Origin of the sequence: Rheinheimera oceanensis, from assembly GCF_018831085.1 — a bacterium.
In the GTDB taxonomy this organism is placed as follows: domain Bacteria; phylum Pseudomonadota; class Gammaproteobacteria; order Enterobacterales; family Alteromonadaceae; genus Alishewanella; species Alishewanella oceanensis.
In genome coordinates, this window is the sequence record NZ_JAGPNM010000002.1 from 403441 (window position 1) to 461111 (window position 57671).

The 57671-nt window shown below is 51.4% G+C and carries 48 protein-coding genes and 1 pseudogene (2 of these 49 only partly in view); 27 read left to right on the top strand and 22 right to left on the bottom strand.

Annotated elements, in window-relative coordinates; all coding sequences use genetic code 11:
- The 7 genes from J3B89_RS06465 to J3B89_RS06495 all read left to right on the top strand — a co-directional run.
- On the top strand, positions 1-181 hold the end of the coding sequence (locus tag J3B89_RS06465) for an RNA polymerase sigma factor (protein ID WP_215396694.1). 380 nt of this gene lie to the left of the window's left edge; only the last 181 of its 561 coding nucleotides appear in the window; its start codon lies beyond the left edge, outside the window; the stop codon is at positions 179-181.
- On the top strand, positions 156-800 hold the full coding sequence (locus J3B89_RS06470; protein WP_215396695.1) for a hypothetical protein: 645 nt from the start codon (positions 156-158) through the stop codon (positions 798-800). The genes J3B89_RS06465 and J3B89_RS06470 overlap by 26 nt, the downstream gene beginning before the upstream one ends.
- Positions 797-1669, top strand: a complete 873-nt coding sequence (locus tag J3B89_RS06475) for a hypothetical protein (protein WP_215396696.1) — start codon at positions 797-799, stop codon at positions 1667-1669. The genes J3B89_RS06470 and J3B89_RS06475 overlap by 4 nt, the downstream gene beginning before the upstream one ends.
- A gap of 109 nt (positions 1670-1778) precedes the next feature.
- Positions 1779-2411 carry a 2OG-Fe(II) oxygenase gene (locus tag J3B89_RS06480; RefSeq protein WP_215396697.1) on the top strand — a complete coding sequence of 211 codons (633 nt, stop codon included), beginning with the start codon at positions 1779-1781 and terminating at the stop codon, positions 2409-2411.
- 19 nt (positions 2412-2430) lie between these two features.
- Positions 2431-2808, top strand: coding sequence for a hypothetical protein (locus J3B89_RS06485; RefSeq protein ID WP_215396698.1), 378 nt, complete (start codon positions 2431-2433; stop codon positions 2806-2808).
- Between the two features lie 64 nt (positions 2809-2872).
- Complete coding sequence (locus J3B89_RS06490) at positions 2873-4099, top strand: efflux RND transporter periplasmic adaptor subunit (RefSeq protein ID WP_215396699.1); 1227 nt, start codon at positions 2873-2875, stop codon at positions 4097-4099.
- Between the two features lie 11 nt (positions 4100-4110).
- Positions 4111-7224, top strand: a complete 3114-nt coding sequence (locus J3B89_RS06495; protein ID WP_215396700.1) for an efflux RND transporter permease subunit — start codon at positions 4111-4113, stop codon at positions 7222-7224.
- A gap of 398 nt (positions 7225-7622) precedes the next feature.
- On the opposite strand, the gene J3B89_RS06500 is transcribed toward J3B89_RS06495, so the two are convergent.
- Genes J3B89_RS06500 through J3B89_RS06510 form a run of 3 tightly spaced genes read right to left on the bottom strand, consistent with a single transcriptional unit; the run spans position 7623 to position 9458 of the window.
- A complete protein-coding gene (locus J3B89_RS06500) occupies positions 7623-8054 on the bottom strand; it encodes a DUF192 domain-containing protein (protein WP_251372268.1) in 432 nt (143 codons plus the stop codon).
- A 4-nt stretch (positions 8055-8058) separates the two neighbouring features.
- The gene (gene ubiA / locus J3B89_RS06505) at positions 8059-8931 is read right to left on the bottom strand and encodes a 4-hydroxybenzoate octaprenyltransferase (protein ID WP_215396701.1); all 873 of its coding nucleotides are present in this window, start codon (positions 8929-8931) and stop codon (positions 8059-8061) included.
- Positions 8928-9458: a chorismate--pyruvate lyase family protein gene (locus J3B89_RS06510; RefSeq protein ID WP_215396702.1), complete on the bottom strand. Its 531-nt coding sequence runs from the start codon at positions 9456-9458 to the stop codon at positions 8928-8930. The genes ubiA and J3B89_RS06510 overlap by 4 nt, the downstream gene beginning before the upstream one ends.
- A 179-nt stretch (positions 9459-9637) precedes the next feature.
- On the opposite strand from J3B89_RS06510, the gene J3B89_RS06515 reads away from it, so the two are divergent.
- The gene (locus tag J3B89_RS06515; RefSeq protein ID WP_215396703.1) at positions 9638-10045 is read left to right on the top strand and encodes a flagellar basal body-associated protein FliL; all 408 of its coding nucleotides are present in this window, start codon (positions 9638-9640) and stop codon (positions 10043-10045) included.
- A gap of 20 nt (positions 10046-10065) precedes the next feature.
- On the opposite strand, the gene glpG is transcribed toward J3B89_RS06515, so the two are convergent.
- Positions 10066-10896: a rhomboid family intramembrane serine protease GlpG gene (gene glpG / locus J3B89_RS06520; RefSeq protein WP_215397014.1), complete on the bottom strand. Its 831-nt coding sequence runs from the start codon at positions 10894-10896 to the stop codon at positions 10066-10068.
- Positions 10889-11215 (bottom strand): thiosulfate sulfurtransferase GlpE, encoded by a 327-nt coding sequence (gene glpE / locus J3B89_RS06525; protein WP_215396704.1) that lies wholly within the window; start codon positions 11213-11215, stop codon positions 10889-10891. The genes glpG and glpE overlap by 8 nt, the downstream gene beginning before the upstream one ends.
- Positions 11216-11389: 174 nt before the next feature.
- Here glpE and J3B89_RS06530 point away from each other — a divergent pair, with 174 nt between their 5' ends.
- The 8 genes from J3B89_RS06530 to J3B89_RS06565 all read left to right on the top strand — a co-directional run bounded on the left by J3B89_RS06530 (position 11390) and on the right by J3B89_RS06565 (position 19319).
- Complete coding sequence (locus J3B89_RS06530) at positions 11390-11980, top strand: LemA family protein (RefSeq protein ID WP_092792420.1); 591 nt, start codon at positions 11390-11392, stop codon at positions 11978-11980.
- A 15-nt stretch (positions 11981-11995) separates the two neighbouring features.
- A complete protein-coding gene (locus tag J3B89_RS06535) occupies positions 11996-13837 on the top strand; it encodes a M48 family metallopeptidase (RefSeq protein ID WP_215396705.1) in 1842 nt (613 codons plus the stop codon).
- Positions 13838-13953: 116 nt separating this feature from the next.
- Positions 13954-14418, top strand: a complete 465-nt coding sequence (locus J3B89_RS06540) for a hypothetical protein (protein ID WP_215396706.1) — start codon at positions 13954-13956, stop codon at positions 14416-14418.
- Between the two features lie 105 nt (positions 14419-14523).
- Positions 14524-15396, top strand: coding sequence for an HDOD domain-containing protein (locus J3B89_RS06545; protein ID WP_215396707.1), 873 nt, complete (start codon positions 14524-14526; stop codon positions 15394-15396).
- Positions 15397-15410: 14 nt separating this feature from the next.
- Positions 15411-16361, top strand: a complete 951-nt coding sequence (gene dusC / locus J3B89_RS06550; protein ID WP_215396708.1) for a tRNA dihydrouridine(16) synthase DusC — start codon at positions 15411-15413, stop codon at positions 16359-16361.
- Positions 16362-16429: 68 nt separating this feature from the next.
- The gene (locus J3B89_RS06555; RefSeq protein WP_215396709.1) at positions 16430-17557 is read left to right on the top strand and encodes an NAD(P) transhydrogenase subunit alpha; all 1128 of its coding nucleotides are present in this window, start codon (positions 16430-16432) and stop codon (positions 17555-17557) included.
- Between the two features lie 25 nt (positions 17558-17582).
- The gene (locus J3B89_RS06560) at positions 17583-17897 is read left to right on the top strand and encodes an NAD(P) transhydrogenase subunit alpha part 2 (RefSeq protein ID WP_215396710.1); all 315 of its coding nucleotides are present in this window, start codon (positions 17583-17585) and stop codon (positions 17895-17897) included.
- 3 nt (positions 17898-17900) lie between these two features.
- On the top strand, positions 17901-19319 hold the full coding sequence (locus J3B89_RS06565; RefSeq protein ID WP_215396711.1) for an NAD(P)(+) transhydrogenase (Re/Si-specific) subunit beta: 1419 nt from the start codon (positions 17901-17903) through the stop codon (positions 19317-19319).
- A 68-nt stretch (positions 19320-19387) separates the two neighbouring features.
- Here the strand turns inward: J3B89_RS06565 and J3B89_RS06570 are convergent, their stop codons facing one another.
- From J3B89_RS06570 to J3B89_RS06585, 4 genes are all read right to left on the bottom strand, one after another.
- Positions 19388-20092, bottom strand: coding sequence for an SDR family oxidoreductase (locus tag J3B89_RS06570; RefSeq protein ID WP_215396712.1), 705 nt, complete (start codon positions 20090-20092; stop codon positions 19388-19390).
- 114 nt (positions 20093-20206) lie between these two features.
- Positions 20207-20794 (bottom strand): TetR/AcrR family transcriptional regulator, encoded by a 588-nt coding sequence (locus J3B89_RS06575; protein ID WP_215396713.1) that lies wholly within the window; start codon positions 20792-20794, stop codon positions 20207-20209.
- 50 nt (positions 20795-20844) lie between these two features.
- Entirely contained in the window at positions 20845-22287 is a 1443-nt protein-coding gene (locus J3B89_RS06580) for an aminotransferase-like domain-containing protein (RefSeq protein ID WP_215396714.1), read from the bottom strand.
- Between the two features lie 15 nt (positions 22288-22302).
- Positions 22303-22908 (bottom strand): LysE family translocator, encoded by a 606-nt coding sequence (locus J3B89_RS06585; protein WP_215396715.1) that lies wholly within the window; start codon positions 22906-22908, stop codon positions 22303-22305.
- 285 nt (positions 22909-23193) lie between these two features.
- Here J3B89_RS06585 and J3B89_RS06590 point away from each other — a divergent pair, with 285 nt between their 5' ends.
- Entirely contained in the window at positions 23194-26190 is a 2997-nt protein-coding gene (locus tag J3B89_RS06590; RefSeq protein WP_215396716.1) for a di-heme oxidoredictase family protein, read from the top strand.
- Positions 26191-26352: 162 nt separating this feature from the next.
- Here J3B89_RS06590 and J3B89_RS06595 read toward each other — a convergent pair.
- A pseudogene (locus J3B89_RS06595) lies at positions 26353-26538 on the bottom strand (DUF6081 family protein); the annotation flags it as partial.
- A gap of 600 nt (positions 26539-27138) precedes the next feature.
- The gene (locus J3B89_RS06600; RefSeq protein WP_215396718.1) at positions 27139-28023 is read right to left on the bottom strand and encodes a LysR family transcriptional regulator; all 885 of its coding nucleotides are present in this window, start codon (positions 28021-28023) and stop codon (positions 27139-27141) included.
- A gap of 152 nt (positions 28024-28175) precedes the next feature.
- Here J3B89_RS06600 and J3B89_RS06605 point away from each other — a divergent pair, with 152 nt between their 5' ends.
- From J3B89_RS06605 to J3B89_RS06615, 3 genes are all read left to right on the top strand, one after another.
- Entirely contained in the window at positions 28176-29261 is a 1086-nt protein-coding gene (locus J3B89_RS06605) for an alkene reductase (protein WP_215396719.1), read from the top strand.
- Positions 29262-29675: 414 nt separating this feature from the next.
- Positions 29676-29921 (top strand): EF-hand domain-containing protein, encoded by a 246-nt coding sequence (locus tag J3B89_RS06610; RefSeq protein WP_215396720.1) that lies wholly within the window; start codon positions 29676-29678, stop codon positions 29919-29921.
- A 238-nt stretch (positions 29922-30159) separates the two neighbouring features.
- Positions 30160-30381, top strand: a complete 222-nt coding sequence (locus J3B89_RS06615) for a hypothetical protein (protein WP_215396721.1) — start codon at positions 30160-30162, stop codon at positions 30379-30381.
- A gap of 22 nt (positions 30382-30403) precedes the next feature.
- Here the strand turns inward: J3B89_RS06615 and J3B89_RS06620 are convergent, their stop codons facing one another.
- Positions 30404-31606, bottom strand: coding sequence for an anhydro-N-acetylmuramic acid kinase (locus J3B89_RS06620; protein WP_215396722.1), 1203 nt, complete (start codon positions 31604-31606; stop codon positions 30404-30406).
- A 205-nt stretch (positions 31607-31811) separates the two neighbouring features.
- Here J3B89_RS06620 and J3B89_RS06625 point away from each other — a divergent pair, with 205 nt between their 5' ends.
- The 7 genes from J3B89_RS06625 to J3B89_RS06655 all read left to right on the top strand — a co-directional run bounded on the left by J3B89_RS06625 (position 31812) and on the right by J3B89_RS06655 (position 41884).
- Positions 31812-34562, top strand: a complete 2751-nt coding sequence (locus J3B89_RS06625; protein WP_215396723.1) for a TonB-dependent receptor domain-containing protein — start codon at positions 31812-31814, stop codon at positions 34560-34562.
- A 127-nt stretch (positions 34563-34689) separates the two neighbouring features.
- Positions 34690-35550, top strand: a complete 861-nt coding sequence (locus J3B89_RS06630; RefSeq protein ID WP_215396724.1) for a MurR/RpiR family transcriptional regulator — start codon at positions 34690-34692, stop codon at positions 35548-35550.
- Between the two features lie 139 nt (positions 35551-35689).
- On the top strand, positions 35690-37249 hold the full coding sequence (locus J3B89_RS06635) for a cytochrome ubiquinol oxidase subunit I (RefSeq protein ID WP_215396725.1): 1560 nt from the start codon (positions 35690-35692) through the stop codon (positions 37247-37249).
- A 1-nt stretch (position 37250) separates the two neighbouring features.
- On the top strand, positions 37251-38387 hold the full coding sequence (gene cydB / locus J3B89_RS06640; protein ID WP_215396726.1) for a cytochrome d ubiquinol oxidase subunit II: 1137 nt from the start codon (positions 37251-37253) through the stop codon (positions 38385-38387).
- Positions 38388-38414: 27 nt separating this feature from the next.
- A complete protein-coding gene (gene cydX, locus J3B89_RS06645) occupies positions 38415-38528 on the top strand; it encodes a cytochrome bd-I oxidase subunit CydX (RefSeq protein ID WP_092792645.1) in 114 nt (37 codons plus the stop codon).
- Between the two features lie 34 nt (positions 38529-38562).
- A complete protein-coding gene (gene cydD, locus J3B89_RS06650) occupies positions 38563-40257 on the top strand; it encodes a thiol reductant ABC exporter subunit CydD (protein ID WP_285895597.1) in 1695 nt (564 codons plus the stop codon).
- Positions 40244-41884: an amino acid ABC transporter ATP-binding/permease protein gene (locus tag J3B89_RS06655; RefSeq protein ID WP_215396728.1), complete on the top strand. Its 1641-nt coding sequence runs from the start codon at positions 40244-40246 to the stop codon at positions 41882-41884. Before cydD ends, J3B89_RS06655 begins: the two co-directional genes overlap by 14 nt.
- Before the next feature lie 28 nt (positions 41885-41912).
- Here J3B89_RS06655 and J3B89_RS06660 read toward each other — a convergent pair whose 3' ends face one another.
- The 10 genes from J3B89_RS06660 to J3B89_RS06705 form a co-directional block, all read right to left on the bottom strand.
- On the bottom strand, positions 41913-42929 hold the full coding sequence (locus J3B89_RS06660) for a LacI family DNA-binding transcriptional regulator (protein ID WP_215396729.1): 1017 nt from the start codon (positions 42927-42929) through the stop codon (positions 41913-41915).
- A gap of 34 nt (positions 42930-42963) precedes the next feature.
- A complete protein-coding gene (locus J3B89_RS06665) occupies positions 42964-44391 on the bottom strand; it encodes an MFS transporter (RefSeq protein ID WP_215396730.1) in 1428 nt (475 codons plus the stop codon).
- A 96-nt stretch (positions 44392-44487) separates the two neighbouring features.
- Positions 44488-47061, bottom strand: coding sequence for a glycoside hydrolase 5 family protein (locus tag J3B89_RS06670; RefSeq protein WP_215396731.1), 2574 nt, complete (start codon positions 47059-47061; stop codon positions 44488-44490).
- 17 nt (positions 47062-47078) lie between these two features.
- Positions 47079-48641 (bottom strand): sodium/sugar symporter, encoded by a 1563-nt coding sequence (locus J3B89_RS06675; RefSeq protein WP_215396732.1) that lies wholly within the window; start codon positions 48639-48641, stop codon positions 47079-47081.
- Between the two features lie 57 nt (positions 48642-48698).
- Complete coding sequence (locus J3B89_RS06680) at positions 48699-49679, bottom strand: aldose epimerase family protein (RefSeq protein ID WP_215396733.1); 981 nt, start codon at positions 49677-49679, stop codon at positions 48699-48701.
- Positions 49676-50830, bottom strand: a complete 1155-nt coding sequence (gene galK, locus J3B89_RS06685) for a galactokinase (protein ID WP_215396734.1) — start codon at positions 50828-50830, stop codon at positions 49676-49678. The genes J3B89_RS06680 and galK overlap by 4 nt, the downstream gene beginning before the upstream one ends.
- Before the next feature lies 1 nt (position 50831).
- Positions 50832-51881: a UDP-glucose--hexose-1-phosphate uridylyltransferase gene (locus J3B89_RS06690; protein ID WP_215396735.1), complete on the bottom strand. Its 1050-nt coding sequence runs from the start codon at positions 51879-51881 to the stop codon at positions 50832-50834.
- 57 nt (positions 51882-51938) lie between these two features.
- Entirely contained in the window at positions 51939-54359 is a 2421-nt protein-coding gene (locus J3B89_RS06695) for a glycoside hydrolase family 2 TIM barrel-domain containing protein (RefSeq protein WP_349814197.1), read from the bottom strand.
- A gap of 79 nt (positions 54360-54438) precedes the next feature.
- A complete protein-coding gene (locus J3B89_RS06700) occupies positions 54439-55146 on the bottom strand; it encodes an SDR family NAD(P)-dependent oxidoreductase (protein WP_215396736.1) in 708 nt (235 codons plus the stop codon).
- 56 nt (positions 55147-55202) lie between these two features.
- Positions 55203-57671: the 3' portion of a TonB-dependent receptor gene (locus J3B89_RS06705; RefSeq protein ID WP_215396737.1), read on the bottom strand. It continues 195 nt past the right edge of the window; 2469 of the gene's 2664 nt are visible here — the last part of the coding sequence; the start codon falls outside the window, past its right edge; the stop codon is at positions 55203-55205.

Genomic DNA, 57671 nt, shown 5'->3' on the forward strand with positions numbered 1-57671 from the left:
CTTGCCGGCGGAACAACGGCTGGTGCTGGAGCTGAAGTTCTATCAGCAGTTTACTTTTGACGAAATTGCCAGCCAGTTGGCGATTTCCAGTAACACCGTTAAATCCCGTTTTTATGCCGCGCTGGATAAATTGCGCCTGCAGTTGGAGGACGACCATGTCGAACAATCAGCAAATTTTTGAAGACTGGCTCGACGGTAAAATTACCGATCAGCAATGTGCCAGCGCGTTACAACATGATGCTGTTTGGTATAGCCGTATGCAAAATGCTCAGGCACTGCAAAGCCATGCTAAAGCGCCGCACTTTGAAGCCGTACCGGATTTTGACAGTAGCGCAGTATTCGCCAAACAGTGGCAAAGGCCAAGGCCGCAGCGTAGTTGGTGGCCCCAGCTTAGCCTGGCGTTGTCTTGTGCGGCCATGTTAATCAGCCTGTCACCAGCTAAATTTCAGCTACAGGATGGCAGCCTTACGCTTAGCTGGCACAACAGCCAAAGTGAAATTAACAACGCGGTAAACCATGCACTGCTGGCATACCAAAAAGAGCAACAGCAATGGCTGGTACAACAACTGGATACGCAGCAGCAAAGCACCAACTCGCAGTTGGTACTGCTAAAAGATTACTTACAGGACGAACTAAAGCGCGACCAACGCAGCGACATGTTGCAACTGGTGGAATACCTTAATCAGCAACGCCAGGCTGACTGGCAATACTGGCAGGAAAACTATCAGCCAATACAGGCCAGTTACCGCCCTGCCAACAGTTACTATAGCCCAACCAATACCGGAGTGGTAAAACCATGAATGCATTACGCCGTACCCCGTTTTATGCCTTAAGCTTTGGCGCAGCTTTAGCGTTAATGCCGTTGCAAGCCGCAGAAGTGAGCCCGGCGCTGAAAAAAAATGCCGATATTCTGCAAACTATTTTGCAAACCGCTTTTAAGGATAACGAGAACAGCCGTTTATCGTCGCTGCAATACAGTTACTTAAGTGGCCAGGGGCTGCTGTTTCAGGCCAGCAGTGGTGGGCGGCATGTTTTTCAGTTCAGAAATGTAAGTATACCAGCCGCACCGGTTGCACCAATGCCACCGTTGCCGGGAACTGAGTTTGAATTTGACAGCATCGATATTGAGAAAATTACCGAAGCCGCGCAAGAGATGGCCGAACAGATACAGGATCAGCACCGGCAAAGCTATCGCATAGCGGAAAAGCAGCGCACCATAGAGCGTGAACTGCGTGATGTTGAACGCGACAAGCGTGATATAGAATTTAATAAAAATCTGACCAAGCTGGATAAAGAGCAGCAGCAGGAACTGCAAACGCTGCAGCAGAAAACCAAGCTGCTGCAGGAAAAGCTGGCCGAAGTAACCAAAGAAGCTGAACTTAACCGCAAACAACTGGAGCAACAGCGCGCCAAGCAATTGGCTGAACAACAGCAGCAAACCGCAGCTATGATAAAAACGGTGGGCGAAAAATTCAGCCAGGTATTGTGTGACTACGGTGCCAGCCTGCGCGATATGCCGGATAATGAATACGTTACCTTGCAGGTAAGCAATCGCGGTAGCGAAGGCCGCTATTACTGGGTGGTTAAAAAAGCCGATATTAACCAGTGTATGACCGGCAAAATTAAAGCCAAAGATTTACTGGCCAAAACCAATAGCTACCAGTTCTGATAGTTGCCGGTGCAAACCGGCATACTGTGGTCAACACCGCAATAAAATCCGCTTTATGGGCGTGTTTTTTTCAGCGACAATAACCGCAGTTTTTTTGCCGGATAACACTATGCCAGCCTCTGAATTAGTCATTGATGTTTTAGATTCCGACGCTATTGTCGATGCTTTTTATCAGCACGGCTGGGTTTGGCTGCCGAATTTTTTAAGCGATGAATTAAATACCGCCCTGGCACATGAAGCACAATATGAAGCGCAGCTTGCACCTGCCGGTGTTGGCCGCCAGGGTGCCCATCAGTTGAATCAGCAGATCCGCCGCGATGCCACCCAATGGTTTGATGGCCGCACAGCGGCACAGCAGCAATATCTGGCACAGATGACACTGTTACAGCAGCTATTTAACCGACGCTGTTTTTTAGGCTTGTTTGACTTTGAATGCCATTTTGCCCGCTACCAAAACGGCGATTATTACCAAAAACATGTTGATGCTTTTAGCGGCCGCTCAAACCGGGTGCTTACCACGGTAAGTTACCTGAACAGTGTTAACGCGGGTGGCGAGTTAGCCCTGTACGATGAGCACGACAAGCTGATTGATAAATTCCTGCCCACCGCAGGCGGCCTGATTTTGTTTGAAAGCGAACGCTTCCCACATGAAGTACTACCGGCCATCGACACCCGCTACAGCATTGCCGGTTGGTTTCGCAAAAATGCCAGTATTAACGGCGTGCTGGACCCGGCAAGTTAAACCGCCTATGATAAGCGCCATGCGCACTGTACTTAGCTATTTGTTATTGCTTACTCTGGCACTATCCGGCCTTAGCGGATCGGTGCAGCAGGCGCATGCCTATACGCTGGCTGATGCAATGGCACAGCACCAGCATACTGCGCCGGTAGCTGAAGCCGGGATGCCATGCCATAGCGTACAAACCGCAGTACCTGACGACACTGCTCACAGCTGCTGCGAGCAAGCTCAGCATAAATGTAAAGGTGATTGCTGCGCCAAACACTGCGCGACTGCCGGGGCACTGTTAGCTACCGAATTATTTCGCTATATCCGCCCTGACAACACTGTTGCAAAACTCGCTGGCAGCCTGCCAAAGTGGTTATTTACTGAAGATCCTCCACCACCTATAAACGCCTGAACCAATTAAACCGTGTTAATGCTGTGCTTTTGCACGCGGCTTTGTATTGTTTCAGGAAAATATTATGCGTACTTTTTATTTTATAACTTTGCTGTTGTTGCAACCGGCTTTTGCCCTATTGGCACAAGATCATAGTGAACATCTTCATCAGGCGGCTTCGTCTGCCGCGCAGCAGAGCGTATTGCCACAAGCAACACCGCTGTATGTCTGCCCGATGCACCCACATATTCAGCAGGGCGAAAGCGGTACCTGCCCGATTTGCGGCATGGATTTAGTGCTACAGCGCCAACAAACCACAGCAGCCGTAGAAGTTAACGGCGCTATGCAACAAGCGCTGGCGATACGCACCGAAGCTGCTGCGCCACGCACTTTATGGCGCTTTATTGAAACCTTTGCCCAGGTGCAGTATCCGGAGGATGCTATTCACCACAGCCATATCCGCGCTGAGGGCTGGATAGAACAATTATATGTGCGCAGCCTGGGCCAGCGCGTTAAAGCCGGCGAAAAACTGTTTAGTTACTACGCCCCGGATTTACTGGTAGCGCAGGACGATTATCTGCAGGCACTGTCGGTCAGTAAACAAAATGGTGAGCGCAGCAGCAGCCTGCTAAAACGTGCCGAAACCCGCTTACGGTTACTCGGTCTTACCGATAACGATATTACCCGGTTACAGCAAAACCGGCAAAGCCAGTATCAAATAACTGTGTATGCGCATCAGGATGGCGTGGTCACTATGCTGAACGTGCGCGATGGTATGTATATCAGCCCCGGTGATACCCTGATGGAGATCACCAGTTTAGCCAAAGTCTGGTTACTGGCCGATGTAGCTCAGGCGCAACAAAGCTGGCTACGTGAAGGTATGAGCGCCGAGGTAGATATTCCCCAGCATCAGGTAGCAGGCATTGAAACCCGCGTCGATTTTATTTACCCGGCGCTGGATGTGCAAAGCCGCAGCAGCAAAGTACGCATGACGCTAGATAACAAACAGCAACTGCTGCAGCCGAATATGTTGCTGCCAGTACGATTATACGGCGGGCCGCTGCGTGATGTATTGGCAGTGCCGCGTGATGCGGTGTTGTTATCAGGTAACGGCAGCCGGGTAATCGTTAAAGACGGCGATAGCTTCAGTGTCCGGCATATTACTACCGGCAGCAGCGCTCAGGGTTATGTGCAGGTGTTAACCGGCTTGCACCAGGGCGAGCAGGTGGTGGTATCCGGCCAGTTTTTACTTGATGCCCAGGCCAGTTTAGGCCAGTTGCCACAAAGCACAGCTGGCAGTCATCAGCATTAGGAGCAGCGAAAATGATTAAAGCTATTATTCGCTGGTCGGTGCAAAACCCGCTACTGGTATTACTAAGCACCTTTGCACTGGCACTGTTTGGCTACCAGGCCAGCCAGCAACTTAAATTAGATGCCCTGCCGGATTTATCCGATGTGCAGGTTATTATAAAAACCAACTACCCCGGCCAGACGCCACAAACCATTGAGCAACAGATTAGCTATCCGCTATCCAGTGCGTTGCTGGCAGTGCCCAAAGCCAAAGCCGTACGCAGTTTTTCGATGCCGGATGACAGCTACCTGTATGTTATTTTTGAAGATGGCACCGACCCCTACTGGGCACGAACCCGGGTACTGGAGTATCTGCAAACCGTCACACTGCCCGCTGGCGCCAGTGCCACCTTAGGGCCCGATGCCAGCGGTGTAGGCTGGATATTTCAGTACGCCTTAGTGGATAGAACCGGCCAGCAGTCTCTGGAGCAACTAAGCAGCCTGCAACAGTTTTTCCTTAAACCTGAGTTGCAAAGCGTTAGCGGAGTAGCAGAAGTTGCCAGCATCGGTGGGATGGCAAAAACCTATCAATTGCAAATAGAGCCCCGGCTGATGCGTGCTTATAACGTTACTCTGACGCAGGTAATTAACGCTATTAACAGCCATAACCAGCAGCAGGGCGGTGGCATTATTGAAGTAGCCGAAACCGAGTTGCTGGTGCAGGCGGGTGAATATATTCAATCGCTGGACAACTTAGCCGCCGTGCCGCTTGGTGTGCGCAACAGCGCTGATTATCCGCTGACATTAGCTGATATTGGCACTGTACAGCTAGTGCCGGCTGCACGGCGCGGCATTGCCGAGCTTAATGGCGAAGGTGAAGTGATTGGCGGTATTATTGTGATGCGCCAGGGCGAAAATGCTCTTAGCACCATCAAGGCCGTAAAACGCAAACTGGCTGAGCTGAAAAACGGTCTGCCAGAGGGGGTTGAGCTGGTAACGGTGTACGACCGCTCTGAGCTGATTGAAAATACCGTCAGCAATTTAAGCCAGAAACTGCTGGAAGAAATGGCCGTGGTTGCGCTGGTATGTCTGGTGTTTTTACTGCATGCCCGCTCTGCTTTAGTGGCGGTAATCAGCTTACCACTGGCCCTGTTAGCCAGTATTTTGCTGATGCAAAAGCTGGGCATTAATGCCAATGTGATGAGCCTGGGCGGTATTGCTATTGCCATTGGCGCTTTGGTAGATGCCGCTATCGTGATGGTAGAGCACGGCCATAAAAAACTGGAGCAGGCCCGTGCTAATGGCAAAGAGCTGAGCGCAGCAGAGTTTCGCCAGACCATTATCGACGCCTGCCTGGATGTTGGCCCGGCGCTGTTTTTCTCTTTGCTGGTGATCACCGTCAGTTTTTTACCGGTGTTTATGCTTGAAGCGCAGGAAGGCCGCTTATTTGCCCCGCTGGCTTACACCAAAACCTTTGCCATGGCCTCTGCAGCATTGCTGGCAATAACGCTGATCCCGGTGCTGATGCTGTACTTTTTACGCGGTAAGTTGCCCTCTGAGCACAGCAACCCCCTTAGCCGCCTGCTGATTGCGCTTTATACGCCGCTGTTAACATTATGCCTGCGCTTCCCGAAAACCTTGGTGCTGCTGTGCGTGCTGGCACTGGGATCCAGCCTGCTGCCGTGGCAGCGCTTATCTACCGAGTTTATGCCCGCCTTTGCTGAGGGCGATCTGCTGTATATGCCCACCACCCTGCCCGGCATAAGCCCTGCCACGGCAGCGAAGCTGCTGCAGCAAACTGATCGTTTAATAAAAACCGTGCCCGAGGTAGACACCGTACTGGGTAAAAGTGGCCGCGCCGATACGGCTACCGATCCAGCCCCGCTGACAATGCTGGAAACCAGCATTAAGTTAAAGCCGCAAAGCCAGTGGCGGGACGGGGTAACGCTAAATGATATTATTACCGAGCTGGACGCCACCGTGCAGGTACCTGGTCTGACCAATGCCTGGCTGCCACCGATAAAAACCCGCATTGATATGTTATCTACCGGCATTCGTACTGCATTGGGTGTACGTGTCAGCGGGCCGGATCTGGCCACTATTTCTCAAGCGGCGCAACAACTGGAAAGCCAGATCAGACAACTGCCGGGCAGCCGCTCGGTATTTGCAGAGCGCACCGAAGATGGTTTGTACTTGAACATTACCCCCGACTTACAGCAATTAGGCCGCTACGGTCTTACACTTACCGAGCTGCAGCAATATGTGGCTTTTGCTATTGGCGGCGCGCCGGTGGCACAAAGTATTCAGGGCCGCGAGCGTTATGATATCAGCCTGCGCTTTCCACGTGACAGCCGCAACCACCCGGACGATATCCGCCGGTTGCCGCTGCAAACGGCTGACGGTGCCTACCTGCTGCTGGAGCAGGTAGCAAAGGTGGAGGTAGCAAAAGGCCCGGTAATGATCCGCGCGGAAAACGCCCGTTTAACCAATTGGGTTTATATCGACTTACCGGCAGATACCCGGCTTGGTACTTATATTACCCGGTTGCAGCAACTACTGGCTGAGCAGCGTTTTGCGCCGCAGGTTAGTGTCAGTATCGGCGGCCAGTATGAATACCTTGAACGGGTAACACAGCGCTTGCAGCAACTGCTGCCCTTTACTTTACTGCTTATTGTGTTGCTGCTGTATTTAACCTTCCGCCGCTTTAGTGATGTGCTGCTGGTGCTGGTTACTTTACCCTTTGCCCTTAGCGGTAGCTTATGGTTGCTGTATTTGCTGGATTATCAGCTGTCAGTAGCGGTTGCCGTGGGCTTAATTGCTTTAGGGGGTGTGGCAGCCGAATTTGCCGTAGTTATGTTGCTGTATTTAAAGCGCGCCGTGGAAGACGTAAAACCACAAAATCAGCAGCAGCTCTGGCAGGCCATTATGCAAGGTGCTGTGCAGCGGGTAAGGCCAAAAGCGATGACGGTGCTGACTATTATTGTTAGTTTGCTGCCGGTAATGCTGGGCAGCGGGGCCGGTAATGAGGTTATGCAGCGCATTGCCGCACCTATGCTGGGCGGTATGCTGGCCGCACCGCTGGTGTCGATGTTGCTGATGCCGGTACTGTATTTTTTGCTGCTGCGCCGCGCATTACCGGAAAAATGATACGAAGCGGATAGTGAAATAAGGTAGAGATAGTTGCTGATAGCACAGCCACAGACCTTTTCGCGTTAGCGAAGGCGGATAACAAATTCGTCCGGAACGAATTTGGTCAGCGCAGCTGGTCCGCCTGGTGGAGGGCATGATGCCCGCAACCCTGCTGTGGCGAGCAGAGCGGCAACTATCTCGTGCTACGAAGCTGGCACTTAGTAAGTCTGTGGGTAAAGTGATACTCAAGGGGCATGACACCCGCTGTCCTCGCCACAGCAACTCGCTCTGGCTGCGCCGCCGCTCAGACACTCTGTGGCTGCGCGATCGGGGTCATGCCCCTTAGTATGTCATATTCGGGCGAAGGTGTTGCACACTAAGACTGCGCTATCGGCGCAGTGCTCCCTGTTTTTAATTTAAGGACGTAGCGTTACCTTTTGCCCAACCGCTACGCCATGCTTGGCAAACCAGCCGCGCGGCATCTCCAGCGCGGCGATTACCGGCTGCTTTGATGGCACTGCTGTTTCATCATAGGGTTCAAGCGTAATCAGCTCTGCTATCGTCCAGTTGGCATCGATATAAGCAACATCCAGTGGCATAGAAGTATTTAGCATCCACAGTGCAATCTCTGTTGGCTCGCGGTACAGCAATAACATGCCGGGGTCAGCACTTTGCTGAAACATCAGCCCCTGCGCACGTTTTTGCGGAGTATCGGCCAGTTGCACCTGAATTAATTGCCCGCCCAGCTGCAACGGCACCAAACTAAATACTTCCCGCTCATCTGCCGGCACGGCACAGGCTAATAATGGCATTGCCAGAGCCAGCATAACTAAAAATCGTTTGATCATCGGTTTATCCTTGTAACTGGTAACTTAAAGCAATACCGGCGAACACCAGTATGCCTACATAGTGATTGTGCAAAAACGCACTAAAACAGCCCTGACGACTGCGTCTGGCAATAATATACTGATAAATAAAACAGCCAGCAGCGGCAATAAGACTGAGGTAATACACCAGATGTAAGTGTGCCAGGCAGCCCACCGCCAGCAACAGCAGTAAAGTGCACAACTGCAACAGCGCAATCATGGGTAAGGCATATTTGCCAAATAAAATAGCGGTAGATTTAATGCCTACTTTCAGATCATCCGGCCGGTCTACCAGCGCATAGTAAGTGTCATAAGCTACTGTCCATAGCAGATTCGCCAGGTAAAGCAGCCACAGTAAAGGCGGTAACTGTAACTGAATAGCCATAAACGCCATTGGCATGCCCCAACTAAACGCCGCGCCAAGCACCACCTGCGGTAAATGGGTGTAACGTTTCATAAACGGATACACCGCCGCCAGCAGTAAAGCCACTACCGATAACAATACTGTTTGCCAGTTTAAAAACAGCAATAAACCGGCTGACAGCAACACCAGCAACGCGAATAGCTGCAGCGCTTCGTTACTGCTTATCGCACCGCTGGCCAGCGGCCGCTGTTTAGTACGCTCTACCGCACCGTCCCATTTGCGATCAGCATAATCGTTAATTACGCAACCGGCTGCACGCATTAGCACCACACCGGCGCTAAACACCAGCAGCAAATATAGCGGCGGCGGGCCTTCGGCTGCCAGCCATAGTGCCCACCAGGTGGGCCATAGCAGTAAATATGTGCCTATCGGCTTATTTACCCGCATCAATTGCAGGTAATAATTTCGGTGAGCCCAATTCAGCGCCAGTTTCATTGCCAGGTCGCTTCCAGTTTACTGATATCAGGTAAAAAAGCTTCAGCCACCAACAGTGGCAGGCCTTCCAGCTGAAATACAGAACGACGTACATAACAGTGGGCAGCAATATTCAGCTGCGGCAGCATCACGTCAAGTTGTGCAACCTCAATAGCGCCGCGTTGCAGGCTCTGATGCTGAAAAATATAGTCGCCTAACGGCCGCTCGCCTAAATCGGCCAGCGGGCGCAGCGTGGTGATAGTTTGCCCCGGTAGCCAGCTTTGCGCATACACACAGGGCATATCGTCGCACCATAAAATCACTTCACGCACCTGTGCTGCGGTAGTGTCAGGTAGCAAAGGTTGCAAAAATTCGGGTAATACAGCGCTGTATTCCTGTAACACCTGCAGACGAAAATGCCGGCAATGCCGCTTTAAACGTGCAGTCAACGATGCGGGTTCTAAAATCCACGGCGCTAACGCAGCCGGTAACGCCAGAGTATTAGCGCCCTGCCAGCGCCGGGCAAGAGAAATCAGGGGAGTGCTCACAAATATCTATTCTGCAACCAAAAGTCTGGCGGCATCATAGCAACTTCGGCCTGACTTTTCAGCCGTAATCAACACAGAAAAACGGCTTACTGTAAACTAAGTTAGCTGGTAAAATGCCATGCTTAACGCTACTGTTAGTGTCGTTGCCGCCATTTATTCTTCAACCAAAAGTGATACTTATGATCAAAAGCCTGCTACTTTCTCTGGTACTGTCAGTGCCGCTGCTATTTGCAACACTCCCGGCTGTTGCACAGCAACCGAAAGAAATTGTCTATTACGGTTTTGACCCTGATATTGTTACTAACTACATATCCGGCAACCGCCGCAGCCTGGGTTATATCCGTGTTACTGTAGAGCTGATGATTGAAGATAAATCTTATCTGGGCGCCATAGAGCATCACGAGCCACTGATACTGGATCTTATTATCGGCACCTTCACCAAACAGCCGGAAGACAAGATAAAGTCACTGACCGGCCGTGAAGAAATTCGCCTGGCAATTTTAGATAAACTGCAGCAGGCGATGAAAAAAGAAACCGGCAACGCCATGATCAGAGATATTTTATTTACCAAGTATCTATATCAGTAGCACCTGTATCAGTAAGCACTTTATTGCACATGCGCACGGCCTTTGTGTTTACGCAGCACCCAGGCCCAGCCCATACCGGCAAGCAAGCCGCCCAAATGCGCCCAGTTTGCCATGCTTACCCAAAGCACATCGAAAAACCCCAGTAATAACCACAACAGCATAAAGCCTGCCAGCCCCGGGCTGATATACAAACCCTGCGCCGGATTTAGCCGGCCGGCTATCCAGAAATAGCCAAACAAACCGTACACTACACCAGATAAGCCGCCAAAATTAGGGTTAACCATAAAGTACTGCGCGGCATTTGAAACAAGTGCCACCGACAAAGTGACATTTAGTAACATCACCAGCCCCAGCCGTTGTTCAAACTGGCGGCCCAGATATAACCACCAGGCCAGATTAAACACCAGATGGGTTAACGAAAAATGCAGTAACATCGGCGTAAACCAGCGCCACAGCTGTGTGGGTTCAGTAAGCTGCAAAGCACCGCTGCTGGCGCGCCAGTCCAGCTGTTGCCACGCATATACCAGCAGACATAACAGCAACAGTGCGGATGTTAAAGGTGCCTGACGCCACAACTCACGCCAGTTAAACACCGGCAAGCCATCATGCTGCAACTTTTGTATGTCTGGCTGGCTTAGTTGCCAGGCTGCAGCCTGATACCGCGGATGCGCAGGCTGCTGCAGAAAACGGGCAAACTCCTGCTCTATCCGGGCCAATTGCTCTGTTGCACCATACAGTTCTGCCAGCGTTGGCTGCTGCACCACCGCATTGACTTCAAGCCCCTGTGCTACACAATAAGCAGCAAACAGTTGCGCCGCCTGGGCAGAATTTAACTCGGCAAATTTATGCACTGTCGCCACTCACAAAAGGTAACTGCTGGCGCCAGCTTTCAAAGCCGCCATCCATACTGTATACCTGTTCAAAACCCTGCTGGGCTAAATATTGTGCCGCCCCCTGGCTGGAGTTACCGTGGTAACATACCACCACCACCGGTTGCTCAAAATCATACTGCTGCATAAAGCCAGTTAAGCTGCCATTGGTCAGATGAAAAGCTCCATCAATATGGCCACCTGCAAAGCTTTGCTCATCGCGGATGTCAGCAATAACTACCTTACCTGCAGCCATTAACTCAGCCGTTTTTGCTACAGAAATATGTTGAAAATCGCTCATGTTTACCCCTTAAAGTCTGGTCGGCTATGATACCGCAGCCATCAGGAATTACCAGCCAGACCCAAAGCCTGGCACGTCATCGCAGTTTAATGCTACTTGAACAAGAAGTGCTGGACACTGATTAAATTATTGTTAACAATAGCCACCTACATTACCCATAACCTCGGAGATATCATGACCAGCCTGATTATTCTGGCTATTTTAGTTGCCATAGTATTCTGGGTTATCAGCATTTTTAATCAGCTGGTAAAACTGAAAAACCGCTTTCAGAACGCCTTTGCCCAAATTGAAGTACAGCTAAAACGCCGCTACGACCTGATCCCCAATCTGGTTGAAACTGCCAAAGCCTATATGGCACATGAGCGTGATACGCTTGAGGCCGTTATTAACGCCCGTAATGCTGCATTGGCCGGGTTAAAAGTTGCTGCAAACAATCCCGGCGATGCCGGGGCTATTAGTGCATTAGCCGGAGCTGAAGGCGCATTACAAAGTGCTATGAGCCGCTTAAATGTGGTAATGGAAGCCTACCCGGATTTAAAAGCGAACCAGAATATGATGCAATTATCTGAAGAGCTTACCAGCACCGAAAACCGCGTAGCTTTCGCCCGCCAGGCTTTTAACGATGCCGTTACCGATTACAACAGCTACAAACAAAGCTTTCCTCCGGTGCTACTTGCTTCTGCCTTTGGCCATGCGGCTGATGCCAAGTTGTTGGAGTTTGCTGACAGTGCCGCCATTCAGGCCGCGCCTAAAGTTAGCTTTTAAGCAACACAGCAAAACATGAGCAGTAACTTTTTTACCCAGCAGGATTTAGCCCGGCGTAATACCCGTATTTTAGTGGTGCTGTTTACGCTGGCAGTACTGCTATTGCTGATGCTAACCAATGTTATCGCCCTGATTAGTTTAGGCTTTGTTGACCCGGCTTTTTTATCATCGCCTCTGCATTGGCGAACCCTGCCCTGGGATCTGGTCGGCTGGGTTAGTGTCACCGTACTGGCTGCCGTAACCATAGCTGTGTTGTTTAAATGGCAGCAACTAAAGGCTGGCGGTAAGGCAGTAGCCGAATCACTTGGTGGTATACGGTTATTACCCGACAGTCAGGATCCACTGCAACGGCGCTTACTTAACGTAGTTGAAGAAATGGCGCTGGCTGCCAATACACCGGTGCCACCGGTATATTTACTGCCCGAACAAGGCATTAATGCCTTTGCTGCTGGTTATAGCCCGGCAGATGCAGTGATTGGTGTTACCCAGGGGTGTCTGGAACAATTAAACCGCGACGAATTGCAGGGCGTTATAGCACATGAATTCAGTCATATTTTAAACGGCGATATGCGGATGAATATCCGTCTTATTGCTATCTTAAACGGTATTCTGTTTCTCGGGCATATTGGTTACTACATGCTGCGCGGCAGCAGCAGAGCCGGAGCAATACGTGCCAGTAGCCGCTCATCCGGCAACAGTAAAAATAATGGTGGCGGTATAGTGCTGCTGGCACTGGGTTTAGTAGTAATAGGCTATGTAGGTTCGTTTTTTGGCAATCTGATTAAAGCTGCAGTAAGCCGCCAGCGCGAATTTCTGGCAGATGCCTCTGCTGTACAGTTTACCCGTAACCCGCGCGGTATCGCCGGTGCGTTAAAAGCTATTGGCAGCCATAGCAGCTCAAGTAAAATAAAAAACCAGAATGCCGACGAGAACAGTCATCTGTTTTTTGGTGAAGCAATAAGCCGCTGGGCCTCTATTTTTGCTACTCACCCACCACTGGCCACGCGGATAAAACGGCTGGAACCACACTGGAACGGCAAATACCCCACTGCACGCCCCGCACAAACTGCAGCGGATGCCAGTGCCAGCACCACTGAAGCCAGGCACACTAATGCTGAGCGCTTACAACAGGCTTTACCTTTACTATTGCTACACAGCAGCCGCCAGACAGAACCCGCCACAGCGCTGGTATGCTGTTTGCTGTTGCAGCAGGATCACGATATCCGCCAAAAACAATTAAGGCTGATTAAAGAGCTGGGCTCTGCCAGTCTACTGCAACAAACCGATCAGTTGTGTGACAGCGTGGCAAGCCTTGATGCGCTGCAACAAGTACAGCTATTGCAGCGATTGATCCCGGCGCTGAAAACCTTATCCGAAAGCAAATTCCGCCAGTTTGAGCAATTATTACAGGCACTGATACAAGCTGCTGGCTCAGCGGACATCAATAGCTGGCTGGCCCGTGAATTTGTAGAGCACAGCGTGGCCGTGCAATTTGACCCGGATCAGATAAGCCGTAAATACTCAGGTAAAACCCTGGCCCAACTGGCACCTGCAGTAAGCTCGCTGCTCTCTTTGGTTAGCCAGGTTGCCGGTGACACTGCCAAGCAACAACAAGCCTGGCAGGCTGCTATTGCCGCACTGCCTTTTACCGCTGAACGCACTAGGCCTGATTTCAGCTTTACCAGCCTCAGCGCACAGTTGCCGCAGTTGCTGGCACTGGCACCGCAGCAAAAACAACAGTTGTGGCTGGCCATTGAAGCCGGTGTGCGGGCTGACAAACTGCTTTTAACAGAAGAGCAGGCTTTACTGCTGGCATTGGCGCTGTTACTGGAAATACCCTATCAGAGCGAAACGTAATTTACCGCTGATAATGGCAATATCAACCGGTATTGCCATTATCATTACAGTTCGCCCTTTAGCATCTGCTTAATTTCAGGTAAAATTAGCGGCCATTTTTTCAGCAGGAAAACGTCATGACCGATAATCGATTATTTCTGATGTACGATACGTCATTTGACGAGATGGATGCTGAGGGCAGCCCAAGTTTTGGCTACGTGCTGCTGTTTAACAGCGAAGACGCCGAACAATATCAGGTAGGTGAGAACCCGTCTTGCCCGGCCGTATCTATGATGTTTACCGATCATGCCGATGGCGCTATCAGCGGCGATCTACTCGGCTGGGCCCATCTGGATGCCGACATCTTCCAGCAATTCCCATTGGGCCATTTTTTATTATTAATGGAACAAGCTGCCCAGGTTGCCATTAATGCCTACCGGCAGGTTGGCCAGGTACCAGATCGCTTAATAGCCCAACACCTGGGTGATGAAGAGCTGATCCAGTTCGATGTGCAATTTAACGATCTGCAACTGAATGAACAACAAAACGAACAGCAACTGGCACAGCAGTTGATGTCCGGCCGCCCCTATCTCGACTCATAGCAGACATAGTAGCGGCGATAAATACCCTAAAACTGTTTTGCATTTCACCCTAACGGCTTTTACTATTAGCCGCTGAGTTGGCAGTTTGTTACCGGAGAAGGTGTTATGGCGCATGCCATTGATATGTCAGCAATTGAACAAGCGTTAGATGGCTTTACCATACCACCGCAACCGGAGATCCTGCAGCATATTCAGCAACAGCTGGATCTGCCGGAGCCTAACATTAAACGTATCGCGGCGCTGATAAACCTGGATATTGGTATTGCCGGCTTTACGTTAAAAGTGGTGAACTCCGCTTTTTTTGGCCTGCGACATAAAATTACCTCTGTTGAACATGCCTGCAAATTTCTTGGTGTTAGCCGGGTGCTAAAGCTGGTGCGTAGCGTGCTGGTGCGCTTTACCCTGTCGGAAGGACGGGATGATAAATTCAGCTTAAAACTGTGGTCCAGCGCTTTGCAAACCGGCAATATCGCCATGACACTGGCCAAGCATTTTAACTTCAGCCAGGACATTCAGGACGACTGCTACAGCCTGGGTTTGTTTCATAACGCCGGTATTGCACTTATTCAGCAGCAGGTAAGTAATTACGAACAATTGATGCAGCAGGGCCTGCAACAGAGCCGGGGTTACAGTGAAATTGAAGAGCAGTATTTTCATACCTGTCACGAAGTATTGGGCTATCTGGTGGCGCAGTCATGGGGTTTAACGCCAGAGCTGTGTAATGTTATTGCCTATCATCACAGCCCGGCCCTGATGCTGGAAAGCGACAGTGAACTGGAAAAACAGCTGTTTGCATTGTTAAAACTGGCAGAGCACTTCAGTGGCGAAAGCCGCCAGTTGTTTAATATCACACTGGACCCGGAATGGGAGCTGCATAAAGGTGCCATTCTTGAAGTATTGGACATAGAGCCACTACAGTTGCCTGAACTGGCAGAATTGCTGCATCGCCAACAGATCAATACCGTTTACTCTGTCTGAGCAGCGCAAAGCTGATGAAAATTATACTGGCGCCGATGGAAGGCGTAGTCGACCATCTTATGCGCGATATGTTAACGCGGATTGGCGGCTACGACTTATGTATTACCGAATTTATCCGCATAGTCGATCAAAAATTACCGGCGCGGGTTTTTACCCGCTTTTGCCCTGAGCTACAAAACGGCGGTAAAACCTTTGCCGGTACGCCGGTGCGGGTGCAGTTGCTGGGGCAAGACCCAAACTGGCTGGCAGAGAACGCCGTGCGCGCAGTAGAACTGGGCTCGCCCGGGGTTGATTTAAACTTTGGCTGCCCGGCTAAAGCAGTAAATAAAAGCCGTGGTGGTGCTGTGCTGCTAAAAGAAACCGAGCAACTGTACCATATAGTAAAAGCGGTGCGCGACGCTGTGCCTGCGCAGTTTCCTGTCAGTGCCAAAATTCGCCTCGGCTATGACGATACCAGCCTAACGCTGGCCAATGCTGCTGCAATTGCCAGTGCTGGCGCCAGCATGCTTACCGTGCACGCACGCACCAAAAGTGATGGTTACCGGCCACCGGCTTACTGGCCATGGATAGCAAAAATTAAGCAACAAACAGCTATTCCGCTGGTGGCCAATGGTGAGATCTGGAATGCCGCCGATGCTGCGCTGTGTCAACAACAGGCCAATTGCAACGACATTATGCTTGGCCGTGGTGCACTGGCCATGCCAAACCTGGCACAAAGCATCCGTACCGGCGCAGCTGCTATGCCCTGGCCGCAAGTACTGGAGCTGCTGATGCGCTACTCTGAATTTGAGATCAGCGGTGACAAAGGCCAGTATTATGCTAACCGTATTAAACAGTGGTTCAGCTATTTAAAGCTGCAATACCCGCAAGCAGCTGACTTATTTCAACAACTACGTGTGCTGCGTAAAAGCAGCGATATTCTGGCGACATTAAATCAGGCATTGCGGCATAGCTGGCAAGCTTAGAGCGCTTTGACGCAAAGTTTTTTATAAAGGCTATACTCCTCAGACAGTTAGTTTAAGGAGTGTGCTTTATGCCAATACAGGTAGCCGTGCTGAAGGAAAGCCGGCCACACGAAAAACGTGTTGCCATGGTGCCCGCCGTGGCAGATAAATTGAGTAAACTGGGCTGCGGGATCAGCCTGCTCAGCGGCGCAGGCCTTAGCAGCAAATTACCCGACAGCGCCTATACTGCAGTGCGTTTTGTTAATACAGAGCAAGAGCTACTGGCAACAGCCAATATAGTGCTGGCAGTACAGCCCCCTACAGCAGAGCAAATTAACCTGATGCCGCCCGGCTGTATTTTGCTTAGCTTTGTTTATCCACACAAAGAACCCGAGCTTACCCGTTTACTGCGCGATAAACACATCAGTTGCTTTGCTATGGAGCAGGTACCACGTATCAGCCGCGCTCAGGCCATGGATGCGCTGTCGTCGCAGGCGGCATTAGCCGGTTACTATGGTGCGCTACTCGGGGCCACTAAGCTGGCGCGCATCTTACCGATGATGACCACTGCCGTAGGCTCAATCCGTCCGGCACGCTGCCTGGTAATGGGTCTCGGTGTGGCCGGTTTACAGGCTTTAGCCACCGCCCGGCGTTTAGGGGCAATAACTGAAGGCTATGATGTAAGACCCGAAACCAAAGAACAGGCAGAATCCTTAGGTGCCAAATTTGTTGATACCGGCGTTGATGCCCGCGGCGAAGGCGGTTATGCCCGTGAGTTAACCCAACAAGAGAAAGACAAAATTGCCAGCGTAGTAACCCGGCATATTCAGCAGGCCGATATTGTTATTACTACGGCCGCTATACCCGGGCGCCCCTCACCGAAGCTGATTAGCAAAACCCAGGTTGATGGCATGAAACCAGGCGCAGTGATCATTGATTTAGCCGCTGAAGGTGGTGGCAACTGTGAATACAGCATACCAGGTGAAACCTTAGAACAAGGTCTGGTAACGATAGTGGCACCGTTAAATGTACCTTCTATGCTGGCAGAACATGCCTCAGAGCTGTACGCCAAGAACCTGCTGAATTTACTGCAGCTGTTTATTGCAGATGGCGAAATTAAACTGGATTGGGATGATGAAGTACAGGCAAAAACCATACTGACGCATAAGGGCGAGATCAAACCGGCAGCAGTAAAAACTGCGCTGGAACAACAATAACCAGGCATTATTTTTGGGGAGCGTTATGGACTACACCACCACTATATTAACCGGCTTTGTCGCGCTATATATTTTTATGCTGGCTGCTTTTACCGGTTTTGAAATTATCGGCCGCGTACCGGCCATTTTGCACACACCACTGATGTCCGGATCTAACTTTATTCACGGCATTGTGGTGGTTGGCGCGTTGTGGGCATTGCTAAATGCCAGCTCATTACCCGAGCAGATCATCGGTTTTCTTGGCGTACTGTTAGGTGCAGGCAATGCTGCCGGTGGTTATGTGGTAACCGAACGCATGCTGCAAATGTTTAAACCGTCCGGCAAAACCAACAAGGAGTAAGGCATGAACGCAGCTTTACTCATCGACAGCAGCTATTTTATTGCCGCTTTTTTGTTTATTTACGGCTTAAAGCGTATGTCGTCTCCCCTGACTGCCCGCTCAGGTATTGTGGTTGCCGGTGCGGGTATGGTACTGGCCGTGCTGGCCAGCTTTTTGTATACGCTGGATGTTAACGAGGCCGCCAAGCCGCATCTTAGCACTAACCTGACACTGGCACTGATTGCACTGGCTCTGGGCCTCGGCTGGGCCTGGCGTAGCGGTAAAAAAGTAGCGATGACCGACATGCCGCAAATGGTAGCACTGTATAACGGTATGGGCGGCGGTGCAGCAGCGGCGATTGCCGCCATAGAGCTGATTGGCTACAAAACTCACGGTACTGTGTCACTAAGCCTGGCTGTACTGGGCGGGCTAATTGGCGCCGTTGCGTTATCCGGCTCGCTTATTGCCTGGGCTAAACTGGATGGCCGTATCAACAAAACCCTGCGTTTTGCTGCGTTGCAGCTGGTAAACGGCAGCCTGTTATTAGTGCTGCTGGCCATTGGCGTTTACATTATCTGGCATGGCGGCATAGTTAGCTGGCCGGTATTTGCCACCTTCTTTGCACTGGCACTGATTTACGGCGTAATGATGACCATGCCAATTGGCGGTGCCGATATGCCGGTGGTTATTTCGCTGTACAACGCCTTTACCGGTTTAGCCGTTGGTTTTGAAGGCTATGTACTGAATAACCCGGCGCTGATGATAGCTGGTATGGTGGTCGGCTCGGCAGGCTCCTTACTGACACTACTGATGGCCAAAGCGATGAACCGCTCAGTAGCCAATGTGCTGTTTTCTAACTTTGGTGCCGTTAGCGAGGAAGCCCAGGGTGATATTACCGGTAGCCAGAAACCGGTTGATGCCAGCGACGCCGGTATTAATATGCGCTACGCCGGCAAAGTGATTATTGCACCGGGCTATGGCTTAGCCGTGGCGCAGGCACAACATAAACTGTACGAGCTGGTAAAGCTGCTGCAGGACGCCGGGGTAGAAGTAAAATTTGCCATTCACCCGGTAGCAGGCCGTATGCCGGGCCATATGAATGTGCTGCTGGCCGAAGCCGGCGTACCATACGACATTATCTTTGATATGGAAGATATTAACGGCGAGTTTAAAGAAGCCGACGTGGCCATAGTAATTGGCGCCAATGACACAGTAAACCCGGCCGCCCGCAGCAATAAAAGCTCGCCGATTTACGGCATGCCGGTGCTCAATGTTGATATGGCCAAACAGGTATACGTGGTAAAACGTGGCCAGGGTAAAGGTTATTCCGGTGTAGAAAACGCGCTATTTTATGCCGATAACACCCAAATGATATACGGCGATGCACAAAAGGTGATGGTAGCCATGATCCAGGCGATTAAGTCACTCGGCGGCGGCCACTAGGGCTTGCTGTGCCAGCCGGGGTTACGGTTGGCACAGCAGCACCTTTTGCCTTGTTCAGAATTGAGATCTTATCTGTTACCGATCAGATAATGTGCCTTGTCTGATGACAAGGCGGCTTTTACCTGCTGTGTTAACTCATCTGCCAGTATTTCCGGTTGCTTTGCCGCCATCCCCTCATAAGCCCGGGCAACTATATCGGCTGGTTTCGTTTTGGGTGCATCAATAGCCGTGGTTAAATCGGTATCGACAAAACCCATATGTAAAGCGCTTACCTGGGTATTTTGTGCCGCAAGCTCCAGCCGCAAACCGTTGGTTAATGCCCAGGCAGCAGACTTACTTGCACCATAAGGCGCCAGCGCCGGAGCATTAAGCCAGCTGACAACAGACAAAACATTCAGAATGGCACCGCCTCCGTTAGCCGCCAGCACCGGTGCCAGGGCTTTGGTCAGGCGTAAAGGCCCGAAAAAATTCGTTTCAAAATGCTCGTAGGTGCTTTGCTCACTCCCCTCGTCCATAAAACCACCAAACCTGGCAATACCAGCATTATTCACCAGTACCGTCACATCAGGATATAACACCGGTATCGCCGCCACTTGCGCGGCATCGGTTACATCCAGCCTTACTTTAACCACACCATCAAGAGTAATAGTGTCGGGGTTACGGGCTGCGGCATACACTTTACGGGCGCCGCGAGCCAGTGCTTGTTTGGCAAACTCCAGCCCAATGCCACGATTAGCGCCGGTAATAAATACTACTGCATTGGATAATGTCATTTTTGTACCCTCAATAGATAATATGATAACCATCATATTTAATGTTAATTAAAAGGCCGAACTGTCGGCCAAGGTTTTTCACTCCATAGTATCGCTGTATTTTACCAGGTCGTATTATGCCTGGTCGTACTGCGCCAGCACTGCGCGCCGGCTGGCTGCCAATAACTGACGACCGGCTTCATTATTGCCGTAAGCTCTGGCCAACTGTAAACAGCCAACCAGAGTTGCCATAATAACGTCTGCGCTATCCTTGTTTGCTTGCACAGGTAAAGCCTGTGCTATGGCGTTACGTAAGTTGTCCATTTGCTGCAGCGCCACTGTTCGCACCTCTTCCGGCTGCCGGCAGATCTCTGAACCCAGCGCTGCTATCGGGCAGCCATGCTCAACAGCCTCCAAATGGGCATCTCGCAGGTAACTTTCTACCAGGGCCCGTAGCGGGCTTTTGCCCCCGGCCACAGCTTGTTGCACCAATGGTGCTAAGGCTTTACCACTAAGCTCTGACGCCCGGGCCATGGCTTCAGCCAGCATGGCATTACGCGAGGCGAAGTGCGCATAAAACCCGCCGTGGGTTAAACCTGCTTCTTTCATCAGTTCTGCCACGCTGACACCTGCGTAACCACCACGGCGGATCGCTTTTGCCGCTGTATCAAGGATCAGCTCATGGGTGCGGGCTTTCTTATCGCCGGTTGTTGTGTTTTTCATTTTGCCACCAAATATTATGGTCATCATATTTTCATGTGTGCAAATTTTAGTCAAGCATTTTTTTCTGCCAGTTGCTGTTGACACAACTGTCCAAGGGTTTGTAATGCCCGCTCCAGCCGTGCATCCTGCACTACCGCGCAGTTTAAGCGGATAAAATTACCGTAGCGGGCTTTACCGGCCGGTGCTGTGGGCGAAAATATGGTGCCTGGCGCTATGCTGATTTTTTCCGCCAGTGCCTGCTGTGCTAGCAGATAAGCATCTGTGCCTTGTGGCAGCTCTACCCAGAGTACAAAACCGCCCTGTGGCTGGCTAACGCGGGTGCCAGACGGAAACAAACGGCCAATGCTGCTGCTGATACGCTGCACCGCCGTTTCATACTGTGGCCGTACCTGGCGCAAATGCCGCTCATACTGGCCACTTTGCAACAGCTTTGCCACCGCCAATTGTGGCAAAGCTGCCGTACTTATATTACTGATAAACTTCAGGTATTCGAGTTTTGCGGTATGCTTGGGCGCTATTACCCAGCCCAGGCGCAAATCCGGCGACAGGGTTTTAGAAAAAGTGCTGCAGTAAAAAATATCCTGTTTTGGCGCCAGCGCCAGACAACTGCCGGGCCTTGGTTCGCTAAAGCCTAAATCGCCATAGGTATCATCTTCTATCAGTGCTATACCACGCTTTGCCAGCAACTGTACTATGCGCTTTTTATTGTCGTCCGGGATCAGGCTGCCCAGTGGGTTACTGTAGTTGGCAATCAGCACGCAGGCTTTTACCGGCCATTGCTCAAGTGCGTGTTCCAGTACGTCAGGTGCCATGCCGGTTTGCACATCGGTGGGCAGTGCCAGCGCTTTTAAACCTGCAGCTTCCAGCGCCTGCAACAGGCCATAAAACGCCGGTGACTCTATCACGACCACATCACCGGGCTGGGTTACGGCCTTTAAACTCAGCATTAGCGCTTCCTGGCAGCCATTGGTAATAATGACATCGTCTTGCGATACCACAGCGCCCTGTAACGCCATACGCCGGGCGATTTCACGGCGTAATTCGGCTGCACCGCGGCTGGCTTCATAGCGCATTAAGCGCGCCGGTTCGGTTTTAATTACCTGCTGCAGCGCTTTTTGTAGCGCATGTTGGGGCAGATAAACCGCCGCCGGTACGGCAGCTCCTAAACGCATATAGGCCGGATCGGCTGCGGCCTTAGACAACGACAAGGCTATCTGCTGGCTACAAACAGTAACAGGCCCGGCCGGTTGCTGCAGTTTGCTACTGAGTGCCGGAGGCTGATAACGCGGTTTAACAAAATAGCCGCTGCGGCTACTGGCCTGTAAATAGCCGTCGGCCTCCAGCCGCCGGTAGCTGGCCACTACGGTAGACACACTTACTGCCCGGCGTTTGGCCAACTCACGCACACCCGGCAGGCGATCACCACAGCCATATTGGCCCTGCTCTATTTGTTGTTGCAGCTCGGCAGCCAGTTGTTGATAACGAAAACTCACACGCCCTCCTGTGGTTTACCACTGCAATGCCTGCCACAATGGTGGCAATACCGATAATGCCAGCAAAGCACCCATGGCCCGGTTAAACCAGCGCCGCTGCTCTGGTGCTGTTAGTAAGCGTTTTAAACCAGCGCCGAACATCAGCCAGCTAATAGTACAGGGCAAACCCACCAACAAAAATACCAGTGCAATCAGTGCTAATTGCTGCCAGTACACACCCTGTAAGCTGGTAAAAGCCGCAATAGCCCCGGTAATCATGACCCAGGCTTTGGCATTTACCCACTGAAACAGCAACGCCTGGGTAAAACTCAGCGGTTTGCTATTACCCGTTTCTATTTGCTTTGGCTCAGCACTGGCGATTTTCCACGCCAGATACAGCAAATATACCGAACCCACTAATTTTATCATTTGGTGTAACAATGGTTGTTGCTGCAAGATCAGCCCGGCCCCCAACCCCACTGCCAGCAACATCAGTAAAAAACCCAGCTGAATACCAGCCAGATGCGCCAGGCTTTTTTGCACGCCATAATTAACGCCGGACGACATAATCATAATATTGTTTGGCCCGGGTGTAATACTGGTGGCAAAAGCAAAAAATACTAAGGTCCAGAATAACTCCATGCTGCTTGCTCCTGTCTGCTTGCGTTTAAGTCACCACAGTAACGCGCGCCCCCGGCAGAAAATATACACAGTGCGTTACAAAATAAGCAGTACAGATTAAATTAAAATAACAGCAAAGCAGTACAGCTTAAGTCAGGCATTCAAATCAACGTCATCAGGTCACACCAGCCAGGTAATAAACAATTAATTACACAAAATACTATGCTACTAACTCATGATTAACAGCCTTGTAGTCGCTAAACTTAGAAACACCCTGATTTTTATATTTATTGTGGAGTATTTGGTATGGACCTATGGTCTTGTGTTAAACCAGCCAGCAACAGGCACATCGTGCCGGCCTGGTTGCTTGTGTCTTCACTGGCGTTAGCGGTGTCGGGCTGTGGTGGTGGCAGTGATAGTGCCGATAGTACACCGCCAGTAGCTACGCCACCAGTAGTAACACCGCCGGTTGCAACACCACCGCCAACACAAACGCCGCCCCCGGCAGACGACCTACCCGAGCCTGAGCTTGAAACCGCACCCAGTGCAGATGTTAAACCACTGCCCAAACCAGGTGGGCCGTCGTTACCGCCACCACCGGCAGAGCTCAGGTTATCAGCGGCTTACAACAAAAGCGCTGCGGCAGTGCCGGTATTTGCCGTATCTGCCAGCTCGTCCGGCGACGAAAATGGCAATAACACCGCAGATAAAGCCATTGATGGTGATTTAACCAGCCGCTGGGAAAGCGCCTGGAGCAATGGTGTGACCGATGCCGACAACGCCTGGTTACAGTTTGATTTTGGCGCCAAAACCGCCATTGGCTATATCAAGCTGCACTGGGAAAACGCCTACGCTGAAGAATACGCTATTTATATTTCTGACGATGGCCAAAACTGGTATCAGCTGCGCTATATCACTGGCGCTCAGGGCCGCACTGAAGAGTTTTTTAATCTGAATATTGATGCCCGCTATGTTCGTCTGCAGGGTGTTAAGCGCCATACTCAGTATGGTTATTCCTTGTTTGAAGTCGAATTTCAAACACCGGGCAACGACAATTCCATGCCGCAGCTGGATACGTCCTATGTGCCCTACCCGCTAAGCGGTAGCGGCCGTCAGCCTTTGCCCGCCCCGGCACAGCCGGTTGAAAGCGTGCGCTTTACCCTGGCGGATGGCACCCTGGTAACACGCTTTGGCATGGTCGGGCGCTCACGCCATGCCCGCGAACGCGGCGAAGAGTGGAACGAAATTGGTTTTGGCCTGAACGAAACTGTCGATGCCCAGGGTAACCCGGCAGATAAAGGCCCCGGTGCACATTTAAACTTTATTGCTAACTACTTTAAGAACCGCACCTGGGGCGTCGAATTTATTGATAACAGCAATGTCGCTGGCGTTACCGCGCCACGGATTATTGTCAATCAGTATTACCAGCAAGCGCAAAAAGGCGGTGGCCACTCTTTTGTGCGCCGTTTTGACGAACCCAACGTTACCGGTTTTGGCTGGATGAGCCCTGGCCGTTTGCTGGATAACTCTACTTACCTGAGCGACGGCGCACCCTGCCCGGTAGTGCCTAAACCAGCCAATGGCGTGCTGTTAAACCCTGACAGCGGTTACGGTGGCATAATTGGTGCAAATGACGGTTGTAGCGTAGTGTTTGACACCTACCCTGGCCACAGAGCCCTCTCAGCCAATGCCGATGGCGTAATGGTACCAAACGGTAATAGCGTATCAGCACGGCCGCTGAAAAAAGGCGATATTATTGAGTTTACCGGGTCATTTTTCTCTACCCGCGAAGTGATGGATGCCATTGGCGATAACGGTGGCTTTCGTTATTACACCAATGAGCTGACCTATGTAATGGGCCAGGGTTTACGCCCCTGGTATGGTGTACAACCGCGGCTAATGAACCAGCCACTGCCTGACAGCACCCTGCAAGGCGGCCTGGGCTCGGTGTCATATGATTATGCCGACAACGCCACTTTTATATTTCAGCAGCCACATAACAATATTGGCATGCACAATATGCAACGCTTTATGGAAGGACGCCGTTGGTTACACACTAATTTGTGGACCGGCGAACACAACGAAGATGGCAATGACCGCAATGATGCAGGCCGTTTCCTGCAAGGGCCGCGCTTTAACCAGTCATCCTGTTTTAACTGCCACGTTAGCAATGGCCGCAGCGTCGCCCCGGCGGCAGTAAATCAGCGGCTTGATACTATGGCAATACGCACCGGCGCCACCGGCACCGACGCTAACGGTAATTACCTGCCACATCCTATATACGGCCAGGCAATGCAAATGAATGCGCGCTCAACCACAACAGGCGCTGTGCAAAACTGGGGTAACGCTGCTGTAGTTGCCGGTTTTACCACAAAGAATGTACAACTGGCTGACGGTACTGTAGTAGAACTGCGTAAACCGGAAATAGCCTTTGAGGGCCCGGTACCTGAAGCTTATTCCGTGCGCTCGGCGCAGCCATTAATAGGCATGGGCCTGCTTGAAGCCATTGACGACGACACCATTTTAGCGCGGGTACGCACCACACCCGATGCTGATGGTGTTCTTGGCACTGCCAACTATGCTTACGATCCTGAAACCGGCGATGTACGTTTAGGCCGCTACGGCTGGAAAGCCGGTAAAGTCAGCCTGCGCCACCAGGTAGCCAACGCCGCCCTGCTGGATATGTCAGTAACCTCATCTATTTACCCGAACCGCGACTGTCTGGCCGGGGCAAAACACTGCGACGCCGCCAGCGGCACAGAGCCCGGCTTACCGGATGAAGCGCTGCAATTAATGACAGAATATCTGCACCTGTTAGCCGTACCGGCACAGCGCAGCCTGGTAAGTGGCTTTCCTAAAGGCGTATCGCCGATGGCCTATCTGGATGTTGAACCGGCAAAAATAGCCCAGGGCGAGCAAGTGTTTAAAGCCATCCGCTGTAATGCCTGCCATATCAGCGAAGTGCAAACCAGCGCCCGCTCGCCATTTGACGAAGTGCGCAACCAAACTATCCGGCCTTATACCGATATGCTGTTGCATGATATGGGCGAAGAGCTGGCCGATAATTTCGCCGAAGGCCTGGCAACAGGCAGCATGTGGCGCACGCCAGCTTTATGGGGTATTGGCTACACCGAATACGTAGCGGCAGGCGCGCCGGTAGGTTATTTACACGACAGCCGCGCCCGCACGTTAACCGAGGCTATTTTATGGCACGGCGGCGAAGCTGAAGTGATTAAAAACCGCTTTGTTAATTTACCCACTGAAGATCGCGAAGCCCTGCTGGCCTTCCTGAAATCGCTGTAGAGCATCAGCCGGCGCTGGACAACAGCGCCGCGCAATTCTCAGTAGAAAGGAGCTAGCTGTCCAGCCCCACCAGATTTGAACGAAAATTGCCGACAAAGGCACCCGGTGCCTTTATTTCTCAAACTAACGCCAACGACTGATTTTACCTTACACAGTCCTTGTCTAATGCACTTTTTGCTGCACTTCAAATTTACTCCAGCGCCCCGCTGCGCCTTGCCCAAACAGACGCTCGGACATTGGAATGGACACACTCAGCTCTGGTGCTTCCGAATGTTGGCAGGAGTAGGCATTCAATAAACTAAACAAGCCATGCCCGATACCGAAGGAGTTCAGTCTGTCTTTCAATAGCTCTCCTTTAGATGATCGAAAACACTAAAATCAGCGACCTGAAAAGGCATAGCTGTGGCAGCAATATCCTGCTGAGACACAGCCCCCCCGGCAGCCAACTCCAATGGCCCGTAGATGTTGGCCCACTTTTGCTGATACTCAGTAATATTTTTTTCGTCATACTTCAGTACATAGTTGCCCGTTTGATCTGCAAAAACGTTAGCATTGATCAACGCTAAACTGACAAGAAAAATGTGGCAGCCCGGGTGTAACCGGTGACGGACAATACTAATTTCATGATATTTTTCCCTGCGATATTGTTCAAAAAGGTTGGCTTTGAATTACATCGCACCTGTAATATCGACCACTAACACAGTTAAAACAAACCCGACACACCTCAGGGTTTTACTTTTAACATAATGTTTTTAATATAATTTTTGTAGGAAATTATATTTCAGCACTATAGAAATTACAGACAACAAGCGAGCCAATTAATTATTATCAATGCTATCAGCAGCTAAAAATTGAGCAGATAAGTTAAGCCCAAAAATGCATAACAACTGTAAACTTTACTGACGACGCTGGTGCAAAGCCCGGGCCCACAACTTTTTTGTAGCTAAATCACTTACTCCAATCTTGCAAGCTTGCCTGAAGTTGATTAATGAAAATATGCAGTTTAGGTAAGACGTAGCGGCGGCTTGGGTAAACAGCCCACACGGATAGATTCTGCGGGCTGGCATCTTTTAAATCTACGCGCACCAGAGCCCCTGAGCTCACTTCATCCCGAACATCCCACACTGATAGCCGCGCTAATCCCAGACCATTGATACACGCGCCCAGAAACCCATCCACACCACTGGAAGTAAATCGACTGTTTATTCTTACTGAATGCTCAGCTTCACCTACCTGAAATATCCAATGGCTTGTGTCAGAAAACGTTAAACACTCATGGTCTGCAAGCTCCTCAATACAAGTCGGTATGCCTTTGGCTGCGAGGTACGAAGGGGCTGCATAGAGATGTTTCGGATTATTTGCCAATGGCCTGGCAATTAAGCCTGAGTCTTTCATTGGCGCAATACGAATAGCTACATCTATACCTGATGAAATAATATCCTCGATGTCGTCACTTAAAACGAGATCGATGTTCAGCCCCGGATTCTCATCCAGAAGCCGGGGTATAAGAGGTAAAATGACTTTGCGGCCCAACGTTACCGGCGCACTAACTCTCAGCAGACCTGTCGCCCCGCCAGACTTCGGGGAAACAGCAGCGCGGGCTGCTTCTTCAGCCTCAAGAATTTCCACTGCAAACGGCATCAATACTTCCCCCTCCGCAGTGAGTGAAAGTGAGCGGGTGGAACGATGAATCAACCGAACACCCAAGTCATTTTCCAGTGCAGCAATTTTCCTGGTGACAGCCATAGGAGTGAGCTTTAATCGTCTTGCCGCACCTGCCAAGCTACCCGACGACATTGCAACAACAAAGACCTGCAGGGCTTCAACATTCATAAAAATAACTCATTTCGTTATAAAGCATCACAATAATAGCATCTAGTAACGATATATGTTGGCCAATAAAATGCTATGGGATCAATACGAAATACTGATCCCTGTTGAATAGTTCTTAATTTAACCAGCATAACCCTATCAGAGGAAAAAATATGAATAACACGCTCTTTGAGCCAATATTTGCCGGCGACATCGCTCTGAAGAATAGAGTCGTTATGGCACCGATGACAAGAACCCGTGCCGGAGAAGATGGCATCCCAAAGGCAATGCATGCCAAATATTATGCCCAACGGGCAAGCGCAGGGCTGATTATCACCGAAGGGGCGAATATTTCTCCTCAAGGCAGAGGCTACGCCGGCACACCAGGCATATGGAATGCACAGCAGGCACAAGGCTGGGCAGCGGTGACAGAAGCGGTGCATGCAAACAATGGAAAGATTGTTTTGCAACTTTGGCATGTTGGCAGTCTGTCCCATGTTAGTTTGCAGCGCGGCGGAGCTTCGCCGGTGGGGCCTTCGGGAATCCGTGCTGGTGGTACTGTTTACACCGCCGAGGGAGCAGTAGAGCCATCAGTTCCACGGGCACTGGCAACAGAGGAAATGAAAGACATCGTCGCTCAGTATCGGGCTGCAGCGCAACTTGCCAAGGAAGCAGGATTCGATGGGGTAGAAATCCATGCAGCAAACGGCTACTTGCTTGACCAGTTTCTCAGAGATTCCACAAACCGTCGTCAGGATAGTTATGGTGGCTCAATTGAAAATCGTTCACGTTTGAGCGTTGAAGTTACTCAGGCGATTGTCGATGTATGGGGTGCTGGTCGGGTAGGCATTCGCTTATCACCAATTTCTACCCAGTTAGGCGACACAGCCCTGGACAGTGATGTGATGGCAACTTATGGCTACCTTATTGAGAAACTTAACGGGTTTGGCCTTGCCTATCTCCACTTTGTAGAAGGTATCACGGGCGGTTCCCGCGCTAATCCACCAGGTATCGATCTGGATGCATTGGGTCGCAAATTCAATGGGATCTTTATTGGTAACAACGGCTATGACATTGAACTTGCCAGGCAGCGTATAGAAGATGGCCTGGTTGACTTGGTGGCATTTGGCCGACCCTTTATATCCAATCCAGATCTGGTTGAGCGACTGCGAGGCAATTTGCCACTGACGCCTGCTGATCCAAGTACTTTCTACGGAGACAGCGAGAAGGGTCTGACAGATTGGCCGCCTGCTAATTGATCCGATCATCAGAAGTGATCAGTCTTAGTTGGAGTGCGAGGGCAACGCTGGTAACAGATTTTCGTTAACATCTATGCGCCATCTAAATCACTGGTTAAAACTGTTAAAGTCTGGGGGATATGCTTATCCCCCGCAACGGTTTAACAGGCGCAGGTGTGCTGCCTGAAGGGTTTTAGGGTATTTCATATTTACCTACCACATAACATGTTAAGAACTGCTGACGCAGTTAGTGCGGTAAAAGTAACGCAGCATTACAAAGTAACGTGATTTTTTTCTGATTCAAGGTAACGCTGCACTGTTTAGTCCAGCAGATACATTGCTGATACCGGTGAACTGTTAGCCTGTAGCATAGACAGGCATTTCGATGCGCAGTACACTGAGGCGTTATTTTTATTAACAAACAAGGTTATACCCGTGAATACAGAAAATTTGTCTGAAGCACAAATTGCAGAAATAAAAAGCAACTTCGATTTTTTTGACCGTGACGGCAATGGCCGCATTGATTTAACCGAGTTTATCGAACTGCTTACGGCTTTGGCCCCTAAGACCAAAGTCAGTCATGTTGAAGAGGGCTTTAAGCTTATCGACACCAATAATAACGGCTACATCGACTTCGCCGAGTTTTTAGACTGGTGGCAAGACTGCTGGTGGGAATACTAGAATCAAAGGGCAAGGCTGCGGCCTGCCCTAATCTGATTTCTCCAAAAGTTTTGCTGCAACATCGCCTTTGCATTCTTACTAACTATTAGCGAAAACCACTAAAACATTGGCTGCTGGTTTGCAACTCTCTCAGCAAAATCATCTAACCAACTAATTTTAAAAAGATAAAAATACTGGCATAACACTTGATTGCTTAATGATAAAACACCGCATGTTTTACATTAAAAGGATCAACACTATGAACAGAACACTGGTTATTATCTTATTAGTTGTTATAGGTATTTACTGCTTACCTACTTTACTTGCTACAGCCGCGACGATTTTTGCCATTGTGCTCGGCGTTTTCGGCGCTATTCTTGGCGTTGGTATCTCATTAGTGGTTACGCTGTTACCGGTTATTATTGTTGGCTACCTGATCTGGTGGCTGGTACGCGACAACCGCCGTAACCGTCAGTATTAACTTAACCGGCATAGCGTGGGCCCTAATCAGCAAAACTTACCTTACCCATAGTAACGCCCGGTATACCCTCACGGGCGTTACTGAATTTCTGCTTGCCGCCAACTAAACATTCATTCGCCAATACGGCAAATAATACTGCCTCTTTCGCGTCAGGGTTAATGCCCAAGTCATGGGTGGTTTTGATGCTTACGCCCGGCAATGCGGCCTGAATTCGCGTCATTAACAGCGGGTTATGAATACCGCCGCCGCTGGCGTAAATAACAAACTGCTCCAGCTTTTCAGTGGTTTGCTTAATGGCGCTGATAATCATATCGGCGCTAAAGCAATTTAGCGTGGCCATTATATCGGCATAGCTTAACTGCTCTGTGCCACTCACCTGCTGTGCCTTAGCAAGATAGGCCAGGTTAAATACTTCAGGCCCGGTGGTTTTAGGAAAGCCCAGCGCAAAGAATGGATCTTGCTTTAAAGCCCCCAGCAAAGGCTCACTAACCTTACCAGCCTTGGCTAACAGCGAGTTCTCATCAAAATACTTACCCGGATAATGTTGTTGAATAAACGCATCCATCATCGTATTGCCGGGGCCAATATCACTGCTAAATACTGCTTCGGCGTCCAGCGTTTGTGGCAGCCAGGTAAAGTTAGCTATACCACCAATATTCAGCATAATGCGGTTTTCACTGTTACTGCTGAACAGTAAATAGTCGCCATACACCGCTAACGGCGCGCCCTCGCCACCTGCAGCAATATGTTTTTGCCGAAAATCACTCAGGGTAATAATACCGGTGGCCATAGCCAGATGATCGCCATCGCCAATTTGCAAGGTGGCATTACCGTAATCAGCCAGATTATGCTGGCGTTTGGGGCAATGAAAAATGGTTTGGCCGTGGCTGGCTATTACGTCAACATCAGCAGCTGTCAGTTGCCACTGCGCCAGGCACTGGTTAATCATGCGGCCGTGCTCAAGGCCAATCCAGGGGTTTAACAGCGTTACTGCCTGCAAGTCTACTTCACGTTTGGAAAATACCGCCTTTACCCGCTGTTTGTAGTCGGCATCGTAATCTACCGTAGTGAACTGCAGTAAGTTAATACGGGTATTGAGGCCATCGCCGCTTAGTTCACACAGTGCCACATCCAGGCCGTCAAGTGAGGTGCCGCTCATCAGGCCAATAACTTTACGGCTGGGTTTAGCGGCAATATTAAATAAATTCTGAATATGTGTGTGCATCTGTTTTCCTGTTGGGCTGAAGCAAAACTACTGTTGCAAACTGTAGCATGAATAATTTATCCGACAATACCAAGATTTAAACTAAATAAAATTGCATAAAATTCTGCATTGGGGTATATATTCATCGAAAGCTAGTTACTAATGTATAAAAAATTCACAAATCTAAACCCGATATTCTAGCTACAGCAACTGGGAGTATACACAGATGGCGTCTTACCTTAGCAGCAAAACCGCCGGTTACAGACTGCGCCAGGCTTCAAAACTGGCTTTAGCAGTAAACCTGGCATTATTCAGCCAAATAACTCTGGCACAACAAACGGACGAAGCCACCGCAAAAACTGAAGTGATCACCATCACCGGTTCGCGCATCGCCCGTACTGAACTTGTAGCATCAAGCCCGGTAGCCTCGGTAGATGAAGTACAAATTCAGCTGGACCGCGCCGTTAACGTTGAAGACATTACCGCTAAACTACCGCAGGCGGCAGCAGGTGCCAATGCCACCGGCGCCACGGTGGGTGACTCTTTAGGTTCATCAACTATCGACTTACGCAGCCTGGGCCAAAACCGCACTCTGGTGCTGATTAACGGTACCCGTGCCGTGCCTTTCAGTTTTCGCAACTCGGTCGATGTGAATATTATTCCGGCCGGTTTAATTAAGCGCGTAGACGTATTAACCGGTGGTGCGGCTGCCGTATACGGCGCCGATGCAGTAGCTGGTGTAGTTAACTTTATTATGGACGACAAGTTTGATGGCGTTGAGCTGTCGGCCAGTTATGAAACCGCCGATGGTGGCGGTGAAAAAATGAATACTGAAGCCGTATTTGGTGGCGATATTGCCAATGGCCGTGGCCATATTACCGGCTATGTCGGCTACTCTGAACGCAAAGCCCTGCTGGCCGGCGAACGTAGCTGGGCAATGCAAAACAGCGGCAGCATTATTAACAGCGGTGGTTTTTATACCGACGTTGCCAGCGGCAACAGCTTTGGTATTGACGATAACGGCGGCGTGACTGCAGGCCGTAATACAGTAAATATTACTGATCAGCGCTACCTTACCCAGCCAATGGACCGTTTATCTGCCGGTTTATTCTTTAACACCGAATTTAACGACTATGTTGAGCTATATGGCCGCGGCATGTATGCCAAAGTAAAAGTGACCGGTGCCGGTTCTGCAGGCCAGACCCCAATTTCAGTTAACGAGCAGGTTACCTTAACGGCCGATAACCCTTATATTCCTGCGGCAGTGCGTGATTTAATCAGCTTTGATGCCAACGGCAATGCACTGGTAAATGTAGAGCGTAACCTGGGCCTGGGTGTTCAGTACACTGAAGCGGTGCGCGAATCCAGCCAGTTCCAGTTGGGCTTAAAAGGCATATTAACCGATAGCTTAAGCTACGACGTTTACGCTCAGTACGGCCTCACTGATGAAACCTCCAGCATTTATAACAATGCCTACCGCAACAACAATAGCGGTGTCAGCCGTTTTGGCGCATTGGCCAACACAGTAGATATTTTTGATCCGCAACTGGATTTAAGCTCGTTTAGCGTGCCGCTGTTGTTTGCCAACCGCGAGCGCACACAAAGCGTAATGGCTGCTACCATTTCAGGCGATTCAGCCCCGTTATTTGAATTACCGGCCGGTACAGTAAGCTATGCGCTGGGCTATGAATACCGCAAAGAAACCGGTAAACAAACGCCGGGCGATGCGTTTCGTAACGGCACCAGCTTCTCATCAGCGGGTGTATTTGACATGGACGCCAGCTTCGACAGTAAAGAAGTCTATGCCGAAGTGCTGGTACCATTACTGTTTGACACCGCTTTTGCCGATCAGCTTGACTTTGAAGGTGCTTACCGCATTTCAGAATACTCTAATACCGACGCTGAAAACACCTGGAAGCTGGGCATTAACTGGGCAATAAACAGCGATGTACGTATTCGTGCCAGCCGCCAGACGGCGTTTAGGGCACCTAACTTAGGTGAATTTGCCAGCCCAATCACGGCACTGTCACTGGCGTTATTTGATCAAACCAGCGAACAGTTTGTACCACGCTTTGCCGGCCGCTTTGACGGTGACCCATGCTTACTGGGCACCGGTAATGCCGAGCAGTGCGCCCGTTATGGTGCCGCGCCGGTGGGTACGCCGTTTGATGCCTCTACTGCCAGTTACACCTATGGCGGTAACCCTAACATTAAGCCAGAGCAGGCAGTGTCGTCTACGCTGGGCCTGGTGTATACGCCGTCTTACCTGAAAGGGTTTGATGTAACGCTGGATTACTACACCATTGAAATTACCGATGCAGTAAGCCAGATCCAGCCTGCTGCTGCGCTGAAAAACTGTTATATCGACAACCCGGTTGCCGGTAACCCCTTGTGTGACGCCGTACTGCGCGACCCGCAAACCGGTTTAATCAGCACTGCTATTGTAAACGACTTTAACCTGGCAGCTGTTAAGCAGGATGGCATTGACCTGGCCGTTAATTACCGTTTCGACGCACCAGCAGTGATGGGTGGCAGTATGAAGCTGGCGTATCAGGGCACCATTATTACCAAACAAACCCGGCAAGACAACGCCACCCTGCCAGCCATTGACTGTAAAGGCACCTTTGGCAGCGCTTGTTCCGGCGACTTTGCCAGCGTGCTGCAGGCAGACTACAAACACCGTATGACACTAGACTGGAACCTCGACACCCTGGGCGTACAGCTGGGCTGGCGTCGTATTGGCGAAGTAGAAAGTGCTGCCGATCGCAGTGTCAGCATTGGTGCACAAAACTATATCGACTTATCCGCATCATGGCAGGCAACTGATGAGCTAAGCCTGACTGCCGGTATTGATAACCTGTTGGATAAAGATCCGCCATTGCCGTTCTCTGGCGCCAACCATTTTAATACTGTAAGTGACTACCCGGTTCTGGGCCGCACTATAGGTATTTCGCTGCGTTACAAGCCCGCGTTCTAATCCCGGACACGGTGTTTCCCGGCCTGTATTGCAGGCCGGGCTTTTCAATTCCCTCCCTTCATAATAAGCTGCTGGTTAAAACCGCTTTACTATACTGAGCCAATCAGGCTACAAACAGGAATACCGGATGTCTGTACTCGACAAAATTCATGCCCTGCGCGAAAAATTTCCGCGTGCAGAGCAGCAACTGGCAGAATATATTCTGGCCAACCCGGATCATATCCGTGACATGCCATCACAAATGCTGGCCAAAGCTGTTGGCATCAGCCAGGCCAGCGTGGTGCGCTTTACCCAGAAACTGGGTTACAAAGGCTACCCGGATTTTAAATTTGCCATTACCGACAGCTTGCATCATCAGGTGTTGCCAGCCAGCGCCGACAAGCTGCACGGCGAAATTTCACTGGACGACACCTTCAGCACCATGAGCCAGAAACTGCTGGCCAGCAAAATTAATGTGCTGAATAAAACCCATGCCATTAACTCACAAACCAGCTATGAACAAGCCGCTTTGATGCTACGCAACGCCAAACGGGTATTGTTGTGTGGTAAAGGCGGCTCGGCCTTAGTAGCAAAAGATTTCTCATACAAACTGCAAAAACTCGGTATGGCGGCGCTGGCTGAAACCGACACCCATGTGCAACTGGCTAATATTGCCAACTACACCGCCGAAGATGTGCTGGTAGTACTGAGTGAATCAGGTGAAACCGCCGACAGCGTAAAAATTACCGAGCAAGCGGCCAGCAACGGCGTGCAAATTATCAGTGTTACCGCTTATGGTGCTAATAATATTGCCCGGCTGGCCGGGCTGAATTTGTATACCGTGGCCGACGAAAGCTCAGCGCGGCTGTCGTCTATTCTGGCGCGCAATGCGCAAGAACTGGTGATCGACACCCTGTTTATTTTGCTAACGCAAACCTGTCCGCAAGGCCGCAAAAAACTGGCTGCATCCAACAAAGCCGTAGACACTTTCTTAGCCCGCAAACGCTAAAATATTAAAATATTCTAATGTAGAGTCACAAAAGCTTGATCCAGCGCATAAGTGCTGGCTGCCTGCACTTGTATAGTGTTATGGCTGTACTACTTTATAGGTACTGCCTAACATTAACCTGCGCACGCGGAGTATGCAGATGGATATTGTAGACCTGTCCCGACTTCAGTTTGCCTTTACGGCAATGATCCACTTCCTGTTTGTTCCTCTTACTCTTGGTCTGGCCTTTTTACTGGCCATTATGGAATCGGTGTATGTTATGACCGGTAAAACCATTTACCGTGACATGACCAAATTCTGGGGTAAGTTATTTGGTATTAACTTTGCGCTGGGGGTAACCACCGGTATTGCCATGGAATTCCAGTTTGGTACTAACTGGTCTTACTATTCGCACTACGTCGGTGATATTTTCGGCGCACCGCTGGCCATAGAAGCGCTAATGGCGTTTTTCCTTGAATCTACCCTGGTTGGCCTGTTCTTTTTTGGCTGGGACCGCTTAAGCAAAGAAAAACACTTAGCTGTTACCTGGCTGATGGCACTGGCGACTAATTTGTCGGCACTGTGGATTTTAGTCGCCAACGGCTGGATGCAACACCCGATAGGCTCGGTATTTAATATCGACACCATGCGTATGGAACTTACCAGCTTTAGCGAGGTTATTTTTAACCCGGTGGCTCAGGTTAAGTTTGTACATACGGTGTCAGCCGGTTATGTTACCGGCGCAGTATTTGTGCTGGCTATTTCCAGCTGGTATCTGCTTAAAGGCCGCGATTTACCCTTTGCCAGGCGCAGCTTTGCTATTGCTTCAGCCTTTGGCCTGGCCAGTGCGCTGTCGGTAATAGTGCTGGGCGATGAATCAGGCTATGAACTGGGCGATGTGCAAAAAGTCAAACTGGCCGCTGTCGAGGCCGAATGGCATACCCACCCGGCACCGGCAGCCTTTACGGTATTTGGCATACCGAACGAGCAAACGCAAACCACCGACTACGCCCTGAAAATTCCGGCCGTGCTTGGTCTTATTGCTACCCGCTCGGTAACAGAAGAAGTAGCAGGCTTAAGTGAACTGAAAGAAAAACACCTTGAGCGTATTATCCGCGGCCAGGAAGCCTACGTGCTGATGACGCAATATCGTGCCGGTGATAAATCGCCCGCTACTATTAACCGCTTTAATGAAGTCAGCGCCAATTTAGGCTACGGCATGCTGTTAACCGCCTATACCGACGACGTTGCCAATGCCACAGCCGAACATATTGCTCAGGCGGTGGAAGATTCCATACCTAAAGTCTGGCCGCTGTTCTGGAGCTTTCGCATTATGGTGGCGTGTGGCGTATTAATGCTGGTGCTGTTTGCTGCAGCTTTCTGGCACAGCGCCAAACGCACTGTAGATAAACCGCGCTGGCTACTCAAATTTGCCCTGTTCAGCCTGCCACTGCCGTGGATAGCCAGCGAAGCTGGCTGGTTTGTCGCGGAATACGGCCGTCAGCCCTGGGCCATAGGTGAAATACTGCCCACGCATTTAGCTGTATCGCAGCTTAGCGTCAGCGATATCTGGTTCAGCCTTGGTGCTATAGCGGTGCTGTATACCATCTTCGTTATTATCGAAATGTGGCTGATGACTAAATACGCCAGGCTCGGGCCCTCAGCCCTGCATACCGGCAAGTATGATTTAGAAAGCCCCGCTAACGTGAAGGAGGCATAACATGGATTACGAAGCACTAAGGTTTATCTGGTGGTTGCTGATTGGCGTGTTGCTGATTGGCTTTGTAGTAACCGACGGTTTTGATATGGGCGTGGCGGCTTTGTTAAAAGTGCTGGGCAAAAGCAACGACGAGCGCCGCGTTATGATCAACGCCATAGCGCCGCACTGGGACGGTAACCAGGTATGGCTGATTACGGCTGGCGGTGCCTTATTCGCCGCCTGGCCCACAGTATATGCCGCCTCGTTCAGTGGCTTTTATATCGCCTTAATGTTAACGCTGTTTGCGCTGTTTTTACGCCCTATCGGCTTTGAATACCGCGCTAAAATTGACAGCGAAGCATGGCGCAACCGCTGGGACTGGGCACTTACTGCAGGCTCAGCCATACCGGCACTGATTTTCGGTGTGGCCTTTGGCAACCTGCTACAAGGCGTCCCCTTTTACTTTGACGACATTTTACGCCTGCATTACACCGGTAGTTTCTGGGCACTACTTAACCCCTTTGCCCTACTGGCCGGCGTGTTAAGTCTGTTGATGATACTAAACCATGGCGCCACTTACCTGCAGCTGAAAACCGAAGCCGAACTAAAAGCACGCAGTGAAAACCTGTCAGCAGTGCTGGCGTTGGTTTGTGCGGCTATCTTTGTACTGGCCGGTGTCTGGCTATTTCTGGCGGTAGATGGCTATAGCGTTACCAGCCTTATTGACACCAACGGCGCCAACCGTACTACCGACAAAACCGTACTGATAAGTGCCGGAGCCTGGTTTAGCAACTACGCTAAATGGCCGCTGCTGTGGCTGGTACCGGCGCTTGGCGTGGCGGGCTTTGTAGTCTGCGCGCTGGCCAGCAAAACACAGCGCCATATTACCGCTTTTATCAGCTCGTCACTGGCTATTGCCATGGTGGTGCTGACAGCAGGCGTTAGTATGTTCCCCTTTGTTATGCCGTCCAGCAGTACGCCGGCACACAGCCTGACAATGTGGGACGCCACCGCCAGCGAAAGCACGCTGATGATCATGTTTGTGGTGGCCTGTATCTTTGTACCACTGATCCTAGCGTATACCGCCTGGAGTTACTTTGTTATGCGCGGGCGCTTAAACGAGCAGCATATCCGTGATAACAGCCACTCACTGTACTGATCTTCAGTTGGAAAAAAGGAGCAAATTATGTGGTATTTTGCCTGGATTTTAGGCGTATTAATGGCCTGCTCATTTGGCATTATCAATGCCATGTGGCTGGAATTTAAAGGCTACGAAGGCGAGGACACCCAAGCTGACTAGCCCAAGCCAACCGGCACTGCAGCTGGCAACACTGCTGCAAAGCCAGCGTAAACGGCTTAACTGCGCTCTGCTGTTAGCCGTAAGCACCAGCCTGCTGTTTATTTGGCAATGTTATTTACTGGCCAGCCTGTTTGCCGGCTGGCTTACTGCCAGCCAGCAAGGCCTGCCGGTTAACAGCAGCCAACTGCTTAGCAGCCTGCCCTGGCTGGTGCTGTGCCTGCTGGGGCGGCCTGCATTGCAATACTGGCGTGAACAACTTAGTTTAAAGGCCAGCCAGCATATCCGCAGCAGTTTGCGTGTACAGTTGCTGGCCAAACTGGCTGATGCCGGCCCGGCTAAAAACCAGTATGGTAACGATGGCAGCCTAAGCAGCAAGCTGCTGGAGCAGGTTGATGCACTGGATGGTTTTATCAGCCGCTATTATGTACAACGTTATCTGGTGCTGATCACACCGTTACTGCTGGTTGCTGCCACCTTTGTTTACAGCCCGCTGGCGGCAGTTATTTTATTAGTTACCGCGCCGCTGGTACCGCTGTTTATGATCTTGCTGGGCAATGCTGCGGCCACAGCCAGCCAGCGCCAATTGCAACAGCTTAGCCGCATGAGTGGCCGTTTTCTCGATTTAGTGCGTGGCATGGCTACGTTGCAGCAATTGCAGGCTACTGAACGCGCTGCGCAATCGGTTGCCAATGCAGCCGGGCGCTACCGTGACAGCAGTATGGGCGTGCTGAAATTAGCTTTTTTATCTTCCGCGGTGCTGGAGTTTTTCTCAGCATTGGCCATTGCCCTGCTAGCCTTATATTTGGGCCTGGGGTTACTGGGTATTTTGCCCTGGGCCAAAGAGATTATACCTGTGCCGTACCAGGGGGCGTTGTTCATTTTGCTGCTGGCGCCGGAGTTTTACGCACCGCTGCGCCAGCTTGGCAGCGATTACCATGCCAAAGCTCAGGCCGAAGCGGCAATTGACGAGCTAAACCCCATTTTACAGCGCCAGGCCTGGCAACACCCCGGTACACAACAGCTGACACTAAGCAGTGCGCCGGATATTAAGCTGCAGCAACTGCATATTTTAACTGCCGGGCAGCGCCAGCGGCTGGCACCGGTTAGCTTAATTATAAACAGTGGCGGGCGCGTTGCTCTGCAGGGGCCAAGCGGTTGTGGTAAATCCAGCCTGTTGCATGCATTGCTGGGTTTTGTGCCCTATCAGGGCGATATTCTGATCAACCGGCATCCGCTAACCCGGCTTGAGCGCAACCACTGGCAGCAGCAACTGGGCTATATGGCGCAGTACAGCAGTATTGCTGCTGCCAGCATTGCCGCTAACCTGCGCCTGGCCGCACCTGATGCCACAGATCAACAACTGATAACTGCACTGCAACAGGTAGAGCTGTGGCCGTTAATACAACAATTACCGCTTGGCCTTAACACTGTACTGGGTGAGCGAGGTAAGGGTTTGTCAGGCGGCCAGCTGCAACGGCTGGCACTGGCACAGTTGTTATTGCGCGATGCTAAAGTCTGGCTGCTGGACGAGCCCACCGCGCATTTAGATGGCGCTACGGCTTATCGTTTACACCAGCTGATAGGCACCCTGAGCCAGGGTAAAACCCTGATTATTGTTAGCCATCAGCTACATGGCCTGGACTGGCTGGATAACATAATACGGCTGTCCAACCCCGCAATTAACCCGGCAGTTAACCCGGTTGACGGAGTGCAGTATGTTAAAGCCTGAGAGCCTGCCTGCGCCTGAACGCAGTATTCGTTTGCGCAGCCTGCTGCAAAGCCGCAGCAAAGCCTGGTTACTGGCTTTACTACTGGGGCTGGTTACTTTACTGGCTGCAGCAACCTTATTAGCATTATCCGGCTGGTTTATCAGCGCCGCTGCGCTGGCAGGGCTGGCCAGCGTGGGCGCTTATGGTTTTGACTACTTCCGCCCGGCGGCGATTATCCGCCTGTGTGCCATTGGCCGCACAGCCGGGCGCTATGCCGAGCGTTTAACCTCGCACTATGCCGCCCTTGGCTTGTTAAAAGATTTACGCGTACACAGCTTTAGCGCACTGGCACAACAGCGGCACAATAACCGCCATTCGGCAGATACGCTGCAACATCTGGTTGCTGATATCGATTTACTCGATCAGTTTCCGCTAAAAGTTGTTGCGCCCTGGCTTTGGGCCTGCTGTTTAACCTTGCTGGTGCTGCTGTTCTGGTATTTGCTGGCACCGCCGCTACTGCTTGCTGCCGCTCCCTGCCTGTTGCTGGCACTGGCGTTACCACTACTTAGCGTGCGCCGCGCCAAAGCGTTGACACTACAGGATACCGACGCCAGCACACAGCGGCGCAGGCTATTGCTGGAGCCGCTATCTATGCTGACATCGTTACTGCTGTGGCAGCGCTGGCCGGATAACATCAGCCGCTTTAGTGTGCAGGATCAGGCCTGCCTGAATTTACAGTTGCGCCAGCAACAGTTAATCAGCCGCACGGCTTTATTACAGCAAAGCCTGCTGGCATTGAGCTTGCTGGCACTGCTGTGGCAAGGCAGCGCGCTGGTCGCCACTAACTTACTCAGCGTGCCGCTGCTGCTGGCTGCCATGCTGGCACTGTGGGCGCTGTATGAAGTGTTATTGCCGCTATGTCAGAGTTTTATTGCACTGGGCCTTAGCAGCGCCGCCCGCGACCGGTTGAACCGGTTAACGGATGTCAGTGCGCCAACACAGCTTAATAAACCAGAACCAGCCGCCCCGCTTAGCCTGAATGTCAACCGGTTATCGGCGCGCCAGAGCGGTGCCTTAGTTGGCCCGTCGCAGGTTAGCTTTACCCTGCAAAACGGTGAGGTGCTGCTTATAAGTGGTGCCTCCGGCAGTGGTAAAACCACTTTATTGCAGGCACTGGCTAATCAGCTGGTTTTTAGCGGCGATATTAGCCTGAACGGCCTGCCTTATGGCGAATGGCAACTCAGCAATACTCTGGCGTACCTGCCGCAACAAGCAGATTTATTTGATTTAACTCTGGCGCAAAATCTGCGCTTAGCCGCGCCAGATGCAACCGATGCCCGGCTGTGGCAGGTGCTGGATGATGTTGCACTAAGCAACTGGGCCAAAAGCCAGCCGCAGCAGTTAGATACGGTTATCGGTGAATACGGTGCCGCAGTGTCCGGCGGCCAGGCCAGGCGCATTGCCCTGGCACGCTTGTTGTTAACACAACGGCCGGTATTGCTGCTGGACGAACCTTTTGCCGGCCTGGACCCGGTAACCACAGCGCATGTGCTTAACGCCTTGCTGGCGCGCCAACGCAACGGCTTGCTGGTTATCGTCAGCCACCAGCAGCTTAATGTGCCGCACGCCAAGCAGCTGCAGTTGTAGCGCTACAGCAGCGCTAAAAGAGGCCTCGTTATTTTTGCGCTGTACTACAAACAGCAACAGAATCGCGCTCAATCAGGTTAGGGATAAACAAATGGGTGCGGTGTTGTATATCGTCTTTGTCGGCACTTAATTCAATCGCCAGTTTAGTCGCATAAGCGGCCATTTCTTCCACCGGGTAGTGCATAGTGGTTAGCCGTGGCCGGCAGGCTCGGCTGACAATTAAATCATCAAAACCAATCACCGACACGTCCTCTGGCACCCGCAGCCCGGCTGCAAACAGCGCATGAATAGCGCCAATAGCCATTAAATCGTTATAGGCCAGCAGCGCGGTAAACTTTATGCCTTTGGCCAACAAAGCATTAACGGCCTGTTCGCCGCCTTCCATATTGGCGGTAGATTCTTCCACCGCCTGTTCTGTCAGAGCAATACCAGCCTGCTTCAATGACTTACGAATACCTTGCAGGCGAAACTCCGGATCGCCATTTTGGTAAATACTGGTTACTACAGCAAACTGGCGGTGGCCTTTTTGCAACAGATGATCGGTAGCCTGGCATGCACCGGCCACGTTATCCAACCAGACACAGCGGTGCGCCAGGCTTGGAATATAGCGGTTAATTAACACCAGGCCCGGAATTTCCGCCGCCAGTTTCAGCAGGGTTTTCTCGTCTGAGTACTCGCTGTGCAGAATAATGGCGCGGCAATTGTGATCACGCAGCGAATCTATTGCTTCAAGCTCAGATTTAGTTTCGTACAACGAGTTGCTCATCAGCAGTTTGTAATCGCTTTCACGGGCGGCTTTTTCTACCCCACTGGCCAGGCTGCCAAAAAACGGCATTGACAGTTTAGGCGTTACCACACCCAGTGTGTTGGTGGTTTTACTCACCAGCGCCCGGGCATTGCTGTTTGGCCGGTAACCCAGCTCGGCAATCACTTTTTTAACCCGGGCGCGGCAGGCATCACCCACCTGATGGCCGTCGTGGATCACCCGTGATACCGTTGCTATCGACACCCCTGCTACTCTGGCTACGTCTTTAATGGTTACCATAAATACCGTTCTGCTCTGTAAAACATCATTAGTGTTATTGTTGGCTATGTTGTACCAGTAACTGCCGGCTGATTTGCTGGCTGCGGGCTGCTGTCAGCCGGTAATAGCGTAAGCAAATCAGTGACAGTAAACTAAACAACACTGTACCGAAACTCAAGATCAGCCGCATAGCAAAGATACTCTGCTCCGGTTGGGCCCCGCCAAGCCTAGCGTCAAAGCCAATCAGGTTCAGGCTAAGCCCGGCCAGCAACAATGCCAGTGCCACACTGATACTGCTCACCCAGTTATGCAGAGCAACAAACAACCCTTCCCGCCGCTCACCATGCAACAGTTCATCTTCATCACATACATCAGCCAGCATTGACGGCAGCAGCATGGTCATGGCTGTCCATATTGCCGTGCAAAACACCGCGTCCAGTAACAGCCACCAGCCGGTACCCGGCGTAAAAATAAACCACTTTAAAGCACCACCCAGCGCAGTTAGCCAGTAAATCAGTACCAGCGCCCGCACTTTGCCATACCGTGACGACAGGCGCACCAGCCAGGGTACAGTAGCAAACCCCAGCGCCGCATAAGCTACCGACAAGGCCCCTTTCCATATGGCGCCTTCGGCAATATTGCCGTCAAACATAAAATACACCAGCAGGTAGTAATCCATACCGGCGCTGTAGGCACCGCCACCTAACTGCAATAATGTTAGCAATAACAACACCCGCAACGAGCGGTTTGCTCCCAGTTTGGCCAGGCTGTCGCGCAAACCGGCGCGTGGTAACAAGGGGGCCCGCCGTGGTGCACGCTCGCGGCTGTAAATAGCCGCCAGTGAACCAAGCACACCAAGAATAAAAACTGCTACCCCCCAGCCAACATAACGGATACCCACAAACACACTGCTGAACAACGCCAGTTGCGCCAGCGGAAACAACCACTGATACAACAAGGAACCGAGCTTCAGAAAATAGGTGGTAAAGCCCATAATTTCGGTGCGTTGATGATAATCGGGGCTCATTTCATAGGCCAGGCAGGTCATCGGCACGGCAACAAAGGTGGCGGCGATGTAAAAGGCTAACGACCACAACACAAAATACAGCAATTGCGCGGTTTCACTCCAATGAGCAGGCACCATCCAGATCAAACCAAAACACAGACAACTGAGCCAGGACGCAATAAGAATAAAGGGCCTGCGCCGGCCAAAACGGCTTTTGCTCTGATCAGATAAATGGCCAACCCAGGGCCCCAGTACTGTCCCCAACAACACCGGCAGGGTTAGTGCCAGGCCAAGTAAAAACGGGTCTACCCCCAGTGTCATCTGGTAAAACGGTACCGCCAGCACATTCACGCTTTGTGCGGCAAAAAACATGGCAAAAAAGCCTGCGCCCAACGCCAGACGCTGGCCGGTACCAATATTAACCCGCTGCGACTGCACAGCAGGCTGAGCCGTTGGCGATTGTTGCTGCAGCGCCATAAAGCTCCTTGATGTGGGCGTTAACAAAGCGGCAATTATAGGGCTGCTGCCGGATCACAGCAACAGCCCCTGAACGCTGGCTTTAATGCAGCCTGTTTAGCGCTTAATTAAACTGACTTCTGCCAGTTCAACTGCATGCCAGCCACCCAGTGCTGCCGGGGCATAAGCACTGGCGTTAAAGCGCAGTTGTACGCCTTGCAACTGGCGTAAATCACTGTTTGCCGGCCAGGCCTGGCCAGCTTGTGCGGCAGGTAACAGTGCCGGCATAAAGGTTGGAAAAGCCTGCGGCAATGCCGTGGCTGTGCTGCGTAGTGTGTTTAACGGCAGCAGCAGATATTGCCATTCGGTACTGACGTTAAGTTCAGCACCAAAGGCCAGACCATCGGCATTTAACAGCGCCAGTTCAATTTGCTCGTTTTGCTTAACCGCGCGTATTTTTATTGCCAGGGTGTTGTAACCGGTTAAATCGCGCTGCAGCAGGCTGTTATCCGGTGCGGGGGTAACACGCAGTAATAGCTCAGGTGCTGTAGCCTGTAAATCTTCAATTGCCAGGCGTAGTGCCAGGCCCTTACCTTGCTGGCCGCTAACCAGATCCTGCCGTACCCGCTCGTCTTTCGGGTACAGGTTATTCTGCCGGTCCAGCGTGGCATCAAACAGCGCTACCGGTACATTGGCTTGTTGCAGTTGCAGGTTCCAGTAAGGCATCTGCGGTACAAAATCCCATTGCAGCGGTGAACCCTGGCTGCTGCCAGGAAACGTTAACTGCTGCTGTGGCGTAGTAACGGTTACCGCATACTCCAGCAAGCCGGTTTGTTGCCAGGCCGGTGTTTTCGGCAGTGCAGCCCGGTAAATGCCACCGGCTTCGGCTTGCATGGGTATCGCAGTAAACTCACGGTGGCCGACATAGCGCAGCATCAGCTCAACCTTTTGCGGCGCTTCGTTTGCGCCTAACTGCAGGCTAAACTGAATATTGTCGCTCAGGCTGGCCTGGCGTTGCGGCTGATGGTACACGCTAAGCTCTGTTGCTGATGTTTTTGGCAGTAAATAGCTCAGCTTGCTATCAACCTGCTTTAGTTGTGACGACTGTTTAGCCAGTAAATAAATGCCCGGCGTTAAACTTACCGTGCCGTTTTTAGCCTGAGTATTAAGGTTGTTACCATCGTTAAGCCCTTTAACGTAAAAGCGCTGGCCTAAATCAGCCAGTTGCAGACTCAGCTGTTGTTGGTTGTGATACAACCTGGCTACTTCACGGCGCAGGCTGGCGCTTTGATGCGGATCCTGCAGTGGCTGTAAATCAGGGTACAGCTCCAGTTGCCACAGGCCGTCGGCGCGCTTATCTAAAAAGTAAGCACCGCTGCCGCTGTACTGTGCCAGTACAGAGCTGCCGACACCGGCAATTTGCCGCAATTTTTTGCTGTTCTCCGGCTTAATCTGGTTACTGTTGCTGTAGATAAACTTGTCATCTGTATTCAGCAGGCTAAGGTTAGCCGCGTAGTTCAGGCTGACACCGGCAAACTGATTACTGGCCGGGTAATCGCCACTATCCCCGGCGCGTGGTAAACGGCGAAAGGCCTCGGCCGCTATCATTAAGCTTATGGCTTTACCCGGTGTATACAGCAGGTTCAGAAAATGCGTGTTGTAGTCTGAATTGGTATGTGCCATGGCCGCCGGATCGTAGGCAAACTGGGTGGCCCACTGAAAACCGGCCGCACGGAAACTACGCGCCATAGCCGGGTACATTACTGTGCTGGCGACATCGGCGGCGTCAAACTCGTACACCATTTTCGCCTTGCTGTTACATGCGCTGATGGCGGCAAAAGGGTTGGTATAGTGCGCCACTGTCGGCAGCATATTGGCCAGAATAGTATGGTTTTTAACCAGGCCAGTCGGGTACCACTGATAGGCCACACCATCAATACTGCTGTTGCACAGCGCCGTGGCAAAAGCCTGATCATTCCCCTGCTCGCTGGTGTTATAAAACAGTGGCTTGGTGACACCGGCAGCACGCACGGTGGCAATCAGTTTTTCAATATAGGCCGCACTTTGTGCCGCCGGCGTTTCATGTTTCGGCTCGTTAAATAACTCAAAGGCGATAACAGTTGGATCATTGGCATAGCTAAGCCCGGTGTAGGGGTTTATATGGCGCAGAATTTGTGTCAGGTAGTTTTGCTGCGCCGCTATCGCCTTGGCCGACTGATTCATTTGCGACTTGCTAAACAGGGTGGCAAAGCTTTGTTCGTCCGGGTCCGGCTCGGGGTAACCACTGCCCCACCAGCCAATCGGTGTGATAATAGCTTTAATATTATGCTGGCCCAGCTTAAACAGCAGGTAATCAAATAACGCCAGATGCTCGTTTTGTAACAGGTTGCCGTCAACGTCGGCTAACTGGCGATCCCACAAATGTATACGGTAGGCGTCCAGGCCTAATCTGGCAATGTGCGCCACATCCATGTCTATCGCCTGTTTATGATCAACTCCGAGGCGCTCCAGTGCGCGGTAACCATAGGCAAAGGGGGCACTGTAATTTACGCCAAACAGCGCCACTTCCTGCCCCTGCAGGGAGCCGCTTTGCCAGTGCATTACGCCGTCGGTTACGGCTACCGTGTCGGCCTGTACTGTGCTGTGTAACAGCGCGGCCAGTATTGTCGTAACTAAACTGATTTTTCTCATTGTTATGGCTCCTGTTGTTACCACCAGGCTGCGTAAAACGCCACCAGGATCAGGCTGACAATAGCAGCCGACAAGTTAAAACTGCTGCGGGTACTAAACTGAATATCGTTCAGTTGCACCGCATTGGGCTGCTCGCCTTGCTTTTGCCATAAGGATACCGCTACCGCCAGCAGCAAACAGCTGATAAACACCAAACCCACGCGATCCATAAACGGCAGCTCAGGCCAGAATAATTTAAACACCAGCGATAACACCGCACTACCAATGGCTGCCAGTAATCCTGCCAGCGGCGTGGTGCGGCGCCAGAACATACCCAGCATAAACAGCACCACTATGCCCGGCGTAAAGAAGCCGGTAAATTCCTGAATATACTGATATGCCTGATCAAATTCGCCCAATAACGGTTTAGCTGTCATTAACGCCACGCCCAGTGCCAGCAGGCTTACCAGCCGGCCAACCAATACATAGTGTTTCTGGCTTTTCGCCGGTTTTAACTGAGAATAAATATCCATGGTAAAAATGGTGGCGATGCTGTTGGTCATAGATGCCAGGCTGGACAATACTGCAGCCACTAAAGCGGCAAAGATCAGCCCTTTAATACCGGACGGCATCATGCTCATTAATTGCGGATAAGCCTGATCCGGTTTATCCAGCGCAGGCAGTAATAAGGTGGCGGCAATGCCTGGCAGCACCACAATAACCGGCATTAACAACTTTAAGAATGCGGCAAAGGCAATACCTTTTTGTGCTTCGGCCAGATCTTTCGCCGCCAGGGTGCGCTGAATAATATACTGGTTAAAGCCCCAGTAACTCAGGTTCATTACCCACATGCCACCAATCAGCACCGAGATACCGGGCAGGCTGATATAGTGCGGGTTGTCCGGCGTTAAAATCATATCGAACTTGTCCGGCGCCTCAGTCATTAAACGGCTGAAGCCAGACCAGATCCCATTACCGTCGCCCAGCGCCTGCAGCGACATATAAGATAAAAACAGGCCACCGCCTACCAGCAGCACCACCTGAATAATGTCGGTAAAAGCCACTGCTTTTAGACCGCCGTACAACGAGTACGCCACCGACAAACCGGCCAGCAATAACATGCTGTTGGTTAAGCTGACACCTGTTACGGTGTTAATAGCCAGCGCGCCAAGCCACAATACGGCAGTTAAGTTAACAAACACATACACCGCCAGCCAGAACAGCGCCATGGTAGTGCGCACGCGGTTATCAAAGCGCTGCTGTAAAAACTGCGGCATGGTGTAAATTTTGCGTTTTAAGAAAATGGGCAAAAAGTATTTACCGACAATAATCAGCGTAATAGCGCCCATCCACTCATAAGATGCGATAGCCAAACCAATGGCGTAGCCAGAGCCGGACATACCGATAATCTGCTCGGCAGAAATATTGGCCGCAATTAACGAAGCCCCTATTGCCCACCATGGCAGGCTGTTACCGGCCAGAAAGTAATCGTTAGTGTCTTTGCTGTGGCCGGCTTTCTCGCGTGATACGGCATAAGCTATTAACAACAGCCCAAGCACATAACAGACCAGTATGGTCAGGTCTAAGTTGGTTAATGTCATAATGGTTCTTCCTGCTATCCTGTCAAAAGCCGGCCATAGTGCCGGTATATTGTTATATTATTGAAAACTGTAAATAATTTCCTGAACGTACCAATGTCCGGCTAACAACAACGCCGACGGAAAACCGCTTTGGTTCGGTGCATCCGGCCAGTTTTGCGCTTCCAGGCACAAGCCCTGGCGCGGTGCAAAAGGCGCTGCCAGAAAGTTACCGCTGTAAAGCTGTATGCCTGGCTGGGTGCTGTACACGGTTAATGTCAGGCCGCTTTGGGCTGAATGCAGCCTGGCTTGCTGGTGCAGCGCGTTATAAGGCTGAGCCGCCGTAACAAAACAGTGGTCAAAGCCCGATGCCAGCTGCAGTTGGGCATCGCCCTGCGCCAGCGCATCAGCAATAGTGCGCGGGCGTAGAAAATCAAAGGCGCTGCCTGCTACGGCCTGCAACCGCCCGGTGGGAATACTGCTGCTGTCGGTGGGTAAATAATGCCCGGCATTTAACTGCAGCTGATGGTTTTCAATGCTGCTGCCATCAGTATTAAGGTTAAAGTAGCAATGGTTGGTCAGGTTAATCAGCGTGTCTTTATCAGCACGGGCGCGAAAACGCATACTTACAGCAGCATCTTGCAAGCTAATCTGTTGCCATACCTCTAACCGGCCGGGAAAGCCCTGCTCGCCATCAGCGGCGCAGTAATACAGCTCGGCACTGTTTTTTGCCTGTTGCAGCACTTGCCAGTCAGCGCGATGAAAACCGCCCGTGCCGCCGTGCAAACAATGGCCGCCGTTGTTCACATTCAGCGTTAACGGCTGGCCATTTAACCGGCAACGGCCATTAGCAATACGGTTGGCAAAGCGGCCAATGCTGGCGCCAAGATAAAAACTGTCATGCAAAAACAGCTCTGGCGCCACATAACCCAGGGTAATCTGCTGGCCGTCAAGCCGGATGGCACTGATAGTGGCACCAAACGGCAGCAGGTCCAGCTCAAGGCCGTTGCCGTCGGTTAAATGCAGTGGCTGCAGGTGGTTATATTGGCCGGACGTTGTCACAGCAATACCTGCTCGGCACCCTGGCTTGGCGTACAGACAAACACATCGGCAACCAGCCCGGTTTTTGCCGGATATTCTGCCGCTACCGTCGCCTTTACGGCTTCAACCATTGCTTGCGGCACCAGTGCCACCACACAACCACCAAAGCCACCGCCGGTCATCCGCACACCGCCGTTAGTGCCGATAAGGCGGCTGATCATTGCTACCAGTTCGTCTATCGGCGGTACAGTAATTTCAAAGTCATCGCGCATTGACTGATGCGACTGCGCCATTAACCGGCTTAAAGTAGCAATATCATTTTGCGCCAATGCTAGCGCAGCCTGTTCAGTGCGCTCGTTTTCGCTTACCACATGGCGCGCCCGTTTGGCCACCAAAGGCTCCAGCTTGCTTTGGCCGGCTAAAAACGCCTGCCAGCTGACATCACGCAGCGCTTTTACGCCAAAGGCGGCGGCGGCCTGCTCGCACTGGGCGCGGCGGGTGTTGTATTCGCTGTCTACCAGGCCACGCTTAACATTTGAGTTAATAATCATCACCGCCATACCGGCCGGCAGTGGCACCGATTGGGTCGTTAAGCTGCGGCAATCTATCAGCAATGCCTGGCCTTGCTGGCCGCAGGCAGAAATCAGCTGATCCATAATGCCGCAGTTACAGCCAACAAAATGGTTTTCGGCGTGCTGGCCGTTCAGGGCATTATCGCGCGGCGAAATAGTAATACCGGCCACAGTGCAGTACGTTAAGCCAAGCGCTACCTCAAGCGAGGCCGAAGAACTTAAGCCCACGCCCTGCGGCACATTGCCACCAATAGCCAGATCGCAACCCTGTAAGTTATAACCTTGCTGCAGCAGGCTGTTGGCTACGCCGCGTACATAGTTGGCCCACTGCCACTGTGAATGTTTGGCTATAGGTGCAGTTAAACTAAACTCGTCCAGCTGCATGCCGTAATCCAGCGCCAGCACCCGCACCAGCTTGTCATCACGTTTACCGGCCACGACCACAGTGTCGTAATTAATGGCACAGGGCAGCACAAAGCCGTCGTTGTAGTCGGTATGTTCACCAATTAAATTTACCCGGCCCGGCGCACGGAACACATAAGCGGCACTATGTTGAAACTGCGTGGCGAACGCCTGTTGTACCTGCTGCACTAAACTCATCTCAGCCTCTCTGCTGTTGTTTGTAATGTTGGTTGCTTAAAGCGCGCAGCCGCTCTGCCGCTTGTTCCGGTGTCATATCGCGTTGGGTTTCCGACAGCATTTCATAACCCACCATAAACTTTTTAATGCTGGCCGAGCGCAGCAGCGGCGGATAAAAGTGCGCATGGAGCTGCCAGTGATCAGTGCTGTCGTCGTTATATGGCGCGCCATGCCAGCCCATCGAATAAGGGAAAGAGCACTGAAACAGGTTGTCGTAGCGGATAGTCAGCTGTTGCAGAATATCAGCCAGCGCCAGTTGCTCGCTGTCGGTTAGCTGCTCCATCCTGGCGACATGGCGCTTGGGCAGCAGCAGAGTTTCAAACGGCCAGCTGGCCCAAAACGGCACCACCACCAGAAAATGCTCGTTTTCTACCACGGTACGCTCGCCGCTTTGTTGCTCCTGAGCGGCGTAATGCAGCAGCAGGTTTTTACCGTGCTTGGCCAGGTAGTTGCGCTGCGCACTGTCGGCTTTCGCCGGTAATGTGGGTACTGAGCTGGCGGCCCAGATTTGGCCATGCGGATGCGGGTTAGAGCAGCCGTTGATCGCACCTTTGTTTTCAAATACCTGCACCCAGGTATAGTGCTGCGACAAATCCTGATATTGCGCTATCCAGCATTTCACTACCTCGGCTATTTCACTAACACTAAGCTCAGGCATGGTTTTGCTGTGATCAGCCGAGTAACAAATAACCCGGCTGGTGCCACGTTCGGCTTTCAGCACAAATAAGTCATCGTCACTGCGCTGGTAGTCTGGCGTGTCGTGCATCAGCGCAGCAAAGTCGTTGGTAAACACATAAGGCTTGTTATAAGCCGGGTTTACTTCGCCATTGATCCGCGTATTGGTAGGGCACAAAAAGCAGTTGCTGTCATAAGAGGGCAACGCCTCGTTGCTGACGTCTTCAATCTGGCCCTGCCACGGCCGCTTTGCCCGGTGCGGCGATACCAATACCCAGTCGCCGGTTAACGGGTTATAGCGGCGGTGCGGATGATCTTTGGCATTAAATTCGGTCATAACAACGTTCCTGCAACTGTGTTATTCAATAAGTTCTGGCTGCCTGGCAGCCGGGGGTTATTCTGTCTTCGCAGCGTTATCTGCCATCAGGGCCAGTTCGCTGCTGACAATATTAAAATCATCGCTGTAAGCACTGATAGCCGCGCCTTGCAGCGAATCGCCAATCCGTACTAATACTGCGGCTTTGCCCTGCTCTGTCAGCACCGGCTCCGGGTTAACCAGATGGATATCTCCGGCCAGGCTGAATTTAATCTGCTTGTCGTTTAACGGCACCAGGTTGCCCTGGCTGTCGGTGAGCTCAGCATACACAAATACCAGGTCGTTAACGCCGGTTTGCGGTGCCATGCCACTGCTGTCCAGTGCTAAACGCAATGCCGCCACGTCACCCGGCGTAGTAACGCTGTGCTGTGCTACCGGCTGGTTATTAATAAAGGCTTTGGCGCTTAATGTGCCGGGCGTAAATTGTTTTACGTCAAACTCAAACGGCGGATGTGGTAAATGCGTAGCAAAGGGGCCTGTTGCCGGTTTTTGCCGCGCAATCAGGTTGTCGTTCAGCCACAGCTCTACCTCATCGGCATTACTGAATACCCGCACCTTAGTTGATGAGCCTTCGCGCCACTCACTGGCAATATGCACCATAGGGCCGGACGCGTAGTTGTCGGATATTTGCTTAGCACTGCGCTGGCTTTGAAAAAAGTAATAGCTGTATTTGGGTAAGCGGTACAGGTTCATAACGCCGGATGCTTCCAGATCATCGGCATAACCACGGTTGTAATCGAACATTACCCAGTAGCCATCGGCAAAGGCTGGTGTAGTCAGGTTGTCGTTGTGTGCTTCTTGCAGGTTTAGGGCCTGCTGCAGTAAACGTGCTTCACCGTGGCGCAGTAACTGGCGGCTGGTGCGCTCTTCTTCTTTTAGATCGGCCCAGCTGTCTTGCTGTAACCCGGCGTTTTGCGCGTAGTATTCCCAGTCGCCATACTCAGACACGTTATACGGCTGGGTCGGGGTTTCGTAGTGCATTTGCCGGTGCTGGCGTGCCTGTAAATACATATCAAAACCGTGCTGCCAACCGGCAGAATAGGCACCGGGATATTCCTGCTTTACTGTGTTGTGCAGTGTGGCAACAAAATTGTCCGGCATATCAGATTCATTCAGCGAGCATTCCCACGCCAATACACTGGCATGATTGCGATCACGGCGGATCATATCGCGGCAGCTCTGTATAATTTGCTGTTCAAACGCTGGTTCTGCCGAGTAATACTGCCAGCCCAGAATAGCATCAATCAGCACCAGCCCCAGCTCGTCGGCGGCGGCCATAAAGGCCGGTGAATGCGGGTAATGCGACAGGCGCACATAATCAAAGCCGGCTGATTTGATCTTTACCGCGTCGCGGTAATCGGCAGCAGCAGAGGTAGCATAGCCTACATGCGGATATTCCTGATGCCGGTTAACACCGCGCAAAAAAGTGACTTCGCCGTTAATCAGTAACTGATGCTGTGCATTAAAAGCAAAGCTGCGGATACCCAGCCGGGTGTGTTGTTGCTGCAGTAATTTACCATTCAGATACAACGAGGTGCGTAATTGGTACAAATGCGGGCTGGCCGGATGCCACAGTTTCGGCGCATTAACAATAAGCTGTTGTTGTATATGCTCTGCGCCACCTGCGGCTAAATGGCCGTTTGTTAAATGGCTGCTGTCGCTGCTCACCTCTGCTACCAACTGATCCTGATAATACAGTTGCTGGCGCAGCACCGGCTGTTGGCTTTCACTGTAGCGGTTAACCAGATGGGTTTGAATATTCAGTGTAGCCTGCTCTGTGCTTACTTGCGGATATGTCACAAAAATACCGCCACCGGCAGTTTCATCCGCCAGCATTTCATCACTGATATGCAGCGCATCTCTTACCAGTAAATTTACATCGCGGTACAGGCCACCATAGGTATTAAAATCCAGCAACGCTAATGGCTTAGGCCCGGTAACCGGGTTGTCGCGGTTATCCAGCCTTACCTGCAGCAGGTTGTCCCGGCCCGGTACTAACTTTTCAGTTAAATCCAGCGTAAAGGGTAAATAGCCACCCAGGTGATGGCCAATTTGCTCGCCGTTTAAAAATACTTCTGCCACGTTCATAGCCGCTTCAAAGCGCAGCAAAACTACTTTGCCCTGCCAATCGGCCTGCCAGTTCAGGGTTTTCTGATACCAGGCAATACCCTGCCATTGGTTATTTACCAGCATAGGTTCTATTTGCGGCGTATGCGGCAACGACACGGCTTGCCAGTCAGCACTTGCTGGCATGGCATCAGCAGCGCTGGCTTTGGCAAACAGCCAGTCTTTATTCAGGTTTATCCGTTGGCTGACCGCTTGCTGCTCTGCTTCAGCTTTCACCAGCGGCCGGGCGCTTTGCTGCTCTGGCTCAGTAGTTTTACTGCAACCTTGCAGCACGGTTAAGGCGATACATAAAAAGAAAAATGAAAACTTCACCCGCTTGGTATCCTTCTGAAATTGGTTTACTGATAAAAGCCTTTGGCCGGCAAAAACGTGTAAGCAAAAAAGCCGTTAGCTAACAAAAGTTCTGCTCGCTTTGCGGCCGCATGACCAGCTCATGTAAATGCACCTTGGGCGCCGTCAACAACATACTGATAGCAGCATCTGCTACCTCGTCTGCCGATAAGTAATCGGGGTTAGCGTTGGCGCGAAACGCGGTATTCACCCCACCCGGATACAGCGACAGCACTTTTACACCGCTGTTATGCAACTCTTTGCGCAGCACCTTGCTGTAGCTGTCAAGCGCGGTTTTACTGGCGCTGTACGACGCCAGATTAGCATTGGCAAACAAACACACCGTTGATAGCACATTTAACACTGCACCACTGCCACGTAAGCGCATGTGCGGCACCAGCTGCGCAATAAACTTAACCGGCGCATAAAAGTTCAGCTGCATCATCTGTTGCAATTCGTGCCAGTGCGGCAGCTCTGCGCGGTGGCGTGCAGTATTCGCCCCGGCGCAATTAATCAGCATATCCACAGCGCCGTTTTCAGCCTGTGCAGCAGCACAAAACGCGGCTATTTGCGTATCTGCATCCGGGCTGTTTAAACAAAAAGCTCGGGTAAACACTGCTGTATTTGCGCCAAGCAATGCCTGCGTTTGTGCCAGTTTGTCACTGCTGCGGCCACATAAGCTAAGGCGGTAACCGGCTGCTGCCAGCTTAACAGCCAGCGCGCGGCCAATGCCGGACGAGGCACCGGTAATTAAGATATGCTGAGCCATATTGCTAAAATCCGTTGCGGCCGGCCCGCGGCAACAATGCAGCAGGCCGGTGTTTTTTACATGGTTAGCTGGAAGCCCAACAGGTAACGACGGCCCCATTCACGGTAATGCGCCGGGCGGCTTGGGTCGTTATCAAAGTAACTGAGCGACAGCTCGTTAGTCAGGTTCTGGCCTTGCAGCATCACTTTAAAGTTTTCAGTAAACTCGTAAGAAATACTGGCATCCACGGTGTTTTCTGCGCGGGTGCGTGTCATTTCAGTGGTACCCCAACTGCCAACTGAGGTATTGGCACTGCGGTAGTTGTACGACACTTTGGCATCAAAACCGGCGCGGTAATACCACAGTGTGGCGCTGCCAACATGGCGTGATAATCCCCCCAGCGGGAACGGGTTAGCTACCGGCGTAAATTCAGTAATATTGGTGTCGGTAAATGAATAGTTTGCATACACACCTAAACCATCCAGCCAGCCCGGCAGCATTTTAAAGGCTTGCTGGTACATCAGCTCAAAGCCGCGGATCTGACCACCGTTGCCATTTACCGGCCGGGTGAAGTCGTATTCAGTGCCATCTACCGTTACTTTTTCTACGCTCACGCCAATGTGGCTACTTAAATCTTTAAAGAACACCGATACCGCAGCTGCCGTATCTTCGTTCCAGTAATATTCCAGGCCTAAATCCAGCTGATCGGCAACGAAAGGATTTAACTTAGCATTACCACCCGAGCCGGTATTAACACCATCTTGCTGGGTATTAAGTTCAAAGCCGGAGCGCATCTCAATTAAAGGCGGGCGTGACATTGCACGCGACAAGCCCAGCCGCAGCTGTGCTTCCTCTGTTAACGAGAACACCATATTCAGCGATGGCAGCAGTTTGCTATAGCTGTGCTCGTCGGTTACCGGTGAGTAATCGGTGCTGTTCATCAACTGATAACCGGAAGAGGTAGAAGAAGTATGCACATAGCGCAGGCCAACATTACCGGTGTAGGGAATACTGCCAATTTCGCCGACCATTTTCAGCATGGCATAGGCGGCGCTGTTGGTTTCTTCTACCCGCCAGCTACCGGCTAAATCCAGCGGCCCTTTTTCGTGCTGGCTGCGATCATCAATACCACCAAAGCCCTGCTGCGCCACCTGACTCCAGTTATTAAAACCGTATAAGTCCGGCGACACAAAACCACCACCCATCGCATAGCGATAGCCGTAATTGGTCAGGCCGTGATCAGCAACAGGTTGCTGCCACCAACTGATAACATCGTTGTTTTTATCGCGATCAGTAACACGGCCGCCAAGCAGCAATGTTTCAAACACGCCCCAGTCAACGCTGCGCTCAAAATCCAGTTTTAAACTAACCATCTCATCGGTCAGATCACGGTCGGTATCGACATTCATACCGGAAATAACATAGTTTTCTGGCTGGCTTATGTAGTCATCAACCCAAATTTGCAGTTGTTTGCCGGTGTTGTTCCAACGTACATCCAGCGGCGTCGGGCCGGTATAATCAGAGGTAATATTTACCCAACGCGATTTAATGCTGGCTTCAGAGTAGCCAACATCGGCCGAAACGGTCCAGACATCGCCGCTCCACACCGTTTTTAAACCGGTGCTGATTAGCTCATTTTCCTGAAACCAGGTGGCGTTATTAGCAGAATGGGCACCCCATAAAATGCCGCCGCCGGTTAGCTGTTGTGAGCCATCGGCTTTAGTGATAATAGTCGGCGCTGCAGCTGAATTCTGATAGCCCCAGTTGTTTGAACCCTGCCAGTTACCCCAGCCGTCAAACCAAAACTGGTCTTCGCGCTCTTCAATATCAAACTGCGAGTAAAACAAATCATATTTCAGGTTTAAGCGGTCGGTTGGTTCCCACTCCAGAATAGTCAGTAAACCAAGGCGCTCGATATTGCCTACTTTAGTGCCGCTTTTACCGCCCCAGGGCGCCGCTTCAGTAATACCATCTTCGTTAATATCACCCTGCTCGGCCGGGTTATTGTTGTATGAATAAAATTCTGTACCGCGTTGTACTGACGGCTGATCCTGATAAGACACGCCAAATACTACGCCAAAGTTATCAGTTAACTTATCAACATAAGCAAAGGCGGCTTTTTTGCCGCTGCTGTCGGCGCCGCTTAAGTCATCGGCCAGATCGTACTGCATCAGGTTGCCGCTAAGGCTAATCAGCCGTTTGTCGCGTGATAACGGGCTAACAAAGTTCATATTAACCAGGCCGGCAATACCACCTTCTACATTGTTGGCCATCGGGCTTTTATACACCTCAACCGAGTTGATTAACTCGGCCGGGAACTGCTCGTAGCGCACATCACGGCTGGGTTCAGCACTGACAATTTCGCGCCCGTTCATGGTGGCAATATTCAGCCGGGGACCAAGACCACGGATAGACAAACTGCTGGCATTACCGCGATCGCGCTCTGCTGCCACGCCGGGTAAACGTGCCAGCGCATCAGCAATAGTCACATCGGGCAATTGGCCAAGATCGTCGGTAGAGATAATTTCGACGCTCGATTCAGCGAA

Excerpts from the sequence above, each read along its gene's own strand:
- J3B89_RS06500 (WP_251372268.1), bottom strand. The coding sequence starts at position 8,054 with ATGATCAAACGATTTTTAGTTATGCTGGCTCTGGCAATGCCATTATTA.
- J3B89_RS06495 (WP_215396700.1), top strand. The coding sequence starts at position 4,111 with ATGATTAAAGCTATTATTCGCTGGTCGGTGCAAAACCCGCTACTGGTA.
- dusC (WP_215396708.1), top strand. The coding sequence starts at position 15,411 with ATGAAAATTATACTGGCGCCGATGGAAGGCGTAGTCGACCATCTTATG.
- J3B89_RS06470 (WP_215396695.1), top strand. The coding sequence starts at position 156 with ATGTCGAACAATCAGCAAATTTTTGAAGACTGGCTCGACGGTAAAATT.
- J3B89_RS06490 (WP_215396699.1), top strand. The coding sequence starts at position 2,873 with ATGCGTACTTTTTATTTTATAACTTTGCTGTTGTTGCAACCGGCTTTT.
- J3B89_RS06665 (WP_215396730.1), bottom strand. The coding sequence starts at position 44,391 with ATGGCGCTGCAGCAACAATCGCCAACGGCTCAGCCTGCTGTGCAGTCG.
- galK (WP_215396734.1), bottom strand. The coding sequence starts at position 50,830 with ATGAGTTTAGTGCAGCAGGTACAACAGGCGTTCGCCACGCAGTTTCAA.
- J3B89_RS06590 (WP_215396716.1), top strand. The coding sequence starts at position 23,194 with ATGGACCTATGGTCTTGTGTTAAACCAGCCAGCAACAGGCACATCGTG.
- J3B89_RS06575 (WP_215396713.1), bottom strand. The coding sequence starts at position 20,794 with ATGAAAAACACAACAACCGGCGATAAGAAAGCCCGCACCCATGAGCTG.
- J3B89_RS06615 (WP_215396721.1), top strand. The coding sequence starts at position 30,160 with ATGAACAGAACACTGGTTATTATCTTATTAGTTGTTATAGGTATTTAC.
- J3B89_RS06480 (WP_215396697.1), top strand. The coding sequence starts at position 1,779 with ATGCCAGCCTCTGAATTAGTCATTGATGTTTTAGATTCCGACGCTATT.
- J3B89_RS06660 (WP_215396729.1), bottom strand. The coding sequence starts at position 42,929 with ATGGTAACCATTAAAGACGTAGCCAGAGTAGCAGGGGTGTCGATAGCA.
- J3B89_RS06535 (WP_215396705.1), top strand. The coding sequence starts at position 11,996 with ATGAGCAGTAACTTTTTTACCCAGCAGGATTTAGCCCGGCGTAATACC.
- J3B89_RS06515 (WP_215396703.1), top strand. The coding sequence starts at position 9,638 with ATGATCAAAAGCCTGCTACTTTCTCTGGTACTGTCAGTGCCGCTGCTA.
- J3B89_RS06540 (WP_215396706.1), top strand. The coding sequence starts at position 13,954 with ATGACCGATAATCGATTATTTCTGATGTACGATACGTCATTTGACGAG.
- J3B89_RS06565 (WP_215396711.1), top strand. The coding sequence starts at position 17,901 with ATGAACGCAGCTTTACTCATCGACAGCAGCTATTTTATTGCCGCTTTT.
- J3B89_RS06555 (WP_215396709.1), top strand. The coding sequence starts at position 16,430 with ATGCCAATACAGGTAGCCGTGCTGAAGGAAAGCCGGCCACACGAAAAA.
- J3B89_RS06585 (WP_215396715.1), bottom strand. The coding sequence starts at position 22,908 with ATGGAGTTATTCTGGACCTTAGTATTTTTTGCTTTTGCCACCAGTATT.
- J3B89_RS06670 (WP_215396731.1), bottom strand. The coding sequence starts at position 47,061 with ATGAGAAAAATCAGTTTAGTTACGACAATACTGGCCGCGCTGTTACAC.
- J3B89_RS06560 (WP_215396710.1), top strand. The coding sequence starts at position 17,583 with ATGGACTACACCACCACTATATTAACCGGCTTTGTCGCGCTATATATT.
- J3B89_RS06700 (WP_215396736.1), bottom strand. The coding sequence starts at position 55,146 with ATGGCTCAGCATATCTTAATTACCGGTGCCTCGTCCGGCATTGGCCGC.
- J3B89_RS06630 (WP_215396724.1), top strand. The coding sequence starts at position 34,690 with ATGTCTGTACTCGACAAAATTCATGCCCTGCGCGAAAAATTTCCGCGT.
- J3B89_RS06600 (WP_215396718.1), bottom strand. The coding sequence starts at position 28,023 with ATGAATGTTGAAGCCCTGCAGGTCTTTGTTGTTGCAATGTCGTCGGGT.
- J3B89_RS06635 (WP_215396725.1), top strand. The coding sequence starts at position 35,690 with ATGGATATTGTAGACCTGTCCCGACTTCAGTTTGCCTTTACGGCAATG.
- J3B89_RS06545 (WP_215396707.1), top strand. The coding sequence starts at position 14,524 with ATGGCGCATGCCATTGATATGTCAGCAATTGAACAAGCGTTAGATGGC.
- J3B89_RS06675 (WP_215396732.1), bottom strand. The coding sequence starts at position 48,641 with ATGACATTAACCAACTTAGACCTGACCATACTGGTCTGTTATGTGCTT.
- J3B89_RS06485 (WP_215396698.1), top strand. The coding sequence starts at position 2,431 with ATGCGCACTGTACTTAGCTATTTGTTATTGCTTACTCTGGCACTATCC.
- J3B89_RS06605 (WP_215396719.1), top strand. The coding sequence starts at position 28,176 with ATGAATAACACGCTCTTTGAGCCAATATTTGCCGGCGACATCGCTCTG.
- J3B89_RS06625 (WP_215396723.1), top strand. The coding sequence starts at position 31,812 with ATGGCGTCTTACCTTAGCAGCAAAACCGCCGGTTACAGACTGCGCCAG.
- J3B89_RS06570 (WP_215396712.1), bottom strand. The coding sequence starts at position 20,092 with ATGACATTATCCAATGCAGTAGTATTTATTACCGGCGCTAATCGTGGC.
- glpE (WP_215396704.1), bottom strand. The coding sequence starts at position 11,215 with ATGAGCGATTTTCAACATATTTCTGTAGCAAAAACGGCTGAGTTAATG.
- J3B89_RS06620 (WP_215396722.1), bottom strand. The coding sequence starts at position 31,606 with ATGCACACACATATTCAGAATTTATTTAATATTGCCGCTAAACCCAGC.
- J3B89_RS06655 (WP_215396728.1), top strand. The coding sequence starts at position 40,244 with ATGTTAAAGCCTGAGAGCCTGCCTGCGCCTGAACGCAGTATTCGTTTG.
- ubiA (WP_215396701.1), bottom strand. The coding sequence starts at position 8,931 with ATGAAACTGGCGCTGAATTGGGCTCACCGAAATTATTACCTGCAATTG.
- J3B89_RS06475 (WP_215396696.1), top strand. The coding sequence starts at position 797 with ATGAATGCATTACGCCGTACCCCGTTTTATGCCTTAAGCTTTGGCGCA.
- J3B89_RS06530 (WP_092792420.1), top strand. The coding sequence starts at position 11,390 with ATGACCAGCCTGATTATTCTGGCTATTTTAGTTGCCATAGTATTCTGG.
- cydX (WP_092792645.1), top strand. The coding sequence starts at position 38,415 with ATGTGGTATTTTGCCTGGATTTTAGGCGTATTAATGGCCTGCTCATTT.
- cydB (WP_215396726.1), top strand. The coding sequence starts at position 37,251 with ATGGATTACGAAGCACTAAGGTTTATCTGGTGGTTGCTGATTGGCGTG.
- J3B89_RS06690 (WP_215396735.1), bottom strand. The coding sequence starts at position 51,881 with ATGACCGAATTTAATGCCAAAGATCATCCGCACCGCCGCTATAACCCG.